This is a genomic window from uncultured Albimonas sp., from assembly GCF_963977235.1.
In the GTDB taxonomy this organism is placed as follows: Bacteria; Pseudomonadota; Alphaproteobacteria; order Rhodobacterales; family Rhodobacteraceae; genus Albimonas.
The window spans coordinates 1-57,277 of sequence record NZ_CAXBOD010000006.1 but is presented as its reverse complement, the minus strand read 5'-3'; the positions used below and the strand labels follow the sequence as shown (position 1 = coordinate 57,277).

The following is a 57,277-nucleotide window of genomic DNA, read 5'->3' as shown; positions in this document are numbered from 1 at the left end:
CCTCTCCCAGATCGAGACGGTGCTCGAGAAGGAGGACGGCCGCTATTTCACCATCGCCTTCCCGCTGAAGGTCGGAAACCCCGGCTGCCTGAACTGCCACTCGACCCCCGAGGCGGCGCCGCCGGCGATGGTCGACCTCTACGGCCCCGACAACGGCTTCGGCTGGCAGCTCGGCGAGACCATCGGCGCCCAGATCATCTCCGCCCCCATGTCCCTGGTCGAGACCCGCGCCCGCGAGACGGTGGGCATGGTCATCGCCGCGGTCTCGGCGGCGTTCCTGCTGGTGCTGATCGTGACCAACGTGCTGCTGACGCGCATCGTCGTGTTCCCGGTGCGACGGATGTCGGACGTGGCCGAGAAGGTCTCGATGGGCGACTTCGACACGCCCGAATACGCCAAGCCCGGCCGCGACGAGATCAGCTCGCTCTCGGCCTCGTTCAACCGCATGCGGCGCTCGCTCGAAAGCGCGATGAGGATGATCGATGACTGACGCCACGGTCATCGTTCCCGGCGGCCGGCGATTCATCGGCAAGTACCGGGTGGACGGCGTGCTGGGCGAGGGCGCGATGGGCGTGGTCTACGACGGCCACGACCCCGACATCGAGCGCCCGGTCGCGATCAAGACCGTCCACCCGCACCTGATCGAGGCCGCCGGCGGGCAGGAGTGGCTGACCCGCTTCGCCCGCGAGGCCCGCGCCGCCGGCCGCGCCCTGCACCCCAACCTGGTGACGGTGTTCGAGTTCCTGCAGGAGGGGCGGATCCCCTACCTGGTGATGGAGAAGGTCCGCTCGACCACGCTCGAGGACCGGATGGCGGCCCGCCCGCCGCTGGCCCTGGCCGAGATCCACGCGATCCTGCGCCAGGTGCTGGCCGGGCTAGACTGCATCCACCGGGCCGGGATCGTGCACCGCGACCTCAAGCCCGCCAACGTGATGCTGACCGAAGGCGGGGGCGTGAAGCTGACCGACTTCGGCATCGCCCGCCTGACCGCGATGGAGGCGACCGGGGCGGGGATGGTGGGCACCCCCTCCTACATGGCGCCCGAGCAGTTCGCGGGCGGCGAGGTCGACGCGCGCGCCGACATCTACGCCTGCGGGATCCTGGCCTACGAACTGGCCGCAGGCCGCAAGCCCTTCCAGGGCGGGGGCGTCGAGGCCCTGTTCGCCGCCGTCCGCCAGGGCGACGTGGCCCCCCCCTCCAGCTTCCTCGATCCCGCCCCCGCGGGCGCCGAGGCGCTGGACCGCGCCATCCTCAAGGCGATGAGCGTCGACCCCGACGACCGCTTTCCCGACGCCGGAGCGCTCGCCCGGGCGCTGGCCGAGGCGCTGCCCGCCGCCGACGGCGCGGGCCTTTCGGACAGCTTCGCCCCCCGCCGCGCGGCGCGCACGACCGAGGGCACGATGCTGGGCCGCCTTTCGTCCCACACCATGCTCGAGGTCGAGCGGCAGCTGGTGGCGCGGATGGGTCCGATGGGCCGCATCGTCGCCCGCCGCGCCGCCGCGGGCGCCGCAGACGCCGAGCAGATGATCGCCGCCGTCCTCTCCGAACTCTCCGCGGCGGGCGAGGCGCAGTCGATGCGCGACTCGATGCTGCGCCTGCTGGCCGACGCGGTCGCGCCCCCGCCGGGTCCCGCCGCCGCCGCGACCGCCCTGCCGCCGGCCGAGCTGGAGCGTCTGGCGACCCTCCTCAAACCCCATGTCGGCCCGATCGCGCTGGTGATGGTCAAGCGCAAGGCGGCCCGCGCCGCCTCGCGCGAGGCCCTCGTCGCGGCGCTCTCCGAGACCATCCCCGACCCCGCCGGCCGCGCCCGCTTCCTGCGCGACGCCGCCCCCTGACTTCGCCCGAGACGGAGCCCGCCATGTTCGACCTCGACCCCCTGCTGCAAAGCTTCGGCGACGACGCCCCCAGCGGCGAGAACCTGGAATACGACGCCGCCTGGACCGAGCTCGAGCTCGCCGCCCAGCCGGTGGCCGAGCGGGTGATCGGCGACTCGGTCCTTGCCGCAGAGGATCCCGACTACGAGGAGGTGGCGCGCCAGGCGCTGGACCTGCTGGGCCGCACCCGCGACCTGCGCGTGGCCGTGCGCCTCGCCGAGGCCGGCCTGCGCACCGAGGGCCTGCCGGCCTTCGCCCGAACGCTCGCCTATGTCGAGGGGGCGCTGGATCTCTACTGGGACAGCGTTCACCCCCAGCTCGACCCCGACGACGACGACGACCCCACCATGCGGGTCAACGCGGTGCTCGGCCTGACCGACCGGGACACGGTGCTGCGCGCCCTGCGCCAGGCGCCCCTGACCGACAGCCGCAGCTTCGGGCGGGTCTCGCTGCGCGACATCCTGCTCGCGGACGGCGAGATCCCCGCGGCCGACGACGAGCCGGTCCCCGATCCCCAGGCCATCGCCGCGGCCTTCCAGGACACCCCCGATCCGGCCCTGGCCGAGATCGCCAGGGCGGCCGACGCGATCCTCGTCCACGTCAGGCGCATCGCCGCGATCTTCGACGAGCGGCTGGGCGCGCTCGGCCCCGACCTCGCGCCCCTGCAGAAGCTCGCCCACGACATCGCCCGCCGGATCCCGCGGCGCTCGCCCGCGGGCGAGGCGTCCCAGGACGACGCGGCCCCCGCCGCCACACACGCCCCCGACCCGGCAGTGGCGCCCGCGTCGACCGCCCTCGCGCCCCCGCCCGCGCGCCCCGGCGCCGTCGAGACCCCCGGGGACGTGGTCGCCGCGCTCGACCGGATCCTCGACTACTACGCCCGCCAGGAACCCTCGAGCCCGCTGCCCCTGCTGCTCAACCGGGCCCGGCGGCTGGTCTCGGCCGACTTCCTCACCGTGATCCGCGACATCGCCCCGCTGGGGCTGGAGAACGTCTCCCTCGTCGGCGGCCTCTCGGAGGCGCAGCTCCACGGCGCCGACGACGCGGAGATGGAGATGGACTGAGCCCCCCGCGCCCGGTCCGCCGGGCGCGATCCTTTCAACCGGAAACGAAGTTGGCAGCTGTCAACTCGCCCCCATACCGCAAGGAGCCGCCCCATGGCCAGCAGTCAGAAGTTCATCGCCCGCAACCGCGTCCCCCGGGTGCAGATCGAATACGACGTCGAGCTCTACGGCGCCCAGAAGTCCGTGCAGCTGCCCTTCGTGATGGGGGTGATGGCGGACCTGGCGGGCAAGTCGGCCGAGCCTCAGCCCGCCGTCGCCGACCGCAAGTTCCTGGAAATCGACATCGACAACTTCGACGACCGCATGAAGTCGATGAAACCCCGCGCCGCCTTCAGCGTGCCCAACACCCTGACCGGCGAGGGCAACCTCTCGGTCGACCTGACCTTCCAGAGCATGGAGGCGTTCTCGCCCGCCGCCGTGGCGGGCCAGGTCGAGCCGCTGAAAAAACTGCTCGAGGCGCGAACCCAGCTCGCGAACCTGGCCACTTACATGGACGGAAAGGCAGGCGCCGAGGGCCTGGTGGCGAAGATCATCAACGATCCCTCGCTGCTGGACGCCCTGGCGGCCGCCCCTTCCCAGACCCCGACCGCGACCCAGACGCAGACCGAGGAATAGGCCATGACCGAGATGCAGAGCCAGGCCGCAGAGAAAGAGGCCGCCACGATCTTCGGCTCGTCCGAGTTCGCCTCCCTGCTCCGCAAGGAGTTCCGGCCCCAGTCCGAGCAGGCCCGCTCGGCCGTCGAGGAGGCGGTGCGCACGCTCGCCCAGCAGGCGCTGGCCAACCAGGCGCTGATCTCCGACGACGCGCTGCGCTCGATCGAGGGGATCATCGCCGAGATCGACCGCAAGATCACCGAGCAGGTGAACGTGGTCATCCACCACCCCGACTTCCAGACGCTGGAGAGCGCCTGGCGCGGCCTCCACTTCCTGGTGACCAACACCGAGACCGACGAGAAGCTCAAGATCCGCGTCCTGAACATGTCCAAGAAGGACCTCTCGAAGACGCTCAAGAAGTTCAAGGGGGCGGCCTGGGACCAGTCGCCGATCTTCAAGAAGCTCTATGAAGAGGAATACGGCCAGTTCGGCGGGGAGCCCTATGGCTGCCTGGTGGGCGACTACCACTTCGACCACAGCCCGCGCGACGTCGAAACCTTGGGCGAGATGTCCAAGATCGCCGCCGCCGCCCACGCGCCGTTCCTGACCGGGGCCGATCCCTCGCTGATGCAGATGGAGAGCTGGTCCGAGCTCGCCAATCCGCGCGACCTGACCAAGATCTTCCAGACCCCCGAATACGCCGCCTGGCGCTCGCTGCGCGAGAGCGAGGACGCGCGCTATCTTGGGCTCGCGATGCCCCGCTTCCTGGGTCGGCTGCCCTATGGCGAGAAGACCGAGCCGGTGGACGCCTTCGCCTTCGAGGAGGACGTGGCCGGCGCGGGATCGGAGAAATACTGCTGGATCAACGCCGCCTACGGCATGGCCCGCAACGTCACCCGCAGTTTCAAGGAATACGGCTGGTGCACGCGGATCCGGGGCGTGGAGTCGGGCGGCGCGGTCGACGGGCTGCCCACCCACACCTTCCCCACCGACGACGGCGGGGTGGACATGAAGTGCCCGACCGAGATCGCGATCTCGGACCGGCGCGAGGCGGAGCTGGCGCGCAACGGGCTGATGCCGCTGGTGCATCGCAAGAACTCGGACCTCGCGGCCTTCATCGGCGCGCAGTCGCTGCAGAAGCCGGCCGAGTATGACGACCCCGACGCGACGGCGAACGCTAATCTCGCCGCCCGTCTGCCGTACCTGTTCGCGACCTGCCGTTTCGCCCACTACCTCAAGTGCATCGTGCGCGACAAGGTTGGTTCGTTCAAGGAGCGCCAGGACATGCAGGACTGGCTGCAGGACTGGATCAACAACTACGTCGACTTCAACGCCGAGACCTCGCCCGAGGAGGTGAAGGCGGCCCAGCCGCTCGCCGCGGCCGAGGTCGTGGTCGAGGAGGTCGAGGGCAACCCCGGCTACTACGCCTCGAAGTTCTTCCTGCGCCCGCACTACCAGCTCGAGGGGCTCTCGGTGTCCCTGCGTCTGGTCTCCAAGCTGCCCTCGCAGCGCAGCGCGGGCTGAGGTCTGCGCGGGAGCGGCGACCTCGCCCTCGCGTCCCCCCCTGAAACGTCCCTCTTGAAAGGAGCCCTCCCATGGCGTTCGACGCATTCATGTATTTCCCGATGCAGGCCAGCATCGTGGGCGAAGTCCAGGACCAGGCGATGAAGGCCAAGAACGCCTTCGCCATCAAGTCCTTCGAGTTCGGGGCCGAGAACAAGATCGACATCGGCTCGGACACCGAGGGCGGCGCCGCGGGCAAGGCGACGTTCAAGGAATTCACCATCAAGAAGAAGACCGACACCGCGTCCTGCGGCCTGTTCCACGCGCTGTGCGAGGGCAAGCACCTGACCGAGGGCATCATCGAGCTGCGCCGCTCGGGCGGGGCCGCGGGCGCCTCGGGGGCCACCTTCATGAAGTTCCACTTCAAGCTGGTGATGGTCCAGGACATGGGCTGGTCGGGCGCCGACGGCGACGACGTCTGCGAGGAAGACCTGATCTTCCAGTACGGCGCGATGAAGATCGAATACTTCCGCCAGGGCGCCGACGGCAAGATGAAGAAGGCCCAGGGCGGCCAGGGCGAGGTGAAGTGGAGCCGGGTGAAGAACGCGGCCGTCTACGACATCTGAGCCCCCCGGCCGGGCGCGGCCGGTTCTGATTACCGGATCCCGCGCCCGGTCCCCCTTTCCCTCCCCGACAGGAGTGCGCTCCATGGCGACCCCGGCCGAAGACCGTCTGGCGGACGGCGATCTCGACGGCGCGCTGGCCGCGCTGAGCGAGGCCGTGCGCAAGGCGCCCCGCGACGCCCGTCTGCGCGTGTTCCTGTTCCAGCTTCTGTGCCTGCGCCGCGAGTGGCGGCGCGCGCTTGTCCAGCTCAAGACCTGCGCCACGCTGGATCCGCAGGCCGAGACCATGGCCCGCGCCTACCGCGAGGCCATCGCCTGCGAGCTGTGGCGCGAGGCGGTCTTCGCCGGCGCCAAAACCCCCGCGACCCGGGGCGAGCCGCCGCCCTGGCTCGAATGGCTGGTCGAGGCGCTGGCGCTCGAGGCCGCCGGCGACCCGGCCGCGGCCGACGCCCTGCGCGCCCGCGCCTTCGCCGCCGCCCCGGTCTCGCCCGGCCAGCTCGACGGCGCGCCGCTGGCCTGGATCGCCGACGCCGACCCGCGCCTCGGCCCGGTGCTGGAGGTCGTCGTGGACGGCCGTTACCTGTGGGCGCCCTTCGCCGCCATCGGCGCCCTGCGCATCGCGCCGCCCGCCGACCTGCGCGACCGGGTCTGGACGCCCGCGACCCTGACCTGGGCCGAGGGCGGCGAGAGCGTAGGCCTGATCCCCACCCGCTACGCCCCCGCCCCCGCCCTTGACCTTGGCGAGGCCGCGCCCGCGCCCGAACACCTGCTCGCCGCCGCCACCGGCTGGCGGATGCAGGGGGAGCGGGTGGTCGCGGGGCCCGGGCAGCGGATCCTGGTGACCGACGCGGCCGAGGTCGCGCTGATGGACCTGCGCGCGCTGTCGCTGGACGCGCGGGAGGCCCTCGCCCATGGCTGACCGGATGCTGATGGAGCGGCTGCAGCCCTCGCTGCTCGATCGCCTGACCGACGATGCGCCGGGCGAGCGCAAGGAGAGCGCCGGGCGCCGGGTCATCGATCTGACCCGCCTGCGCGAGATCATCCTGCGCGACCTCGAGTGGCTGCTCAACACCTCCAACGCCGAGGGCGAGCACGATTTCGAGGCCGCGCCCCACGCCGCCGCCTCGACCCTGAACTACGGCATCCGGGAGCTGTCGGGCGCCACCGCCACGGTGGGGCGGGCGCTGGAGATCCAGCGCTCGATCCGCCGGGCCATCGAGACGTTCGAGCCGCGGATCCTGCCCGAGACGCTGGACGTGATCCTGCGCCAGGAGAAGGTCGGCGCCGGCGCCGTGATCTCGTTCGACATCCGCGGCGAGCTCTGGGCCGAACCGGTGCCCATCGACCTCTACCTGCGCACCGCGCTCGACGTGACCACCGGGCATCTCAAGATCAGCCGGCAGGGGTAGGACGATGGATACGCGGCTGCTGAAACACTACGAGAGCGAGCTGGGCTTCATCCGCGAGATGGGGGCCGAGTTCGCCGAGGCCTATCCCAAGATCGCCTCGCGTCTGGGCATCCTGCCGATGGAGGTGCTCGACCCCTACGTGGAGCGCCTGCTCGAGGGGTTCGCCTTCCTCTCGGCCCGGGTGCAGCTGGAGCTGGACCTGCAGTTCCCCCAGTTCACCCAGAACCTGCTCGAGATCGTCTACCCGCATTTCCTGGCGCCGATCCCCTCGATGACCGTGGCGCGCTTCGTGCCCGATCCGGCGCAGGGGGGGCTCGAGGCCGGCTATCTCGTGCCTCGCGGCGCGACCCTGCGCGGGCATGTGCTGGAGGGGGAGCAGACGGCCTGCCGCTTCACCACCTCGCAGGACGTGACGCTGTGGCCGCTGGAGGTGGCGGAGGCGGAGTATGTCGAGGGCCGCGCGGAGCTGGCGGCGGCCGGGGTCGCCTGGCATGCGGACGCGCGGGCCGCGGTGCGCCTGCGCCTGCGCCGCACCGACGGGGCGCCGATCGCGGAGCTGCCGCTCGACACGCTGACGCTTTACCTCTCCGGCGCCGCGACCGAGGCCTGGCGGCTCTATGAAGCGCTGGCGGCCCGCGGCGTGGGGCTGGCGGGGCGGTCCACCGACCGGCGGGCGGACTGGGCCGAGCCGCTGGGCTGCGCGATCCGCCCGCGGGGCTTCGACCCGCAGGAGGCGCTGCTGCCCACCCCGGGGCAGAGCTTCGAGGGCTACCGTCTGCTGCAGGAATACTTCGCCATGCCGCAGCGGTTCTTCTTCGTGGAGCTGGGGGGCCTTGCGCCCGCGATCCGGCGGGCGGAGGGGGGGGAGGTCGACCTCTACATCCTGCTGGGGGAGGGCGCGCCGGCGCTGAAAAGCCTGAGCGCCGAGAGCTTCGAGCTGCACGCGGCCCCCGCGATCAACCTCTTCGAGAAGCGCTGCGACCGGGTCCACGTCGCCGCGACCGAGGTCGAGCATGCGCTCGTGGTCGACCGCACCGCGCCGCTCGACTACGAGATCTATCGTCTGCAGAGCGTCACCGGGATCGCCGGGGACGGCGACGACGACGTGACCTTCCGCCCGTTCTACAGCGCCGACGACTTCACCCCAGCGGGCGCCGCGCATCAGGCCTACTACGCGGTGCGCCGGCGGTTGCGGCAGCGCTCGGAGGCGCAGCGGCTGAAGGGGGTGCGGACCTCCTACCTCGGCTCGGACCTGTCGCTGAGCCTGTCGGATCGCGCGCAGGCGCCGTGGCGGGGGGACGTGAAGCAGCTCGCGGTGACCGCGCTGTGCACCAACCGCGACCTGCCGCTGCTGACCGCGACCGGGGCGGGGGAGACCGATTTCTTCCCCCCCGACGGCGGGCCGATCGCCGCGATCCGCGCCATCGTGCCGCCCACGCGCCCGCATCCCAGCCTCGCCCAGGGGCGGCAGGCCTGGCAGCTCGTCAGCCACCTGAGCCTCAACTACCTCTCGATCGCCGATGGCGACCGGGGGGAAGGGGCGGCGGCGCTGCGCGAGCTGCTGGGGCTTTACGGGTCCATCGGCGGGCAGGCGACGGCCAAGCAGCTCGAAGGGCTGCGCAGCGTCTCCTCGCGGCCCATCGTGCGGCGGATGGCCGAGGACGGGCTCTCGACCGCGGTGCGGGGCCTCGAGATCCGGGTCGGGTTCGACGAGAGCTTCTTCGAGGGCGCCGGGTGCTGCCTGCTGGGCGCGGTCCTCGAGGCGTTCTTCGCCAGGTACGTGACGCTGAACAGTTTCACCGAGACCGTCGTCCAGTCCCAGCAACGCGGGGAGATCGCCCGATGGAAGCCCAGAAGCGGCCGCCGGGTCCTGATCTGACGCGCCTGACCGCGCTGTCGGACGACCCCCAGGCCCATCACGTCTACCAGGCCCTGCGCCTGATCGAGGCGGCGCATCCCGAGCGGCCGCGGCTGGGGCGCTCGACCCGGCCCGCGCAGGATCCGGTGCGGCTGGGGCAGGAGGCGGAGCTGGCCTTCCCGCCCTCGACCGTCGCGGGGTTCGAGGCGGGGGAGGGCGAGGCGCCCGACCGGCTGACCCAGCGGTTCTTCGGCCTGTTCGGGCCCAACGGTCCGCTGCCCCTGCACCTGACCGAACATGCCCGCGACCGGCTGCGCAATCACCGCGATCCGACCTTCACGGCCTTTGCCGACGTGTTCCACCACCGGATGCTGTCGCTGCTCTACCGGGCCTGGGCCTCGGGGCAGCCCGCGCCCTCGTTCGACCGGGCCGACGACGATCCGTTCGGGGACAAGGTGGCGGCGCTGTCGGGGCATCTGGGCGAGGGCTTCGTGGATCGCGACGCGATGCCCGATCTCGCGCGGCGGCATTTGGCGGGGCTGCTGGCCGCGGCGCCGCGCTCGGAAAGCGGGCTGAGCGCGATCCTCTCGCGGTTCTTCGAGGCGCCCGTCGAGATCGAGAGTTTTGTCGGCGACTGGCTGCACCTCGAGCCCCACGACCGCGGCCGTCTGGGGAGCGCGGCGCTGGGGCGGGACGCGAACCTCGGGGCCAAGGTCTGGTCGCGCGAGGCCAGGTTCCGGATCCGCATCGGCCCCCTGTCGCTGCCCGACTACGAGCGGCTGCTGCCGGGGGGCGAGAGCCTTCGGCGCCTCGCCGCCCTCGTGCGCGCCTTCGCGGGCGAGGCGCTGGACTGGGACCTCAACCTGACGCTGCGGCGAGAGGCGGTCCCGCCCCCCGCGCTGGGCGGGGGCGTTCGCCTGGGCATGACCGCCTGGATCGGCCGCCGGCCTGCGCGCGACGCCGACGACCTGCACCTGGGCGCGCCGCGCCCCTCGGCCCGCTGCGGCGCGCCGCACCCTTCGACCCTCGCCTGAGAGAGGCCCCCGATGACCGCCATCAGCCGCGTCGCCCTGTTCGGCAAGCTCGACAAGCTCGCCTTCCAGACCATCGAAAGCGCCACCGTGTTCTGCAGGATGCGGGGCAATCCCTATGTCGAGCTGGCCCACTGGCTCCACCAGATCCTGCAGGCCCCCGACAGCGACCTGCACCGGATCGTGCGGGGGGCCGAGCTGGATGCGGGGAAGATCGCAACCGAGCTGGTGCGCGCGCTCGACGGGCTGCCGCGGGGGGCGAGCGCGATCTCCGACCTCTCGGCCCATGTCGAGGACGCGGTGGAGCGCGCCTGGGTCTACGCCTCGCTGGCGATGGACGCGCGGCGGATCCGCACCGGCCACCTGCTGCTGGGGATGCTGAAGACCCCGGGCCTGCGCAACGTGCTGGCAAGCCTCTCGCCCGAACTCGCGGGCCTGAGGGCCGACACGCTCGCCGAGCGCTTCGCCGAACTGACCGCCGGATCGCCCGAGGAGGGGCAGGGCCCCGTCGCGACCCGGGCCGAGCCGGGCGAGGCCTCGGGCGCGCTTGCTCCTCGGGGCCGCGGCGACGAGGCGCTGGCCCGCTTCTGCACCGACCTGACGGCCCGCGCGCGCGAGGGGGCCATCGATCCGATCATCGGGCGCGACGAGGAAATCCGCCAGGCCATCGATGTGCTGATGCGCCGGCGGCAGAACAACCCGATCCTCACCGGCGAGGCCGGCGTCGGCAAGACCGCGGTGGTCGAGGGCCTGGCCCTGCGCATCGCCCGCGGGGACGTGCCGCCGGCGCTGCGCGAGGCGCGGCTGCTGATGCTCGACGTCGGTCTGCTGCAGGCCGGCGCCTCGATGAAGGGCGAGTTCGAGGAGCGCCTGCGCGCCGTGATCGAGGAGGTTCAGGCAAGCCCCGCCCCGGTGATCCTGTTCGTCGACGAGACCCACACCCTGGTCGGCGCCGGCGGCGCGGCGGGGACCGGGGACGCGGCCAACCTGCTCAAACCCGCGCTCGCCCGCGGGACCCTGCGCACCATCGGCGCCACCACCTGGGCCGAGTACAAGAAGCATATCGAGAAGGACCCCGCCCTCACCCGCCGCTTCCAGGTGGTGCAGGTGGCCGAGCCCGACGAGGCGCGCGCCATCGCGATGGTGCGCGCCACCGCCGCGATGCTCGAGCGTCACCACGGGGTGCAGGCGCTCGACGAGGCGCTGGAGGCGGCGGTGAAGCTCTCGGCCCGCTACATCCCCGCGCGGCAGCTGCCCGACAAGGCGGTCAGCGTGCTCGACACCGCCTGCGCGCGGGTGGCGATCAGCCTGCACGCGGTCCCCGCCGAGGTCGACGACGCCCGCCGCCGGATCGAATTGCTGGAGACCGAGCTCGAGATCGTGGGCCGGGACGAGGCCGCGGGCCTCGACGTCGCCGCCCGGCGCGCGGACGCGCAGGCGCGCCTCGCCGAAGGGCGGGCGGCCCTCGCGGCGCTCGAGGCCCGATGGGGGGAGGAGAAGGCGGTGGTCGAGCGCGTCCTCGACCTGTGCGCCCGCCTGCGGCGCAGCGGCTGCGAGGTGGACGCCGCCGCCGCGGAAAACCCGCGCCCGCAGCTTGCCGGCGCCTCGCGCGACGTGGCGATGGCCGAGCTGCGCAAGACACAAGCCGAGCTGGCCGCCCTGCAGGGCGAGACGCCGCTGATGCTGCCCATCGTGGACGCGCATGCGGTGGGCGCGGTGGTCGCCGACTGGACCGGGATCCCGGTCGGCCGGATGATGAAGGACGAGATCGCCACCGTCCTGGAGCTGGAGCGTCATCTGTCGCGCCGGGTGATCGGGCAGGACCACGCCATGGCGATGATCGCGCGTCGGGTGCGCTCCTCGCGCGCGCGGCTCGACAATCCCTCCAAGCCGGTGGGGGTGTTCCTGCTGGCGGGCTCCTCGGGCGTGGGCAAGACCGAGACGGCGCTGGCGCTGGCCGAGACGCTGTATGGCGGCGAGCAGAACGTCATCACCATCAACATGAGCGAATACCAGGAGGCGCATACCGTCAGCTCCCTGAAGGGCTCGCCGCCGGGCTATGTCGGCTATGGCGAGGGGGGCGTGCTGACCGAGGCGGTGCGCCGGCGCCCCCACTCGGTGGTGCTGCTCGACGAGGTCGAGAAGGCCCATCCCGACGTGCACGAGATCTTCTTCCAGGTCTTCGACAAGGGCGTGATGGAGGATGGCGAGGGCCGGCGGATCGACTTCCGAAACACGCTGATCCTGCTGACCTCGAACGTGGGCTCGGAGCTGGTGATGGACCTCTGCGCCGACCCCGAGCTCCTGCCCGAGCCCGAGGCCATCGCCGCCGCCCTGCGCGAGCCGCTGCTGAAGGTGTTCCCCGCGGCCCTGCTGGGGCGGCTGGTCGCGATCCCCTATCACCCCCTGTCGCCCGCGATGATCGCGCAGATCGCGCGCCTGCAGCTCGACCGCGTTCGGGCCCGTGTGGCGCAGGCCTGGGGCGCGCCGCTGACCTGGAGCGACGCGGTGGTCGAGACCGTGGTCGACCGCTGCCGGGAGCTCGAGAGCGGCGGGCGGATGATCGACGCGATCGTCACCAACACCCTGCTGCCCGCGATCTCGACCGAGGTGCTCTCGCGCCTGATGGAGGGGCGGGCGATCGCGCGGGTCGGGGTCGACGTGGCGGGGGGGGAGTTCGTCTACGCCTTCGACTGACGCGGTTTCGACTGACGGGCCGGCGGGGGGGCGAGCCAAAAAATCCTCCGCGGGGCCGCGGGGGCGCGAACCTTCGGCGGATCTCCGCGCACAAACGGACATGTGCGACGCCTTCGGGCGCCCTTCAGCGGGCGGTCGAGGGCGGGATCGGAGGTTCGCCCATGTCCGCCAGCGGTCAGAAATTCGTCGCCCGCAACCGCGCTCCGCGGGTGCAGATCGAGTATGACGTCGAGCTTTACGGCGCGCAGAAGACGGTTCAGCTGCCCTTCGTGATGGGGGTGATAGCCGATCTTGCGGGCAAGAGCGCGGCGCCCCAGCCCTCGGTCGCCGACCGCAGGTTCCTCGAGGTCGACGTCGAGGGTTTCGACGACCGGATGCGGGCGATGCGGCCGCGCGTGGCGTTCGCCGCGCCCAATACGCTGACCGGGGAGGGGTCGCTCCCGGTCGATCTGACCTTCGAGCGGATGGAAGATTTCGCGCCCGCCGCGGTGGCGGGCAGGATCGCGCCGCTCGCCGCGATGCTGGAGGCCCGCACGCAGCTCGCGCATCTGCTGACCTACATGGACGGCAAGGCGGGCGCTGAGGACCTGATCGCCCGCCTGATCGCCGATCCCGCGGCGCTGGGCGCCCTGGTCGGCGCCGGGAGCGAGACCGCGGGCGGGGCTGCGGGCGGGGCTGCGGTCGGGGCCGACGAGGCGCTCGACGCCCTGCGCGCCGCCGCGCCGGTCGCGGCGCCGACGCAGACCCCTGACGACGACGCGGCCTTCGCCGCGCTTCGCAAGGCGCCCCGGGCCGCCCCGCAGGATCCCTCGGACGAGGCGAGCGCGGCTCTCTCGGACCTGCGCCGCGTTGGCGAGGCGACCCCGCCCGCCGACGCTTCGGATCCCCTGGGCGAGGCCTTCGCCGCCCTTCGCGACGTCGCCCCGCAGGCGCCGGCCGGCGCGGGGGAAGAGGCCGTCGCGCAGGCCGCGCTCGACGGGCTGCGCGCCACGGGCGCGGCGGCTGCGCCGGCCGCGGGCGAGCTCGAGACCGATCTGGAATCCCTGTTCGCCGACGTCGCGGACAGGGGCGGTGCGGGCGGCGCGGCGGAGCCGCCTGCACCGCACGTCCCGTCTCCGGCGCCTTCGGGCCAGCCGGCCCCCGGAGCGCCGCGCCCGGGACTGCGGAATGCGGGGGATGCGCCCGCCACGCCCGCCACACCCGCGCCGCTGCGGGACGACGCACCTGCGCCCCTGCGGGACGACGCACCTGCGCCCCTTGCACGCGACGCCGACAACGTCGACGCCTCCCCCGCGAGCGTGCGGGACGACGGCCCGCCGCAGGCGCCCTTCGGCCGGCTGTCCCTGCCGCGCCCGGAGGCGATCGAGCGCCCGGTCTTCCGCATCGCCGTACTGGGCGACTTCTCGGGCCGCGCCAACCGGGGCGAGCGCGAGACCGGCGCCGCGCTGGCCGCGCGCGCGCCGATCCGGCTGGACATCGACACGCTCGACAGCGTCATCGCCCGCTTCGCCACGACGCTGGTGCTGCCGCTGGGCGCGGACGGGGCGGGGATCGAGGCGCCGCTGGACGGCCTCGACGCCCTGCATCCCGACGACCTCTACGAGGCGGTCGAGATGTTCGAGGGCCTGGCCGGCCTGCGCGCCCGGGTGGCGCGCGGCGAGGCCGCGGCGCTGGCCGAGGCGCAGGGCCTGGCCGGCGATCCGCCCCCGCCCCCGCCGGTCGCGCGCCCCCGCGGCGGGGTCCTGCCCTCGGGCGGCGCGCTCAGCGATTTCCGCGCCCTGATCGGCGACCCTGCCGGCGCGCCGGCCTGCGCCAGCCCCGCGGACGCGCTGATCGCGCGCATCGTCGCCCCCTATGTCCAGGCCGCTCCGGATCCGCGGCAGGAGAGCCTGCAGGCCGCGCTCGACGCCGCCCTCTCGGGCGCCATGCGCGCGGTGCTCCATCACCCTGACTTCCAGGCGGTGGAATCGGCCTGGCGCTCGCTGGAGCTGCTGGCCCGGCGCGCCGGGGGCGGGGGGCGCGTCGAGATCGCGCTTCATGACCTCTCGGCCGAGGAATGGGCCGCGGATCTGGCCGCGCAGGAGGACCTCTCGCAGAGCGGCCTGTTCGGGATGCTGGCCGAGGCGCCGCGGCTCGACGAGGGGCGGGGGGCGCTGTCGGCGGTCATCGGCCTCTACACCCTCGACGAGACGCCGGCCCATGCGGCGCTGCTCGCGCGGATGGCCCGCATCGCGGCCTGGATCGACGCGCCCTTCGTGGCCGCCATCGCGCCCGAGGTGATCGACACCCCCCTGCGGGAGCGCGCGCCGGAGGCCGCCCGCGCCTGGGACGCGCTGCGCGCGCTGCCCGCGGCGGGCTACGTGGGCCTTGCGGTGTCGTCCTTCGTGCTGCGCCTGCCCTACGGGCGCAGGACCGAGCCGGTGGAGCCCTTCGACTTCGAGGAATTCGCCACGCGCGAGGGGATGCAGGGGATGCTGTGGGCCAATCCGGCCCTGCTGTCGGCGATCCTGATGGCCGAGACGGCCGCGCGGACAGGCCCGGCGAAGATGCGTCTGGGCGAGATCATGACGCTCGACGACATGCCCCTGCATCACGGGGTCGACGATCACGGCGACCCGGTGGCGCTGCCCTGCACCGAGCGGCTGCTCGACACCTCGGCCGCCGCGAAGGTGGTCGAGCGGGGGCTGATCCCGGTGCTTTCGCTCAAGGGGCGCAACGTGGTGCGCCAGGGGTCGTTCCAGTCGCTGATCGGCCGCGATCTCGCCGGCCCTTGGGCGAGCGCGCCGGGCGATGTTGTGGACGCCGAGCCGGGCGGCATGGCGCCGCCGGCCGCCAGGGCGCCCGAGGACGCCCCGCCCGCGGAAGCCGACCCCGAGACCGGGGCGGACGCGGCGATGTCCGAGCTCGACGACCTGCTGGCCGGGCTCGAGGAGGGCGCGGCGCTTGAGGCGGAGGCGTCCGGGGCGGAGGCGTCCGGGGCGGAGGACGACGGGCTCTCCGAGCTCGACGGGCTGCTGGCCTCGCTGTCGGTGGAGGAGGGCGCCCCCGAGGCGGCCTCCCCGGCGACCCCCGAAGCGACCGACCCGGATCCCGAGGACGACGGTCTCTCCGAGCTTGACGATCTGCTGGCCTCGCTCGGCGAGGACGACGCCGCGCCGGAGGGCGAGGCGGAGGACGACGACGAGATGGATCCCGACCTGGCCGCCCTGCTGAAGGACCTGTGATGCGCGATCTCGACCCCCACACCCCCGAGCCTCCCCGCGAGGACATCCTGCTGGCCGAGGTCAACGGCGGCTTCTGGCTGCTGGAGGGCGAGGCGCATCTCGACGCGATGCTGGCCAACGTCCCGGGCTACCCGACCCCGGTCGGCTGCCTGCGCTTCGAGAGCGACTTCGACCTGCGGCTGTTCCTGTCGGCCAGGGGGCTCGCGCCCGGGGCGCTGTGGGGCATCCACCCCGCCATCGTCGCGCGCCTCAGGCGCAAGGACGAGCTGGCGACGATCGACCCCGCCGCCCCCCTCGGGGAGGGCTGAGACCATGGCCAGCGCCCCGATGCCCGAGAACCGCGACGTCCGCCTGGTCCTGCCCGGCGCCCTGAAGGGCGTGCTGATGCGCGCCCAGATCGACGAACGCCTGGGCCGCCTGAGCGAGACCACGATCGAGTTCCGCTCGCCCGACCTCGATCTCGATCTCGGCCGCCTGGTGGGCGAGCGGCTGCGCCTCGAGATCGACGCGCCGAAGGACAAGACCCGGCATTTCCAGGGGCGCTGCGTGGCGGCCGAGTATCTGGGCGCGCACAACGGCGCGGGCTATTTCCGCGCCGAGGTCCGGCCCTGGCCATGGTTCCTGACCCGCAGCTCCGACTGCCGGATCTTCCAGGACAAGACGGCGCTCGAGGTGATCGCGGCGGTCTTCGCGCAGCACGCGTTCCCGGACTGGAAGGACCGGACCTCGCAGACCTACAAGCGCCGCGACTATTGCGTGCAGTATCGCGAGACGGACTTCGACTTCCTCTCCCGCCTGATGGAGGAGGAGGGGATCTACTATTACTTCGAACACGACAAGACGCGCGAGACGCTGGTCCTTGCCGACGACATGGGCGCGCACCGGCCGCTGGAAGATCACGCCGCGATCGACTTCCACTTCGAAGAGGCCCACTACCGCCGCGCCGACGACCACATCTTCGAATGGCGCGGGGTCGAGCGGGTGCAGACCGGCCGGGTGGCCCTGCACGCCTATGACCCTGCGCGGCCGCGCTCGGACCTCACGGCGCGCAAGTCGGCGCCCAGGGGCAAGCACCGCCACCGCAACTATGAGCTCTACGCCCCCGCCGGGCGTCATCGCGCGGCGCAGAAGGGCGAGCAGGAGGGCGAGCATCAGGCCCGCGTGCTGGCCGAGGGCTTCGCCGCGGGCGCCGCGCGCACCCAGGGCGCGTGCAACGTGCGCCAGATGGCGACGGGCGGCCGCTTCAGGCTGAAGGAGCATCCGCGCAAGGCGGAGAACGGCGAGTATCTGGTGATCGGCGCCCGCCACCGCATCCAGATCGAGGTCGAGGGGCCCGAGCGCGAGCTGATCCGCGCCATCCTGGGCCCCGCGCTCGACTTCGGCGACGTCCCCAACCGCGACCGCTACCGCTGCACGTTCGAGGCCCAGCCGGTGCGCGAGGTCTATCGCTCCCCGCGCGAGACCCCGCGCCCCGAGATCCCCGGCGTGCAGACCGCCGTGGTGGTCGGCAAGGCGGACGAGGACGTCTGGACCGACGAGCAGGGCCGCGTGAAGGTCCAGTTCCACTGGGACCGCGAGGGCGATGGCGACGAGCGGTCCTCGTGCTGGGTGCGCACCGCCTCGCCCTGGAGCGGCAAGGGCTGGGGCCTGGCCGCGGCGCCGCGCATCGGCCAGGAGGTCGTGGTCCAGTTCGAGGACGGCGACCCCGACCGCCCGCTGGTCACCGGCATGGTCTACAACGGCGAGACCCGCCACCCCTGGCCGCTGCCCGCCAGCCGCACGATGACCGGGATCAAGACCCGCAGCTCGAAGAAGGGGACCGGCTTCCACGAGCTGGTGTTCGAGGACCGCAAGGACGCCGAGTTCGTGCGCCTGCAGTCCGAGCGCGACTTCACCCAGATCGTGAAGAACAACGCCGAGATCACGGTGGGCGAGGGGCACAAGTCCCCCGGGACCTTCAAGCAGACCATCCACGGCGACAAGACCGAGCGGATCGTCGAGGGCGACCACAGCTTCACCCTCGCCAGGGGGGCCGAGCGGCTCTCGATCGCCAGGAGCCGCACCGCGGAGGTGGGCGCCGACGACGTGCTGAGGGTCGACGGCGACCGCAGGGCGACCGTGAAGGGAGCCGCGAGCGAGACGGTCGCCGGGGCGATGGAGATCGACGTGGGGACCGCGCTGACGGTCTCGGCGAAGAGCAGGATCGTGCTGACCTGCGGCGCCTCGAAGATCGAGATGACGCCCTCGAAGGTCAAGATCACGGCCCCCCAGGTCGAGGTGGCCGCGAGCGCCGCGGCGAAGGTGACCGCCGGCGGGGCGCTGACCCTCGAGGGCAAGGGCATGGCCGCGCTGAAGGGCGCGGGGATGCTGAAGCTCGAGGGGGGCGGGATGACCCAGCTGAAATCCTCGGGGCTGCTGATGGCCCGCGGCGCGCTGACCCTGATCAACTGAGGAGAGCGCCATGACCGCTTGCCAGCGTTTCGAGGGGCTCCGGAAGCTCTCGACCGATCCGGCCGCCAAGATCCTCGCGGCGGCGGGGGTGAAGCTGCAGACGCCGCTCGAGGCGCCGGCGAGCGCGGGCGTGCCCCGGGTGCTGGCCGAGCTTGCGGGCAAGGGCGCGCGGCTCGACATGCTGCAGCTGCTGGCCCATGCGCTGCCGGCGCGCGAGGCGACCTGGTGGGCCTGCCTGAGCGCGCGGGATCTGTGCGCGGGGGGGCGGCCCTCGGCGGCGGTGGCCGCGGCCGAGGCCTGGGTGATGCGCCCGGGGCCCGAGACCCGCGCCCGGGCCCGCGAGGCGCTGGATGCGGCCGGCGACGACGACGCGGGGCTGTGCGCGATGGCGGCCTGTTTCGCCGACGGCACGCTGGGGCCGGGGGAGCTCGACGACTACGCCGCCCCTGCGGGCGCGGTGGGCGGGGCGGTCTTCGGGATGGCGCTGCTTTCGCTGTTCGACGAGGCCGCCGACCCCGACCGGCGCGGCGCCTGGCTGCTGGACCGGGCGCTCGACCTCGCCCGCGGGGGCGCCGGCCAGGTTCCCGCGCCCGAGGGGGGCGACGCCCCCGCGGACGCCTCGCAGGCGGACGCCTCCCCCGCCGGCGCCTCGCGCAGGGAGGTCTTCCCGACGGACGCCTCGGGCGGCGAGGTCTCTGGCGTGGGCGCCTCGCAGGGGAAGGGTCCCCCCGCCGATGCCTCTGGCGGGGGCGTTCCGTGCGGGGTCGCCCCGGCGGAGGGGCGGTCATGACCCGGCCGGCCGCGCGCGTGGGCGACATGCATGTCTGTCCGATGGTGACGGGCGTGATCCCGCATGTGGGCGGCCCGGTGGTCGTGCCGGTCCCCACCGTGATGATCGGCAAGATGCCGGCCGCCACGGCGACCGCGTTGGCGGTCTGCGTGGGCCCGCCGCACCCGGTCGTCATGGGGTCGGCCAAGGTGCTGGTCGGCAAGAAGCCGCAGGCCCGGCTGGGGGACGCCTGCGCGTATGGCGGCGCCCTCGTGGCGGGGTGTTTCACGGTCATGGTGGGGGGCTGAGCGATGACCCTGCGGCTGCGGTTCCAGAACTCCGGCGCCCAACCCGGCGCGCGCGCGGCGGTCGAGATGACCGGCGGCGCGCTGACCGTGGGGCGCGGCGAGGAGAACGACCTGGCGCTGCCCGACCCCGAACGGACGCTCTCCAAGCGCCATTGCGTGATCGAGGCGCGGGGCGGGGACTATGTGGTGGTCGACCTCTCGACCAACGGCACCTACCTCAACTATGCGCCCGAGCGGCTGGGCGACGTGCCCACGCCCCTGAACGACGGCGACGTGATCGGCGTGGGCGGCTACGAGCTGGCCGTCGAGATCTCGGCGGCCCCCGTGGAGGCCGCGGGCGGCGGGACGCCCCCCCCGCCGCCCGCCGCGCCGCCGGGCGAAAGCGCGCTCGACGCCCTGGGCGAGGGGCTGGACGAGGGCGACGACGTCCTTGGCGAGATCCTCGGCGCGCGCTCCGCAGAGGCCGCCGGCGGGCCGGAGGGCTGGGCGCCCGCGCCCGCCTGGGACGACCCGTTCGCCGGCGGTTCCGCGCCGGACGCGGCGTGGCCCGCGCCGGGCTGGTCCACGCCCGACGGCGCCAGCGCGCCGGACCACGCGCCCGCCGCCCACGATCACTTCCAGGCGCCCCGCGCCGCGGGGGCGGTGATCCCCGAGGACTGGGACCAGCTGTTCGAGGCGCCCGCCGGCGCGCCGCCCCTGACCGGGCGGGCCGACCCCTTCGCCGCCCCGCCCGCGCCCGGCGCCGCCCCACCCGCGCCCGGCGCCGCCCCGGCCACGCCGCCCTTCGCCCCCCCTCCGGACGAGCCGCCGCTTGCGCGGCCCGTGCCGGGGCCGCCCGCCGCGCCCGCGCCCGCGCCCCCCGACGCCGCCCCCGACGCCGCCCCCGACGCCGCCCGGGACGCCGCCGCGCGGGCCTTCCTGGTCGCCGCCGGCATGGGGCGGGCCGAGATCCCCGAGGCCGAGCTGGCCGAGACCATGGCCCGCATGGGCCGCGTCTTCGCCGTCATGGTCGGCGGCCTGCGCGAGATCCTGATCACCCGCGCCTCGATCAAGGGCGAGATGCGCATGGACCGCACCATGATCTCGCGCGGGGCCAACAACCCGCTGAAATTCTCGATCAGCGCCGAGCAGGCGGTCGAGGCGATGATCCGCCCCGGCGTCCCCGGCTACCTCGAGGCCGAGGCCGCCGCGACCGAGGCGCTCGACGACATCAAGGCCCACGAGGTGGCGATGATGTCGGGGATGCAGGCGGCCCTGAAGGACCTGCTGGCCCGCCTCGGGCCCGAGGCGCTGGCCGCCCGGATCGAGACCGGGTCCTCGCTCGGCGGTCTGCTGGGGGGGAAGAAGGCAAGGTATTGGGAAGCCTACGAGAAGATGTACGCGCAGATCGCGCGAGAGACCGAGGACGACTTCCAGTCGACCTTCGGAAAGGAGTTCGCCCGCGCGTATGCGGCGCAGCTCGACGCCCTGGAGAGCAAGACATGACCCTGCCCGTCGCGACCGCGGCCGCCGCCGCGCTGACCCTGACGCTCGCCGCCTGCGGGGGCCCGCCCCCGCCGCCGCCGCCCACCACCGCGACGCTGAGCCTGACCGGCGCGCCGGGGATGAACGGGGGCCTTCCGGCGAAGGTGAAGGTCTACTGGCTGCGCGCGCCGGCCCGCTTCGAGGGGGCCGACTTCTTCGCCCTGTTCGGCGACGCGCAGGAGGCGCTGGGCCCCGACCTGATCGCGGTGGACGAGCATCTGCTGGCCCCCGGCGAGACCCTCGGCTCGGTCCGGACCTTCGACCGGCCCGCCGAGACCCCCGCCGTCGTCGGCGTCGTCGCGGGCTTTCGCGACGTGGGCCAGCCGGGCTGGAGCGCGACCGCTCCGCTGACGCCCAACGCCGCCAACCCGCTCGCCGTCACGGTCTCGGCCGCCGCGGTGTCCTTCGGGGACTGACGCGGAAGATCCGCAAGCAAGGAGACGCCGACTGTGTCCTGGGAAAGCAAGGTGCTGTGGTCGGAGGGGCTGTTCCTGCAGCCTCACCACTTCCAGCAGCATGACCGCTACGTCGAGTCGCTGGTGGCCGGCCTCGCCTCCGGCCTCGCCCCCTGCGCCTGGGGGATGCGGGAGCTGGCGCTGGACGAGGCGCTGCTCAAGCGCGGCAAGATCGCGCTGAAGACGGGCGCGGGCCTGACCCAGGACGGCGCGGTGTTCCGCATTCCCGCCGCCGACGACCATCCCCCCGCGCTGGACGTGCCCGAGCAGGCGCGCAACGTGGTCGTCTACCTCGCCGTGCCCAGCCGCCGCCACGGCGCGGCCGAGGTGGAGATGGGTGGCGAGGGCCGCTCGGCCGCGCGTTACGCCCCCGCCGAGATCGACGTGACCGACACCATGGGGCGCGAGCGTCGGCCCTTCCGCCTGGCGGTGGCGAAGCTGCGGATGCAGTTCGCGCTCGACCTCGACGACCTCGCCGACCAGCTGGTGATCCCGATCGCCCGGATCATCGAGGTGCGCCCGGACAAGGAGGTGGTGCTCGACCGCGCCTTCATCCCCGCCTGCACCGACGCCCGCGCCGCCCCCGCCCTGCACGCCTTCCTGCGCGAGCTGGAGGGGATGCTGAGCCACCGGGCCGAGGCCCTGGCCGGCCGTCTGACCCAGTCGGGGGCCGCCCGCGGCGCGGCCGAGATCGCGGACTACCTGCTGTTGATCTCGCTGAACCGGGCGCTGCCCCAGATCCGTCAGATGCTGGGGATCGAGAACCTCCACCCCCAGGAGGTCCACCGCTTTCTGGTCGGCCTCGCGGGGGAGCTGTCGAGCTTCATGGCGCCCGACAAGCTGCCCGACGAGTTTCCCGCCTATCGCCACCACGATCTGACCAACACCTTCCAGCCGCTGTTCCGCACGCTGCGCCAATTCCTGTCCTCGGTGCTCGAGCAGAGCGCGGTCGCGATCCCGATCGAACCGCGCAAGTACGGGGTCTCGGTCGCCCAGATCGCGGATCGGCGGCTGCTGACCTCCTCGACCTTCGTGCTGGCGGCGAAGGCCGACGTGCCGCCCGAGAGCGTGCGGCGGTATTTCCCCAGCCAGGCCAAGCTGGGGCCGGTGGAGGAGATCCGCCAGCTGGTGAACTCGGCCCTGCCGGGGATCGCGCTGCGGCCGCTGCCGGTCGCGCCCCGCCAGATCCCTTTCCACGCGGGCTGCGTCTACTTCGAGCTCGAGGCCGACAGTCCGTACTGGCGCCAGATGACCACCTCGGGGGGCATGGCCGTGCATGTCTCGGGCGAGTTCCCGGGGCTCTCGATGGAGCTTTGGGCCGTGCGCAACGCCGGCTGAGACCGGGAAGGAGGCGACGATGAACCGCGACGATCCCTTCGCCGAGCCGGCCGACACCGACCGCACGGTGATCCTGCCCAACCCCGGCGGCCGGCGGCCGGCCGCGCCCCCCGCGATGCCCGCGCCGGGGGCCGAGCCCGCGCCCGGGGCGATGCCCGCGCCGTCCGCCGCGCCGGGCGGGCCGGCCGCCGGGACCGCTCCGCCTCGCGTCGGGACAGACGAGACGATCGAAGCCGCGGCCACCGGGTTGAACCCGCTGAACGCCGCCGCCTCGAGCCTGTTCTCGCTGGTCGGGCGGCTGCGCAACCGCGCCCAGCACCCCGATCCCGCCGCCCTGCGCGAGAGCGTGATCGGCGAGATCCGCGCCTTCGAGACCCGCGCCCTGCGTGCGGGCTGCCCCGCCGAGACGGTGAAGCTGGCGCGCTACGCCCTGTGCGCGACGCTCGACGACGTGGTGCTCAACACCCCCTGGGGCGGGCGGAGCGTCTGGCCGCAACGGTCGCTGGTGGGGACCTTCCACAAGGAGACCCATGGCGGCGACCGGGTGTGGGACCTGCTCAAGCGGCTGCAGGCGGACCCCGCCCGCAACCGCGACCTGCTGGAGTTCCTCTATGTCTGCCTGAGTCTGGGCTTCGAGGGGCGCCTGCGCATCGAGCCGCAGGGGGCCGAGCGTCACCGCGAGATCCGCGCCGGCCTCGCCCGGCTGATCCGCGCCCAGCGCGGCGCGGCCGAGCCCGAGCTCGCCCCCCGCTGGAAGGGGCTGGAGCTGGCCCACCGCCCGTTGTCGGCCTGGACCCCGGTCTGGCTGATCGGGGGGCTGACGCTGGCGGGCGTGTGCGTGGCGTTCCTGGGGTTCTCCTGGGCGCTGAGCGGCGAGACCGAGCGCCTGCGCGGCCAGCTCGAGGCGCTGCGCCCCGAGGGGCCGGTGACGCTGGCCCGCGCCGCGCCCCCGCCGCCGCCGCCGCCCGCGCCGGCGCCGGAGACCCGCTCGATCGCCGCGTTCCTCGCGCCCGAGGTCGAGGCGGGGCTGGTCGAGGTCTTCTCGGCCGGCAACACCCTGACCGTGAGGCTCACGGGCGAGAGCATCTTCGCGCCGGCCTCCGACACGCTCGAGCCGCGCTTTGTCGCGGTGGTCGACCGGGTGGCCGAGGCGCTGGAGGCCGAACCCGGCCGGGTGATCGTCGCGGGCCATTCGGACAGCGTGCCGATCCGCACGGCGCGGTTCCCCTCGAACCTGCACCTGTCGCTGGCGCGCGCCCGCTCGGTGATGGCGCGGATCGGGGCGGCGCTGGCGGACCCCGGGCGGCTGACCGCCGAGGGCCGGGCCGACGCCGAGCCCATCGCCGACAACGCCACGCGCGAAGGCCGCGCCCGCAATCGTCGCATCGAAATCATCCTCGTGAAGGCAGGCTGAGCCATGTTCTTGTCCCGCATCCGCGCGATCTTCGACCCCGCCATCGTGGCGCTGATCCTGTTCGGCCTGATCCTCGCTGCCGCGATCTGGTGGATGGGCCCGCTGCTGGCCATCGGGCAGGCGCGGCCCTTCGACAGCGACTGGGGACGGGGGGTCGCCATCGGGGGCCTTGCGGCCTTCGTGGCGATCGTCTGCCTTGCCATCCTGCTGCGCCGGCGGGGGCGGGACCGGGCGATGACCCGGGCCATCGCGGCCGACGTCGCGGCCCCCGATCCCGAGGACGCCGCGGCGGCCGCCGAGCTCGATGAGCTGCGCGCCCGGATGGGCGAGGCGATGGGCGTGCTGCGCGGCCGCTCGCTGCGCGGTCGCTTCGGCTCGCGGCGGCTGTATCAGCTGCCGTGGTACGTGATCATCGGACCGCCGGGCGCCGGCAAGACCACGGCCATCGTCAACTCGGGCCTGCACTTCCCGCTGGCCGAGCGGATGGGCAAGACCGCGCTGGGCGGCGTCGGGGGCACCCGCAACTGCGACTGGTGGTTCACCGACGAGGCGGTGCTGCTCGACACCGCCGGGCGCTACACCACGCAGGAGAGCGGCGGCGAGGCCGACGCCCGCGCCTGGACCGGGTTCCTCGACCTGCTCAAGAAGCACCGCGGCCGCCAGCCGATCAACGGGGCGCTGGTGGCGATCAGCCTTTCCGACCTCGCCGTGCAGTCGGAGGCCGAGCGGCGCGACCACGCCGTCGCCGTGCGCGCCCGCCTGACCGAGCTGCGCGAGCGGCTGGGCGTGGCCTTCCCGGTCTACGTGATCTTTACCAAGGCCGACCGCATCGCCGGCTTTCAGGAGTTCTTCGAGGATCTCGGCGCCGCCGAGCGCGAGCAGGTCTGGGGGTTCACCTTGCCCCATGACCGGAGCGCCGCCCCGCTCGACGGCTTCGGGACCGAGTTCGAGGCGCTGCTGGAGCGGCTGGAGAACCGCTCGCTCGAGCGCATGCAGGCCGAGAGCGACCCCCAGCGGCGGGCGCTGGCGCAGGGCTTCCCCTCGCAGGTCGCCTCGCTGCGCGGCGCGGCCGAGGGGTTTCTGGCCGACGTGTTCCGCGCCAGCCGCTATGAGGCGCGCCAGCTGCTGCGCGGGGTCTACTTCACCTCGGGCACGCAGGAGGGGGCGCCGATCGATCGGCTGATGGCGGGCATGGCGCGGGCCTTCGGGATCTCTCGTCAGGCGGTGGGCAGCGGGTCGGGGCAGGGGCGCAGCTATTTCCTCACCCGGCTGCTGAGGGGCGTGGTGTTCCGCGAGGCGGGGCTGGTCTCGGCCGACGACCGGGTCGAGCGGCGCTATCGCTGGACCCGGCGCGGGACGGCGGCCGCAGGGCTGCTGGCGCTGGCCGGCGCCTGCGCCGCCTGGGGCGTCAGCTATCGCGCCAACGCCGCCCTGATCGCGGACGCGCAGGCGCAGGCGGCCGAGTTCCGCCGCCTGTCCGCGCAGATCCCCGGAAACCCGGTGGGGGACGACGACCTGGCCGCGGTCGCCCCCGCGCTCGACATCCTGCGCGACCTGCCGGGCAATCCCGCCGCCGGCGATCCCGCGCCGCCGTTCGAGGCGACGCTGGGCCTCTACCAGGGCGACGCCGTGGGCACCGAGAGCGCGCAGGCCTATCGCGAGGCGCTCAACGCCTTGCTGCTGCCGCGCCTGCTGTTCCGCCTGGAAACCCAGATGCAGGCCAGCCTCAACGACCCCGAGCTGCTGTTCGAGGCGCTGAAGGTCTACCTGATGCTGGGTCTGCAGGGCCCGATGGAGCAGGAGATCGTCAAGCGCTGGATGCGGATCGACTGGGCGGTCGCCTATCCCCGGGACCCGGTCCTGCAGGGGACGCTGAGCGGCCATCTCGACCGGCTGCTGAACCAGCCGATGCGCGAGATCGCCCTGAACGGCCCGCTGGTCGAGCAGATCCGGGCGCTGCTGTCCGAGACCCCGCTGGCCGAGCGCGTCTACCGCAGCATCGTCGCCAGCCCGCAGGCGCGCGACCTGCCCGATTTCCGGATCACCGAGGCCGGCGGCCCCGCCGCCGCGCGCGTGCTGCTGCGCCCCTCCGGCAAGCCGTTGTCCGAGGGGGTCGAGGGGATCTACACCCGCGCCGCCTTCCACCGCCAGTTCCTGCCCGAGGTGCTGTCGGTCGCCGCCCGCGTGCGCGACGAGGCCTGGGTGCTGGGCCCGCGCGGGACGGCCGAGACCTCGCCCGCCGGGCTGGCGCGGGTCGGGCGGGACGTGCTGAACCTCTATTACACCGACTATGTGGCGCGCTACGACGGCTTGCTGGCCGACCTCGACGTGGTCCCGATGGAGAGCCTGAGCCACGCGACCGAGGTGGCCAACGTCCTCTCGGGCCCGACCTCGCCGCTGGTGGCGATCCTCGAGGCGGTGGCGGCCGAGACGCGGCTGACCCGGCCGCCCGCAGGGGGGCTGATCGCGACGGGCGCCGGGGGGGCGGTGGCCGAGCTGGCCCGGACCGAGGCGGTCTCGGCCCTCGACAGCCGCGGGCAGGCGTTGTTCGAGGCGATCTCGGCGACCTCTCCGGCTGCGGGGGAGGCCGCGCGGCCCGAGCTTCCGGGCCAGTTCGTCGAGGACCGCTTCGCCGCCCTGCACGCGCTGGTGGATGCGCCCGAGGGCGCCCCCTCGCAGCTCGACGAGGTGGTGGGCGCGATGACCGAGGTCTATCGCGAGCTGAACCGCCTGTCGCTGGGCCAGGATTCGGGCGTGGCGCTGGCCGGGCAGGGCGGGGGGGCCGCGGCCCGGCTGCAGGAGCAGATCGGCCGGCTGCCCGCGCCGCTGGACCGCTGGACGAGCCAGGTGGCCTCGGCCTCCTCGGGGGTCGCGGTGGGCGGCGCGCGGGCCGAGCTGAACGCCCGCTGGCAGGCTCAGGTGCACCCGTTCTGCTCGCGCGCGCTCGAGGGGCGGTATCCGTTCGACCGCGCGGCGGCGGCGGACGTGGCGCTTCAGGATTTCGGGCGGCTGTTCGGCCCCTCGGGGCTGATCGACGGGTTCTTCTCCGAGCATCTGGCGCCCTTCGTGGACACCGCCTCGAACCCCTGGCGGTGGAAGCGGGTGAACGACGTGGACCTGGGGATCTCGGACGCGGTGCTGTCGCAGTTCCAGAAGGCGGCCGAGATCCGCGACAGCTTCTTCCTGGCGCCGGGCCTGCCTGCGATCACCTTCGACCTGACCCCGGTGGCGCTGGCGCCGGAGGTCGAGCAGGTGGTGGTCGAGATCGAGGGGCAGGCCGTCTCCTACGCCCATGGCCCGCCGCAGGTGACGCCGCTGAAATGGCCGGGCAGCCCGGGCGGGCGCACGCGGGTGGCGATGTCGCCAGCGCAGGCCGGCATCGAGAACACCATCTCGCGCGAGGGGCCCTGGGCCTGGTTCCGCCTGCTGGACGCGGCCGAGCTGCGGCGCACCAACGTCACCGACCGCAACCGGGTGATCTTCAACATCGGCGGTCGGATCGCGATCTTCCAGCTCCGCGCAGGCTCGGCGCTGAACCCGTTCGCGGGCTCGGCCGTCCGGGGGTTCCGATGCCCCAAGTCGCTGTGAGCGCGGCTGGGGGCCGGGCAGATCTCGGCGGCGAGGCCGGGGGCGAACATGCGGGCGAAGTGGGGGGAAGGGTGGGGGGCGCGCTTGGTCCCTGGGGCTGGTATGGCAAGGCGCCGGGCCGGGGCGACTTCTTCCGTCAAGGCCTGACGCCGGGGTTCGTCGCCGCCTGGGACGCCTGGCTGCAGGCGCTGATCGGCGCCGGGCGCGGCGCCCTGGGCGCGGGCTGGCGCGAGGCGTATTTCGCCGCCCCGATCCGCCGCTTCGCCCTCTCGCCCGGCCTGTGCGGGCCGCGCGGCGCGGTCGGCGTGATGATGCCCAGCGTCGACCGGGTGGGGCGCATGTTCCCGCTGTGCCTGGCGGCCGAGACCGACGCCCCGGCCGCCGAGGCCTGGCGCGCCGCCGAGCCGCGTTTCGAGGCGCTGGAGACGGCGGCGCTGTCGATGCTGAGCCTTGAGGCCACGCCCGACCTGCTGGCGCGGGCGCTGCCGCATCTCGCCCCCTCGGCTCCGCCGCGTTGGGCTGCGCTCGAGGACGCGCTGGCCGCACTGGATCGCGCGCCCGGCCGCTCGCTGTGGGCGACGGCGCCCGGCGACGGGGCCCGGGTGCTGCTGGCAGACGGAATGCCGCGGAGCGCGGCCGAGGCGGCGGCCCTGTTCGATCCCCACGCCGGGCGTCCGCCCCGGGCTCGACCGACCCCCGCCGACTGACTTCCCGCCGACCGACCCGACCGAGGACCGCTCACCATGTCAAACCGCTCCCTGGCGCCTGCGCGCCGCTGCAGCGCGCGCACCGACGTCGGTCGCGTCCGCGAGGTCAACGAGGACGCGATCCTCTCGATGCCCCGGCCCGGGGTCTGGGTCGTCTCGGACGGGATGGGGGGCCACGACGCGGGCGACTTCGCCAGCCGCGCGGTGGTCGAGGCGCTGGGCGCCCTGTCGCCCGAGCTCGCCCCGGCCGAGCTGATGCGCGCCGCCCGCGAGGCGGTGCAGGCCGCCCACCGCCGCATCGGGGCGGAAGCCGAGCGTCGCGGCGGCGCGGTCATCGGCGCGACGGTGGTGATCCTGGTGATCGCCGAGGCGCATTTCCTGTGCCTCTGGGCCGGGGACAGCCGCCTCTATCGCCTGCGCGAGGGGCGGCTCGAGATGCTGAGCCTCGACCACTCGGTGGTGGGCGAGCTGGTCGAGCGGGGCGAGCTGTCCTGGGCCGAGGCCGAGCGTCACCCCCAGTCCAACCAGATCACCCGCGCCGTGGGCGTGGGCGCGCGGCTCGAGATCGACAAGCGCCGGGGCGAGGCGCTGCCCGGCGACCGCTTCCTTCTGTGCTCGGACGGGCTGACCCGCCATGTCGACGAGGCGGCGCTGGCCGCCGCCCTGCGCGAGGCGCCGGTCGAGGCCGCCGCCGACCTGCTGGTCGAGCGGGCGCTGGAGGGCGGCGGGGCCGACAACGTCTCGGTCATCGTGGTCGAGGCCTGAGGCGCCGACCGCTCTCCCCCCGCCCGCGCGAGGCCCCGGGGCAAGCCCGGGGCGCGCGCGGATCGGACCTTCCTGCCCCAACCCGAGACGTCGCCATGCCCTGCTTCTGCCAGCACCCCGCCGCCGCCGCCCGGATGCGCCTGGCCGTCGGCCTGCCGTCGATCGCGCCGCCGCCGATGGCGCTGCAGCTCGCCGCCGCCCTGCCGGGGCTGACGGCCGAGCCGCGCGCCGACATCCGCCTGGCGGCCGGGCTGGGGGCGATGCGGCTGCCCGGTCTCAGCCTGGGCGGGCTCGGCGGGCTTGGCATGACGCTGTCGCTGATGATGGGGACCTTCGCGCTCGACGACCTGCCGAAGCTGGAGGTCCAGATGCAGCAGATGGCGGGCTCCTTCGCGGCCAACGTCTGGCCGCGGCTGGGCTGGCTGACCACGCTGCCGCTGGCGCCGCTGATGAACCTGGCGCTGGCCGCCCGGCTGACGATGTCGCTGCAGGGGGTCGGCCTCGACCCGTTCACGATGGGGCCGCCGGCGACGCCGGGGGGGCTGGGGAGCCTCGCGTTCGCGCTGACCCCGCCGCAGCTGGCGATGGCGCGGATGCTGGCGAGCCTGCCGTCGCTGGCCGCCCTGGCGCCGGCGCTGGGCCTGCCGCCGCTGGGGGAGGGCGGCATGGCGGGCCTCTCGGACCGGCTCGGCGCGATGGCGGCGCTGAGCCCGCCGGCGCTGGCGATCCCGATGCCCGCGCTGCTGCGGCTGGGTCTGGCGGTCGAGGCGCTGGGCACGATCCAGGCGGCGTTCGGGGACCTCTCGCCCGCCACCTTCGGACGGGTGAGCGCGATGCTGCGGATCTGGGGCGGGCTGCGGCTGCCGCTGCCGCTGGGGGCGCTGGCGCTGTCGGCGAAGCTGGACGCGCTGCCGGCCTTCGAGGACGTCCGCCTGGGCGGAGAGCTGGCCGCGGGCGCGGGCGCATCCCTGGTCGGGTTCGCGCCGCCGCGGCTGGCGATCCTGCCGTTTCTGACCGCGATGCTGGCGCTGCAGGGGGGGCTGGCGATGGCGCTCGACATGCCCGCCTTCGACCAGTGCGCGCTGTGCCCCTGCGTCTGATCGCGGGGCCCGATCGGGTCCCCGGCGCCCGGGCTGCGCGCGCCGGGCGGGACCGCGCGTCTCGCGCGGGCTGACGCGGCGCGGGTCGCCGCCTCCCGCTTCCGCCCCCCGCGCCGCCTTGACGGGCCGGCGGCGACCTGCAAGCCATGGCGGGGGAACGGACGCGAGGCGAGGAGGGTCGTGCGGTGAAGGGCGCTCCGCTGCTGAACCTCGTGCTGGCCGTTGTGCTCACGATGGCCGTGGGTCAGTTGCTGGTCATCGGCCGGCCGATCCTGGTTCCGATCATCACCGCGGTGATCTCGGTCTATCTGATGTCCTCGGCCACCGAGGCGCTGCGCCGCGCGCCGGTGCTGCGCCACCTGCCCAGCGCCGCGCTGAGGGCGCTGGTGTTGCTGATCTTCGCGCTGGGCCTCTATGCGTTCGCGGTGGTCGTCGCCTCGACCATCGGCGAGATCGCGGGCGTCGCGCCTGGCTACCAGCAGAATTTCGAGGCGCTGGCCGACCGGCTGGAGCAGCGCTTCGACGTGGACATGCAGAAGGTGCTGGACGACGCCTTCCGGGTCACTTTCGGCGGGATGGACCTGCGGGCGGTGATCCTGGGGGTGCTGGGGGGGTTCACCTCGGTCGGCTCGACCGCCTTCCTGGTGGTGATCTACGCGGCCTTCCTGATGGTCGAGCAACCGGGCTTTCCCGCCAAGCTCTCGGCCGCGCTGGGCGATCCGCAGGACGCGCGCGACGCGGCCGGGATCCTGTCCCAGATCAACGCGCGCATCGGCGAGTACCTGGCGGTCAAGACGCTGATCAACCTGATCCTGGGCGGGCTTTGCCTGGGGATCCTGCTGGCGATGGGCTCGGACTTCGCGCTGTTCTGGGCGATCGTGATCGCGCTCCTGAACTACATCCCTTACGTCGGCTCGTTGCTGGGGGTGGCGTTTCCGGTGCTGCTCTCGGTGGCGCAGGAGGGGTCGGTGGGCCATTCGCTGGCGCTGGCCGCGATGCTGATCGCGGCGCAGATCTCGGTGGGCAACGTGCTCGAGCCGCGGATGATCGGCCGGCAGCTCAACCTCAGCCCGTTCGCGGTGATGGCGGCGCTGTCGGTGTGGTCGGCGATCTGGGGGCTGGCGGGCGCGATCCTGGCGGTGCCGATGACCGCCATGCTGGTGATCGTGCTCGAGCATTTTCCCGCGACCCGCTTCCTCGCCGTGCTGATGTGGAACGAGGTGCCCCCGCAGGGCGCGGCGCCGCGTCCCGAGTCGCCGGACGAGGCGCGCGGCTGAGGCCCGATCAGCTTCGCATTCGCGCGCCCGAGGGGTCGTAGAGGGGTTTCAGGCTCGCCCGCGCGCCGACGCGCCGGCCGCCGATCTCGATCTCGAAGCGGCTGGCGAGGAGCTCGGCCGCGGCCTCGCCGGGCGCCTGCGCCACATAGCCCAGCGCCACCGCCGCGCCCAGCGCGTGCCCGTAGCTGGCCGAGGTGACGTGGCCGGCAAGCCTGCCGTCCCGCCAGATCGGTTCGCCGTGGTGGAGCAGGGGCTCGGGGTCCTCGAGCAGGAACTGGAGCATGCGGCGCGAGAGGCCCGCCTCGCGTCTGGCCAACACCGCGTCGCGGCCGATGAAATGGCCGAGAGGGCCGGGCGCGCGGTCGGTCTTCACCGCGAAGCCGAGGCCGGCCTCGAGCACGTGATCCTCGTCGCTGACGTCGTGGCCGAAGTCGCGGAAGCCTTTCTCCAGCCGGCAGGAGTCCATGGCGTGGATGCCGGCGGGGCGAGGGGCGAAGGGGGCGGCGGCCTCGAACAGGTGGTCGAAGAGATGCTGGGCGAAGTCCGCGGTGACGTGGATCTCGAAGCCCAGCTCGCCCATGAACGAGGTGCGGTGCACGCGGGCGGGGGCCATGCCGACCTCGATCGCGCGAACCTCGCCGAAGCGGAAGGCCCCGGGCGAGACGTCGTCGAGGGTGGCGGACTGTAAGGCTTCGCGCGCGCGCGGACCCATCAGGCCGAGCGCCGCCTCGGCGGGGGTGATGTCGAGCGCCACGCAGCGGGCCTCGCCGATGTGGCGGGTCAGCCAGGCGAGGTCCCGGCGCACCGTGTAGGCGGCCGTCAGCACCAGGAAGGCGGTCTCGGACAGGCGGGTGACGGTGACGTCGGCCTCCACCCCGCCGCGGTCGTTGAGCCATTGCGTGTAGACCGAGCGGCCGGGGGCCCCGTCCACGTTGTTGGCCGAGAGGCGCGAGAGCACGGCGGCCGCGTCCGGCCCCTCGACCCGGATCTTGCCGAAGGCGGAGAGGTCATAGACGGCGAGCCCCTCGCGCGTCGCCATGTGCTCGGCTCGCCAGCGGTCGAACCAGGCGGGGCGGGACCAGGAATAGTCGTAGGCCGGGGGCGTGGTCGCCTGCGGGTCGAACCAGCCGGGACGCTCCCAGCCGCAGGTTTCGGCCCAGGCGGCGCCGCGGGCGGCCCAGCGGTCGTGGAACGGGGTGCGGCGCACGCCGCGGGCGGTCTCGTACTGGCGGAAGGGCAGATGCTCGGCATAGAGCAGGCCGAGCGTCTCGGTGGTCCGCGCGCGCAGGTAGGCGCGGCCGGCCTGGAAGGGGGCCATGCGGCGGATGTCGACGTCCCAGAGGTCGAACGGCGGGGCGCCCTCGACGATCCAGTCGGCGAGCACCTTGCCCGCGCCCCCCGCGCTCTGGATCCCGATCGAGTTGAAGCCGGCGGCGACGAAGAAGCCGGGAAGCTCGGGCGCCTCGCCCAGCAGGTAGCGGTCGTCGGGGGTGAAGGACTCGGGCCCGTTGAAGAAGGTGCGGATGCCGGTGGTCTGCAGGGCGGGGATCCGCTCCATCGCCGTCTCGAGGATCGGGGCGAAGTGGTCGAGATCGGGGGGCAGCTCGTCGAAACAGAAATCCTCGGGGATGCCGTCCATGCCCCAGGGCTTGGCGCGCGGCTCGAAGGCGCCGAGCAGGAAGCGGCCGGCTTCCGGTTTCAGATAGGCGCATTCGTCGGGAATGCGCAGGGTGGGCAGGCCCTCGGGCATGTCGGGCACGAGGTCGGTGACGATGTAGAAGTGCTCGGCGGCATGAAGGGGGGCGACGACGCCGGCCTCGCGGGCGAAGTCGCGGGCCCACATGCCCGCGCAGTTGACCACGTATTCGGCCGCGACCTCGCCCTGGTCGGTGGTCACGCCGGTGACGCGGCCCCCCGCCCGGGTGACGCCGGTGACCTTCACGCCCTCCATGATGCGCGCGCCCTTCATCGTGGCGCCCCGGGCCAGCGCCTGGGTGATGTTGGAGGGGTCGCCCTGGCCGTCGAGGGGCATGTGCACGCCGCCCACCACGCCCTCGAGGCTGGCCATCGGGTGCAGGCGGGCGATCTCGGCGGGGTCGATGACGTTGGCCTCGACCCCGTGCACGCGGGCCATCGAGGCGTTGCGGCGCAGCTCCTCCATCCGGCGCCCGGTCAGGGCGAGGGAGATCGCGCCGTTGCGCCGGAAGCCGGTGGCGACTCCGGTCTCGGCTTCCAGCGCGCCGTAGAGCTCCTGCGAATAGCGCGCGAGGCGGGTCATGTTGATCGAGGCGCGGAGCTGGGCGATCAGGCCGGCGGCGTGCCAGGTGGTGCCGCAGGCGAGCTGGCGGCGCTCGAGCAGCAGCACGTCGGTCCAGCCGAGGCGGGCGAGGTGATAGGCGACCGAGCAGCCGATGACGCCGCCGCCCACGATGACGACGCGGGCCTGGGAGGGGAGGGGGACGGTCATCGGGCGGTCTCCGGGGGCAGGGCGTCGAGACGGGCGAGCGCCTCGGCGAGCGCGGGGCCGAGGGCTTCGGGCGCGCCGGCGGCGATCAGGACGAGGGCGTCGGTGGGCTCGGCCGGTGTGGGGGAGAGGGCCGCGCGGGCGCCGACCTTCTGCACCAGCAGGGCCGCGCCGTCGGGGGCGCGCAGCACCCCCTTGGCGCGGTGGATGGCGGGCGGCAGCGCCTCGAGCGCGGCGGTCAGATGCGCGGGATCCACCGGTCCCCGCGCCTGCCACAGCGCGGAGCGGACGGTCGCGAGGTCATGGGAGGGGAGCGGACTGCAGGCGCCCTGCGGGCGGGCTTGGCTGCGCGGCGCCGCGGGGGTGGCGCTGCGCGGCCCCAGCAGGAGGTCCGCCTCGATCTCGCCGTGGGGAGCGTCGAGCAGGCGGGTCTCGGGCGCGAGCGCGCGCAGGCTGGCGCGGGCGGCCCCGGCGGCCTCGGGCGAGAGCAGGTCGGTGCGGGTCAGGGCGACCAGGTCGGCGGCCTGGAGCTGCGCGCGCACCAGCTGGCCGACGTAGCGGTCGGCGGCGCGGGCGGGCAGGGTCTCGGCGTCCGCGAGCGTCACGATGGCGTCGAGCTCGAACCCCGGCCAGCCGCCGGCCATGCGGGCGATGCGCAGGGGATCGGCAACGCCGCTGGCCTCCAGCAGCACATGCTCGGGCGGCCGGGGCCGGGCGCGCAGGCGGTCGAGCGCCTGGCCCAGATCGTCGGAGATCGCGCAGCACACGCAGCCGTCGGCGAGCGAGAGGACCCCGTCCTCGGCCCCCTCGATCAGGGCCGCGTCCACGTTCACCGCGCCGAAGTCGTTGACCAGCACTCCCAGCCGCCGCCCCCCCGGCGCGGCCAGCAGGCGGTTGACCAGCGTGGTCTTGCCGGCGCCGAGATAGCCCGACAGCAGCGTGACCGGGATGCGAGGTCGCAAGGACTCGGGTCGCGAGGATTGGGGCCGAGAGGCCTGGGGGCGGGAGGAGGCGACGACGAAGGCGGGGGGCATCGCGCTCAGCCGGCGAGCGGGAAGGGGCGGCCCTCGAAGACCGTGCCCCAGATCGGGATGTCGCGCAGCGCCGTCGGATCGACCTCCCACGGGTCCTGCTCGAGCACCGTGAAATCGGCCTTCTTGCCGGCGCGGATCGAGCCGACCTCGTTTTCCATCCCCAGCACATAGGCCGCGTCAATGGTGATCGCGCGCATCGCGGCGTCGAGCGAGATCCGCTCGCCTTCGCCGATCACCGCCCCGCTCTCGCCGATGCGGTTGACCGCGACCCAGGCGCTGTTGAGGGGCAGGGCGGGGGCCATGGTGAAGTCCGAATGCAGCGCAAAGGGCACGCCCTCGCGCGCCAGCGAGCCGAGGCGCGCCATCTGGGAGGCGCGCTCATGCCCGATGGAGGCGCGCCAGTAGGCCTCGCCCAGCTCGTGCACGTAGTAGACGTTGGCCGAAACCAGCGCGCCCAGGGTCTTGATCCGGCGGGCCTGCTCGGGCGTCGAGACGCCGAAGTGCTCGATGGTGAAGCGGTGGTCGAAGCGGGGACGCTCCCACTGCAGTTTTTCGAGGATGTCGAGGGCGAGCTCGACGCCGAGATCGCCGGTGCAGTGGATGTGGATGCGCTTGCCGGCGTTCCAGAACACGCGGGCGAGGGCCTCGATGGACTCCGGCGCCATCATCCACTCGCCATGGTGGCCGTCGATGAAGCCGGGGTCCTGCATCTGCATCAGCTCGGCGAAGAAACCGCCGTCGGCGAACAGCTTCACGCCGTTCCCGAAGATCAGCTTGTCGGTGGAGCGGGCGGCAAAGGCGTTCACGCGCTCCAGCTCCTGCTCGGGGGCGGCCGAGGACCAGGTTCCGCGGCCGGCGCCGCGGGGGACGAACTGCATGCGGAAGGGGACGTCGGCCCCGCCGAACACCGCCTGCACCGCCCCCCACTCGGCCGCGTCGTCGGCGAGCGGGTAGGCAAGTTCGCCGATGGTGGTGTGGCCGCCGAGGTGGATGGCGCGCTTTACCTGCTCGAGCCCGCCGATGAAGCGCTGCGGGGCGTGCAGGAACGGTCCCATGCCCTTCATCGCCAGCGCGAGGCCGGTCTCGAAGAAGCGGCCGGCGGCGAGGTCGACCTGGGCGTACCGCGCGAGATCCGCGCGGTCGAGGCCCATCCAGTCGATGGCGGCGTCGTTGGCCACGACCTCGTGGAAGCTGCGCTGCCACAGGACGATGGGGCGGGTCCCGGAGATGGCGTTCAGCGCCTCGCGCCCGATCTCGCCGTGCCAGATGCGGTGGTAGCCCCAGGTGACCAGCGGTTCGGTCCCCTCCATCCCGGCGTCGATTTCGGCCAGCCGCGCGAGGTAGTCGTCGCGGCCGCGCACGGCGGCGCAGGTGCGGTCGGGCAGGCGCCACTCCATCGCGGTGATGAAGGGGCAGGGCAGCAGCAGGGCGCCGAGCGTGGGGTGCAGGTGGGGGTCGATGAAGCCCGGCGTCAGGACGTGGTCGCGGAAGCGGTCGTCGATGCGGTGGGGATGGGCGTCGAGCCAGGGGCGCAGCGTGTCGAGCGTGCCGGCCTCGAGGATGCGGCCGTCGCGGACCGCCACCGCGCTCGCCACGGGGGCCGAGGGGGTCATCGTGCGGATCCGGCGGGCGGTGAAGACGGTGATCTCGGAGCTGGGGATCTGGGACATGGGGCCCTCCGGGGGTCAGTAGTCGGCGGGGGCGATGATCCACATCACCACCGCGTCGCGCTCGCCGGGGTTGCGGCACCAGTGCTCTCCGGCGCCGGGAAGCTGGAAGCTGTCGCCCTCCTCCAGCAGATGGACGCGACCGTCGGCGTGGAGTTCCAGACGACCCGAAAGGACCATGCCGCCTTCCTCCCCCCGCCGGCGGCGAGGAGCGTCGCCGGTGTGGGCGCCGGGGGCGAAGGTGGTCAGGATCATCTCCAGCGTGCCGGCGAGATGGGGGGAGAGCAGCTCCTCCCGCGCGCCGGCCTGGGCGAGGTTCAGCTCGCGCCGCGCGCCGCGGCGGACCACCACGTCGCGCTCCTCGGGCGGGGCGACGGCCGTGCCGGTGAAGAACCAGTTCAACGAGACGTCCAGCGCCCGCGCGATGCCGTCCAGCGACTGGATGGTGATCGGGCTCTTGCCCCGCTCCATCTCCGAGAGATTGCCGATCGAGCGGCCGGTCGCCGCCGCCAGATCCGCCAGCTTCAGGCCGCGGGCGCGGCGAAGCTCGCGGATCTGCTGGCCGATGGGGGCGCGGGCGTCGGGGATCGGCTCGGCCGTGGCGGTGGCGGTGACGGCCGCGGCCTCCGGCTGGGCCGGGCGGCGACGTGAGGGGGCCTCCGGCTGAGCCGGACGGCTGGGAGAGGGGGCCTCGCTGGGTGGTCGGTCGCCGCGGTCTTTGGTCATTTTCGAAGCGCGTCCGGGTTCGTTTCGCTCATCTGAAAAAAGTCTTGCGCAATTTCAGATTCACCGCAACGCTTTTCAGCAGCCGCCCCCGCTTGCGTTCCGCAGGACCGGAGGGCTGGAGCCAACCGACAGGGAACCGTCACGATGACCCGACCGATCCGCCTGACCCGGCCGCCGATGCGCGGCGCCCGTCTCGTCCGCCCGTGGGCGGCCTCCTGCGCGGCGCTGGCGCTGCTCGCCGCGGCGCCCGCCGCCGCGCAGGAGCCGGTGCGCGGGGGGGAGCTGAACACCTTCACCTCCGGCTACCGCACCCTGAACCCGGGCGTGCAGTCGGGGGCGGCGACCGGGGTGCCCGGCAGCCAGATCTTCGCGGGGCTGGCGCTGGTGGGGGCGGACTACAGCGTCGCCCCCTATCTCGCGGAAAGCTGGGAGGTTTCCGACGATGCGCTGACCTACACCTTCCACCTGGTCCCCGGCGCCACCTTCCATGACGGAGAGCCGATCGAGGCCGAGGACGTGGCCTTCTCGCTCGAGACGGTGAAGGCGAACCACCCCTTCGGCGGCGCGATGTTCGGCCAGGTCGAGACGGTCGAGACGCCCGACCCGCAGACCGTGGTGATCCGCCTCGCGCAGCCGGTGCCGGGCCTGCTCCTGTCGTTGCAGCCGCTGCTGCTGCCGATCCTGCCCAAGCACGTCTACGGCGACGGGCAGGAGCTGCGCTCGCATCCGCGCAACATGGAGGACGTGGTCGGCTCGGGCCCCTTCAAGGTCGAATCGAACGACCTCGAGCGGGGGCTGGTGCTGGTGCGCAACGAGGACTTCTTCCTCGAGGGCAAACCGTATCTCGAGCGGATCGTGATGCCGCGGATCCCCGATCCGCTGGCCCGAAGCCTGATGCTCGAGAACGGGGAGATCGATCTGGCGGGCTTCGCAGGCCTCACCCCCCAGGCCGCCGACCGGCTGGAGGACGAGGATCACCTGACCGTCACGACCGAGGGCTACGGCGCCATCGGCTATGTGCACTATCTGGAGATGAACCTGCGGGAGAAGCCGTTCTCGGACCGCGCGGTCCGCGAGGCGCTGGCGCATGCCATCGACACCGAGTTCCTCTCGAAGGTGATCTTCCGCGGCCGGGCCACGCCCGGCGAGGGGCCGCTGCACACCGGCAACCCGTTCCATGCGGGCGACCTGCCGGGCTATGCGCCGGACCTGGAGCTGGCCGCCAGGATGCTCGACGCGGCCGGATACCCGGTGGGCGAGGACGGAACCCGCTTCGCCTTCGAGCTCGACGTGCCGACCTGGGCGCCGCAGGCGCACCGCCCGATGGCCGAGTACATCAAGAGCCAGATGGGCAAGCTGGACATCGCGGTGACGCTGCGGCCCTCGGCGGACTTCGCCTCCTGGGCGCAGAAGATCGGCTCGTTCGGGTATCAGGCGACGATGAACGGGTCCTTCAACTATCCCGACCCGGTGATCGGCATGCACCGCCACTTCGACTGCGACAACATCCGCAACGTGATCTGGGCGAACACGCAGGGATACTGCGATCCGAAGATGGACGAGATGCTGGACGCGGCCGCCATCGAGATGGACGAGGCGGCGCGCAAGGCGATCTACGCCGACATCCAGGCGAAGGCGATCGAGGACGTGGTCTTCATCTGGATGCCGCAGGACTACACGACCTCGGTCTGGAACGACCGCGTGCAGAACCCGCCCGAGGGCGCGTTCGGGCCGCTGGCGCCCTGGATGGACGTCTGGCTGAAGGACTGAGCGGGCCTCGCGCCCGAGGGGCTGAAAGCCTTCGCGCCCCGTCCGCCGCACAGCCCGTCCGCCGCTCAGGCGGGCGGGGCGTCTCTCATCCCGGCGGGCGGCCGGCGCGGCGCACCGCCGGCGCCAGGCGCGCGAGGCTGACGCAGCTTCCCAGCAGCGCCGCGGCGACGCCCAGCCACAGGGCGACATGCACCCCCCGCTCGGGCGAGACCGAGATGCACAGCGCCACACCCGCCGCGCCCACCGACTGGCCGAGCAGGCGCGAGGTGGCGAGGATGCCGCCTGCGCCCCCGCTGCGCTCGCGCGGGGCCGAGGACATGATCGCCAGCATGTTGGGCGACTGGAAGAAGCCGAAGCCCACGCCGCAGATCACCAGCCGCCAGCCGATCTCGACCGGGCCGGCCTCGGGCGGGATCGTGGCCAGCAGGGCGAGGCCCAGGGCCAGCACCACAAGGCCGAAGCCGCCCAGGATGCCGGGGGCGATCCGCTCGGACAGGCGCGGAGCCACGATCGACATCACCACCAGCGAGGCCGGCCAGGGAATGATCAGCAGACCGGTCTGCACCTGGCTGAAGCCCAGCTCGTAGTGCAGCAGGAACGGCATGGCCACGAACGACAGGCCCTGCACCGAGAAGGCGACGATGGCCGTCGCCGAGGACAAGGCGAAGAGGGGCGCGCGGAACAGGTCGGCGGCGAGCAGGGGCGTCGGCTCGTTCGCCTCGCGCCGGCGCAGGGCCACGGCCAGGACCGCGGCGGCCCCGAGCGCCGCCAGCGCCGGCCCCGCGCCCAGGTGCGCGGCGCCCGCGATGGCGAACAGCAGGCACGAGAACATCGCCGCGCACAGGCCCGCCGCGACGCCGTCGAAGGCGCGCGGACTGCGCTCGGTCTGGGGCAGGGTCCGCCAGCAGACCAGCGTCGCCACGCAGGCCGAGACCGCCGCCTGCAGGAACAGCCACGGCCAGTCCGCCACCGAGAGGATCGCCGAGGTCGCCGTCGGCCCCGCGGTGATCGAGACCCCCACGATCATCGCATAGAGCCCCAGGCCCCGGCCCATCTTGTCGGGCGGATACAGCGCCCGGATCAGCGCGGGCGTGGTGGCCGAGGTGGCGGCCGAGCCGATGCCCAGCACCGCGCGCCCCGCGATCAGCGTCTCGAGCGACTCGGCCAGCCCCGCGATCAGCGCGCCGGCGGCGAAGATCGCGAGGCCGATCGTGAACACCCGCTCGTGCCCGAAGATCTCGCCCATCGCCGCGGTCGGCAGCAGGGCCGCGACCACGGCGAGGTAGTAGATATTGACGATCCAGATCGTGGTGGCCGGCGCCACGCCCAGCCCCTGGGCGATGGCGGGCAGGGCGGTGGAGGTCATCGAGATGTCGATGGTCACCACCACCACCGAGGCCAGCAGCACCGGCAGGGTGATCCGGCTGACCGTGGGCGCGGCGCGGGCGCGGCGCTGCGTCCCGCTCATGTCGCGCAGGGCCGGCCGAGCATGGGGGCGCTGCCTGGTGTCGCATCCATAGGGGTCGAGGCTCCGTCTCCCGCGGGTCCCGGCCCGCCGCGTCGGCGCCGCGGTCGCGCGGCGTCGCCTGCACTCAACCGCCGGCCGGCCGGCAAGTCAAAGGGTTGACGCAAGTTTGGGGACGAGAGGTCCGCCGGGAGGGGCGGCGCGGCCGGGCGGGATCTGCGCCGCGAGCCGCGAGATCTGCGCCGCGGGACGCGAGGCGGCGCAGGGGCCGCCGCGTCCGCCTCGGGCGGCGGGTCAGTTCAGGCGGGCGACCACGAACTCCACCACCCCCTCGAGCGCGGCGCGCAGGTCGGAGTCGGGGAACACGGCCAGCGCCTCGCGGGCCTGGGCCGCATAGGCGCGGGCGCGGGTCTCGGCGCCGGTCAGGGCGTTCGCGGCGGTCATCAGCTCCATCGCGTGGGCGAGGTCGCCCTCGGTCTGGTCGCGCTTCTCGATCACCCGCTTCCAGAAGGCGCGGGCGGCCTCGTCCGGGGCGGCCTCGACCGCCAGCAGCACGGGCAGGGTGACCTTGCCCTCGCGGAAATCGTCGCCGGTGTTCTTGCCCAGACTCGCCGAGGCGCCGCCGTAGTCGAGCACGTCGTCGACGATCTGGAAGGCCATGCCGAGCGCCGTGCCGTAGGACTTGAGCGCCTGCACCTGCGCCTCGGGCGCGGCGGCGATCACCCCGCCGACCTCGGTCGCGGCGGCGAACAGCGCGGCGGTCTTGCCGTGGATCATCTGCAGGTAGGCGGCCTCGCCGGTGCCCAGATCGTTGGCGGTGGCGAGCTGCAGCACCTCGCCCTCGGCGATCACCGCCGAGGCGTTGGCCAGGATCGCGAGCACGCGCAGGTTCTCGGCCTCGGTCATCAGCTGGAAGCTGCGGGCGAACAGGTAGTCGCCCACCAGCACCGAGGACTTGTTGTCCCACAGAAGGTTGGCGGTGGGGCGGCCGCGGCGCTGGGCGCTTTCGTCGACCACGTCGTCATGCAGCAGGGTGGCGGTGTGGATGAACTCCACGGTCGCGGCCAGCTTCACGTGATCGTGTCCGTCATAGCCGGCCAGGCGGGCCGCGGCCAGCGTCAGGATCGGGCGCAGGCGCTTGCCGCCGGCCTCGACCAGATGGCGGGTGACCTCGGGGATGCGCGGCGCATGTTCGGAGGCCATGCGCTCGGCGATCAGACGGTTGACCGCCTCCAGATCGTCGGCAACGAGGCCCATCAGGCGCTGGAACGCGTCCTGCGAAGCGTCGCGGGCGGGCTGCGGGACGGCGGCGGAGGAGGCGGAGGGCGCGGTCACGGGCGGCATCGGGTCCGTTCGAGGCGCGCGTCACGCCGAAGCGGCCGCGCGGGGTGTCGGGTCGGCGCGCCCGCGTCTCGACGGGCGGGGCCGGTGCGGGTAACCCTGCGGACATGATCGAGCTGATGCGCACCACCAACCCCGCCACGATCGCCTTCGCCACGGCCCTGCTTCGCGGCGAGGATATAGACTGCTTCGTATTCGACGTCCACACGAGCGTCCTCGAGGGCAGTCTGGGCGTACTGCCGCAGCGCCTGATGGTGGCGCGCGACCAGGCCTTCCTGGCCCGCGCGGTGCTGCGCGACAACGACCTCGGCGCCGAGCTGACCCCGGAGCGTCGCGGGTGAGGCTCGGGGGCGGTCCGCAGGACGGCGCTCCGCTGCCCGCCGAGGCCTTCGCCGAGGCCGAGCTGACCCGCGACGCCCTGCTCGGCGGGCGGGTGATGCTGCGCCAGCCGCGCCGCGGCTATCGCGCCGCCACCGACCCGGTGCTGCTGGCCGCGGCCTGTCCCGCGCGCCCCGGCGAGCGGGCGCTGGATCTGGGCTGCGGCGCCGGGGCCGCCGCCCTTTGCCTCGCCGCCCGCATCCCGGGACTTGAGCTGCACGGGCTGGAGCTGCAGCCGCCCTATGCCGCGCTCGCCCGTCGCAACGCCGCCGAGGCCGGCGTCGCGCTGCGGGTGCATGAGGGGGACATGGCCCGGCCGCCGGTCTCGCTGAAGGCGCTCGACTTCGACCATGTGCTGACCAACCCGCCCTGGTATCCGCCCGGCGCGCCTGCGCCGGGGGACGCCGGCCGCTCCTGCGCGCGGGTCGAGGCGGCGCCGGTGACCGCGTGGATCGAGGCCGCCCTGCGTCGCCTGCGCCCCGGGGGGCGGCTGGCCGCGATCCATCGGGCCGAGGCGCTGGGGCGGATCCTGGTGGCGCTCGACGGGCGGGCGGGGGACGTGCGGATCCTGCCGCTGGCCGCGCGCGAGGGCCGCAGCGCCCGCCGGGTAATCGTGACCGCGCGCAAGGGGGCGAGGGGACCGCTGGCTCTGCTCGCGCCGCTCGTGCTGCACGCCGGCGCCCGGCACGAGGCGGACCGGGAGGATTTCTCGCAGGCCGCCCGCGCCGTGCTGCGCGACGCAGAGCCCCTGGCGCTGACCCCGCATATCTGAGGGCCGGAGCCGGTCCCGACGCGCGCCGGGCTTGACCCCGCCCGGCGGGCAGGGTGCAACCGGGACGAGCCCCGCGCCCTCGCGCCCCGGGCCGCAGACCGGACCCGTCGATGCCTCTTCCCGTTCCCAACGCCGTCGCCGCCATGCAGCCCGAGCTGACCGCGTGGCGGCGCGACCTGCACGCCCACCCCGAGGTCGGCTTCGACCTGCCCCGAACCGCCGCCCTGGTGGCGGCAAAGCTGCGGGCCTGGGGGCTCGACGAGGTCGTCGAGGGCCTCGGGCGGAGCGGCGTCGTCGGGGTGATCCATGGCGCCGACGGGCCGGCGAAGGGCGCGGGCGAGCGGATCCTGCTGCGCGCCGACATGGACGCCCTGCCGATGCAGGAGGCGACGGGCCTGCCCCACGCCTCGACCCGCGGGGGCGCCTTCCACGGCTGCGGCCACGACGGCCACACCGCCATGCTGCTGGGCGCGGCAAAGCGGCTGGCCGAGACGCGCGCCTTCTCCGGCACGGCCGTGCTGGTCTTCCAGCCGGCCGAGGAGGGCGACCGCGGCGCCAAGGCGATGATCGACGACGGGCTGCTGACGCGCTGGCCAGTGCGCGCGGCCTTCGGGCTGCACACCCTTCCGGGGATGCCTGTCGGGGCGATGGGCACCCGGCCGGGGCCGATGCTGGCCTATTCCGACCGCTTCCGCATCACCCTGCGCGGGCGCGGCGGCCATGCCGCGCGACCGCATCTGGCCGACGACCCGATCGTGGCCGCGGCCCAGCTGGTCGCCGGCCTGCAGGCGCTGGTCGCCCGCCGGCGGGACCCGATGAACCCCGCCCTGATCTCGGTCACCCGCCTCGAGGCCGGGACCACCGACAACGTCATCCCCCAGACCGCCGAGCTGTGGGGCACGCTGCGGGCCCTCGACCCCGCCCTCGTCGCGCCGATGATCGAGGGGATTCGCGCCATGGCCGAGGGCGTCGCCGCCGCCCATGGCCTTGGCCTCGAGGCGGAGCTGGGCCTCGACGCGGATCCTGCGCTCGTCAACGATCCCGAGGTCACCGCCTTCGCCGTCTCGGTGATGCGCGAGACGGCCGGGGCGGAGGCGGTCGACCCGCAGATGCCCGCCGAGATGGGGGGCGAGGACTTCGCCTGGTTCGCGCAGGCGGTCCCGTCGTGCTTCGCCTTCATCGGCAACGGCGGCTCGGCCCCCCTCCACCACCCCGCCTTCGACTTCGACGACGCCGCCGCCCCCCACGGCGTCGCCTGGTGGACCCGGCTGGTCGAGCGCGCGCTGCCGCCGCGGGGCTGAGCGGCGGGGGGCGCCCTCCCGTGACGCAACGTGACGCGCACGGAAGTCGGCTTGCGACCGCTGCGCGCTTCCGCGCCCGCGCGGCGCGTGCCAGTCTGCGACCCCGATGCGACCACACCGCGGCCCCGCCCGCGCTCGACCTTTCGGGGGATACCCATGACCAAGCCGATCCCGAACTCCATCGCCTCGATGCAGGCCGAGATGACGGAGTGGCGGCGCGACCTGCACGAACACCCCGAGCTGAACTACGAGGAAGTCCGCACCGCCGGCGTGGTCGCCGCCAAGCTGCGGTCCTGGAGCTTCGACGAGGTGGTCGAGGGTCTGGGCAGGACCGGCGTGGTGGGCATCCTGCACGGCGCCGACGGGCCGGCGAGCGGCAAGGACGACCGCGTCCTGCTGCGCGCCGACATGGACGCGCTGCCGATCCTCGAGCAGACCGGCGCGCCCCACGCCTCGAAGACGCCGGGCAAGATGCACGCCTGCGGGCATGACGGCCACACCACGATGCTGCTGGGCGCGGCGAAACATCTGGCCGAGACGCGCAACTTCTCGGGCACCCTGGTCTTCGTGTTCCAGCCCGCAGAGGAGGGCGGCGGCGGCGCCAAGGCGATGATCGAGGACGGGCTGCTCGAGCGGTGGCCGGTGCGCGCGGCCTTCGGGATGCACAACCACCCCGGCTCTCCGACCGGGACCATGGGCACCACGCCCGGCGCGGCGCTGGCCTATGCCGACCGCTTCAAGATCGCGATCAAGGGGCGGGGCGGGCACGCGGCGATGCCGCATCTGGCCGACGACGTGATCGTGGCGGGCGCGCAGCTGGTCACGGCGTTCCAGTCCATCGTCTCGCGCCGGCGCGATCCGATGAACCCCGCGGTGATCTCGATCACCAGGTTCTCGGCAGGTTCGGCCTACAACGTGCTGCCGCCCGAGGCGGAGCTGTGGGGCACGGTCCGCGTGCTCGACCAGGCGCTGGCCGGCCAGCTGATCGAGGAGATGCGCCGGCAGTGCGAGATGATCTCGGCCGCGATGGGCTGCACGGTCGAGGCGGAGCTGGGCCTCGACGCCTACCCGGTGACCTGGAACGACCCGGAGCTGACGAAGTTCTCGGTCGAGGTGATGCGCGAGGTCTGCGGCGAGGGCGCCGTCGACGCGCAGGCGACCGCGGTGCTGGGGGGCGAGGATTTCGCCTTCTTCGGGCAGGTGGTGCCGGCCTCGTTCATCTTCATCGGCAACGGCGACACCGCGCCCCTGCACCACCCGATGTACGACTTCAACGACGAGATCAGCCCGCTGGGCGTCCACTACTGGACGCGGATCGCGGAGCGTGCGCTGCCGAGGCGGTGATCCGCCTGCGGGCGAATTTTTGAAATAATATTGCCCTGATGCGCAACAAAATTGCGCATCAGGCGCCGTTAACATTCATGTGTTCTCAACCCTGGCGAATTTTCCGTCACAAGCCCGTGTATTTTTGATGACGACTCGGGCTGTCGGCGCCACTCTCATAGGCACCGCATGATCTGCTAGGAGGACGTCCATGAACCTCGCCGGCCACATCACCGAGCTGCGCAGGAAACACGAGAGTCTCGCCCGCACGATCGAAGAGGAGCAGCGCCGCCCGGCCATGAACGACCTGGAACTGTCCCGCTTGAAGCGCGAAAAGCTGAAGTTGAAAGAGGAGATCGTGCGGCTCAGTCCCGCGATCCACTGACCCCCTGAAGGGTCGGCGGAGCCAGCCCCCGGGAGGGGGCGAGAGCTCCGGGCAGGGGCGCGGCCGGGGGGCCTGCGCCCCGCCTTGTTGAGGGCGGCAGGGCTTGATGCGGACAGGGCGCGCGCGGATGGCGCTCAGCCCGCCGGATCGACCGGCCCGGGACGTCGGCTGCGGGCGGAGCCGAGCGCGGCGAGCCCCGCGCCGCCGGCGATGAGCGCAGCCGACAACGCCAGGCCGGGCGTCAGCGCCGCCTCGCCCGCCGCCGCCAGCGCCAGCGTCGAGAGTAGGGGGGCGCCATAGGCCGCCACCCCCAGCAGCTGGATGTCGCCGCGCTTCACCCCCACGTCCCAGACATAGAAGGCGAGCCCCAGCGGCCCCGCGCCCAGCGCCAGCACCGCCAGCCATTCGTCCGTCGTCGCAGGCCAGACCGTGGTCTCGAGGCCCAGGTGCGCCAGCGCCGAGAGGACGGCGCCCGCGGCGCAGAAGCCGGTGACCGCCTCGGTCGGGGCCTTGCCCGCCAGCCGCGACAGGACCGAGTAGCCCGACCACAGCAGCGAGCACAGCCCCGCCGCGGCGAAGCCCAGCGCATGTTCTCCCGCAAAGACCAGCCGCCCGCCGGGGGCGAGGATCAGCCCCGCCCCGACCAGCGCGGCCAGCGCGCCCAGCAGATGCAGCGCCCGCAGCCGCTCGCCCGGCAGCAGGCCCGAGAACAGCACGATCAGCAGCGGCCAGAGGTAGGCGATCAGCCCGGCCTCGGCCGCGGGCGCGTTGCGCAGGGCGGTGAAGTAGAAGAAGTGGTAGCCGAAGATCCCCCCGATCCCCAGCGCCGCCACCGGCCAGGGCTGGCGCAGCGCGGCCAGCGCCGGGCGACCGGCGGCCTTCGCCCAGACCACCCCCACCAGCGCTCCGACGCCGAGGCACATCGCCACCAGCTGGAACGGCGGAACCCGGCCCGAGCGCACGGTCAGCAGCGCCAGCAGCGCCCACAGCAGCACCGCCGCCGAGCCCACCGCCGTCGCCCGCAGGCGCGCGGCGCCCTCGCTCGGCGCGCTCACCCCGTCGCTCCGGCGCGGGGAGGGCGGACAGGACGCGAACGCGCGGGCTGGCGCGTGGGGCGGGGAGGGCTCATCTGGGGGGCTCCATCGCGGACGGGCGGACGACCCGGCCCGGTCTGCCGGGGGCGCCGGTCGGGGTCAAGCCCGCGAGGGAGAGGGGGGATGGATCCGGCGGTCGACGGTCAGAGGGGGGGCAATCGCGTCGACACGCCGGATCCGAGGGGCGTTTTCCCGGTCGCAGCTCTGGGAACCCGCGCCTTGATTCCCACCCTCGACCCCGAACGCGGCGGCGGTTCGACGCGATTGAGGCGATTGCGCCCCAATGCTGAGCCTGTGTTGGGGATTGCGGCGGCGACGGTTGGATCCTGAAACAATCGCCCCCGCGGGTCCCGGATCGACCCCGCCCATCCCCGCCCGCCCTAGCCCGCCCTCGCCCGCCCCGGGCGACCCGGCGCCCTCCCTCAGACCGTCGGCGCGAAACCCAGCGGCGCGAGCTGGGCGCGCGTCGCCTCGGCCTCGGCCTCGAGCCAGGCGAGCAGGGCGGCGATGCGCGGCGTGCGCTCGGCCCCCTTCGGACAGACGAAGCGATAGGCGCCGGGCAGCGGCAGCACCGGGCCGAAGGGGGCGACCAGCCGGCCCGCCGCCAGCTCTCGTGCGCACAGGAAGGTGCGCCCCAGCAGCACGCCCGCATTCTCGACCGCCGCGTCGACCGCGTGATCGAAGGTCGAGAAGCGCAGCCCCCGGTCGCCGGGCGCGTCCAGGCCCGCGGCGCGCAGCCACTCGGGCCAGCCGGGCCCGCCGGGGATGCGCGCGATGGAGTCGTCGTGCAGCAGCGTCTGCCCCGCGAGGTCGGCCGGGTTTCGCAGCCGCGCCGCGCGCTCGGGCGTGCACACGGGCAGCATCGTCTCGCGCCACAGCTCGCGCGAGAACAGCGCCGGGTCGGCCTGCGCCGAGAGGCGCAGGGCGCAGTCGATCTCGTCCCGCTCGAAGTCCAGCGTGCGCAGCGAGGCGACGAAGCGCAGCTCGATCTCGGGGTGCAGGTCGGCAAAGCGGAACAGCCGCGGGGCCAGCCACTTGGAGGTCAGCGCCGGGCCGGCCGTCAGGCTCAGCGGACGGCTTTCGGACAGGCGGGCGACGGCGCGGTGGGCCTCGCGGAACGCCTCGAAGCCGCGGGCGAGGCCGGGGACCAGGGCGCGGCCGGCCTCGGTCAGCTCCACCGCGCGGTTGAGGCGGCGGAACAGGGGGACGCCCAGCTCGGTCTCGAGCTGGCGAATGCGCCAGGAGAGGGCGGCGGGGGTCACGTGAAGCTCGTCCGCGGCGCGCGCAAAGCTCATGTGCCGGGCGGCGGCGTCGAAGGCGCGCAGCGCGTCGAGGGGCGGGAGGCGGCGGCTGTCAGGCAAGCTGGGTTTCACTGAAGGGGCCAGAGAACTCGTTTGTCCGCAGAGCATGCCCTCCCGATATTGGGGAAGGAAAGGGCGAAACCGCCCTGCCTCCCTGAAATGGAGTTGATCCGATGACCGAGCTCGATTTCGCCCGCGCCGGCGCCGCCGTCCATGTCGAGGCCGCCTTTCGCGCCCGCCGCGCCCGGGCGCGCGCCTTTCAGGAGGCCGCCCGGGCGCTGGGCCGCTGGATCGCGACGCGGAGCGCCGCGGTGGGCCGCCCGCGGGGCCGGGCGCTCGCCCCCCGGTGCTGCTGAGGGGCCGAGCGGGCCCGCCCGCCCCGCAATCGCCGCGCGCCCGCCCTTGCCTCGCCCGCCTGCCCATCGCAATTTGCCCTCCCGCCGCCCAAGCACGAGAGCGAAATGAGGCCGGACGACCTGCCGCGCTTCCGACAGTCCCCCACCGACCCGGTCTTCATGGCCGATCCCTACCCGGCCTATGAACGCCTGCGCGCGCTGGGCCCCGTGGCGTTCTGGGAGGAGCTGGGAAAGCCGGTGCTCTGCGGCCACGCGGAGGTCTCGGCCGTGCTGCGCGACCGCCGCTTCGGGCGCGAGGTCACCCACCTCGCCTCCCGCGAGGCGCTCGGCTGGGCGCCGATCCCCGAGCGTCTGGCCCCGTTCCACGCCTTCGAGGCGCACTCGCTGCTCGAGCGCGAGCCCCCCGTCCACACCCGCCTGCGCCGGCTGGTGAACCGGGCCTTCACCTCGCGCGCGCTGGCCGGTCTCGGGCCGCGGATCGAGGGGCTGGCCGAGGAGCTGATCGACGGTTTCTCCTCCGAGGCCGAGCTGATGGAGGGCTTCGCCACCCCGATCCCCCTGACCGTGATCGCCGAGCTGCTGGGCGCGCCGATCGAGGCCGGCCCGCAGATGCTGGCCTGGTCGCACGACATGGTGGGCATGTACCAGGCCGGCCGCGGCCGCGCCGAGGAGGACCGGGCGGTGGCGGCGACCGAGGCGTTCTCGTCCTTCATGCGCGCGCTGATCGCCCAGCGCCGCCGTCGCCCCGGCGAGGCGCTGATCGACGCGCTGATCGCCGCCGAGGACCCGGCCGCGGAGGGCGGCGGGCGCCTCAGCGAGCCCGAGCTGGTCGCAACCTGCATCCTGCTGCTGAACGCCGGCCACGAGGCCACGGTCCATGCCATCGGCAACGCCGTGCGGCTGGTGGTCGAGCGGGATCTCGACCGCGCCGCCTTCGGGGGCCGGGGCGGAGAGCGCGCGGCCGACGAGTGCCTGCGCGTGGACCCGCCGCTGCACCTGTTCTCCCGCTACGCGCTGGGCGAGGTCGAGGTCGCGGGCCTGCGCCTGCGGCTGGGCGAGGAGGTGGGCCTGCTGCTGGCCGCGGCCAACCGCGACCCGCTCGCCTTCCCCGATCCCGCCCGCGCCGATCTCTTGCGGCCGGGGGCCGAGCGGCATGTCTCGCTGGGCGCGGGGCTGCATTTCTGCGTCGGCGCGCCGCTGGCGCGGCTGGAGATCCGCTCGGCGCTGGCGGTGCTGTTCCGCCGCCTGCCGGACCTGCGCCTGGCGCAGGCGCCGCGACGCTCGAACCGCTGGCACTTCCATGGCCACGACACCCTTAGGATCGCGACGTGAGCCCTCGCGCCGCGGCCGGGGCGCCGGCCTCCCTGGCGCTGGCGCCGGCGCTCTGGCTGCTGGTCTGCGCGGCGAGCCCGGCCGCCGCGCAGACCTGCGGCGAGCATCTGGTCAGGGCCGGCGACAGCCTGAGCCGCATTGCCCGCGACGCCCCCGGCTCGCCGAGCCCGCAGGCGGTGTTCGAGGCGAACCGCGACCGGCTGTCGAGCCCCGACCATATCGAGATCGGCCAGACGCTGCGCCTGCCGTGCCCGCCCGGCGCCCCCGGGGAGCCCCCGTCCGAGGCCGGGACCGGGGCGTCGGAGGGGGGCTCCGCCGGGGCGCCGGAAGACGCGACGCCTCCGGGCGGCGAAGCGGACCCCGATCTGCCCTCCGAGAGGCCCGACGCCGCCACGGCGCTGCCCTCCCCGCCCCCCACGCCGCCCGATCCCGAGGCGGGGGCGATCCGGCTCGCCTGGGGGGGCGACGCCTCGGCGATGCCGGCCGGCGAGCGGGCGCGGACACGGCTGCAGGCGGCGCTGGCGCGCGGCGCTGCGGGACGCGAGACCGAGATTTCGGCGGCCCCGGGGGCGGCGCGCGCGCAGATCGCGCCGGGGGGCGAGGCGGATCTGGCCTTCGCCTGGATCGCGCCCGACTGCGCGGCGCTGGCGCGGCTGGACGCGGGCTCGGCCGAGCTCTGCGCGCGCTATGATTTTTCCGCGCCGCTCGCGGTCACGGAGGTCGCCTGGTTCGTGCCGGCCGGGGCGGAGACGAGCGGCGCCGCGGACCTGGCCGGCGAGCGGATCTGCCGGCCGGAGGGAGCCCCGGACGGCGATCTCGCGGCGTTGGGCCTTGCGCCGCCGCGGGCCCGGCGACTGGCGCCGGCCTCGGCCGCCGACTGCCTGCGCCTGCTGCGCGAGGGCGAGGCCGAGGCCGCCGCGCTGTTCGTCGAGGGCGCCCCCGCCGCCGGTCCCGGCCTGCGCCGGCTGGAGGCGCTGGGCGGCCCGCTGTCGCTGGTGGCGCTGGCCCATCCCGCCAACCCGCGCGGGCGCGCGGCGCTCGCCGCCCTGAACCGCGGGCTCGCGGCGCTGGATGAGGAGGAGGCTGGGGCGGAGGCTGGGGAGGCGGCGGGGCCGGACGCCGAGGCGCGGGAGTAGCGGCGGCGCCCCGCGCCGGGGTCCGCCGGCCGGGACAGGGCGCCCGGTTGGCCGCTCAGGTCCCCGCCCCTCGGTCCCCGCGCGTCCGCGGCCCCTCAGCCGCCAGCCGTCAGCCCTGGCGCTCGCCGGCCAGCGCCCGCACCTCGAGGTCCAGCGCTTCGAGCTCGGCGTCGGGCAGGCCCAGCTCGCGCAGGTGGGCGACGGTGTTGTGGAGATAGTCGCGGTTGGTTCCTGCCGGACCGCTCGCGGCGACGATGATCTCGGCCTGGGCGCGGGGGCTGAGGTCGGCGAACTGGGGATGGGTCTCGTCGATCACGTAGGCGAGCGCCCGGATCGGGCCAAGACCCTCGACCTCGAGCTCCTGCACCGTCTCGAGGTAACTGTCGGTGACCATCTCGCGCTCGCGCAGATAGGCGTGGGCGGCCTCGGCGTGGTCGGGCGCGACGCGGTAGGCGAGGCCGCGGCACTCGGCCCCCGCACGCTCGGCCAGCGCCAGCACCAGTCCGGGGGCCGCCGGGGTGCCCCGGTAGCGGATCGAGCGCAGGCAGAACGCCCGGCTGAAGCCCGCGAGCCGCGCCGCCCGCCGCTCGGCGAAGACGAACCCCGGGTTCCAGATCAGCGAGCCGTAACCGAAGACCCACAGCGCGCCCGTCTCGTCCCGTCCCAGCATCGTTCCTCCGGCTGATGTCGCGCGGCCTACGCGCGTCCTGTCCGCATCCTGTGTTCGGGCCCGGCGCCGCGGGCCCGCCGCCTGCGGGTCGCACTCCCGCCCCGGGGCCGCTATATGCCCCGCCATGGCCCGGCCGGAAAGGCGGGGCGCGAAAGAGGTGATCGAATGGGACGCTGGTTCGGCATCATCATGGGCGCGCTGCTTGTGGCCATCCTCGCCTGGAGCGGCTGGTGGCACGTCGGCTCCACCGCCCAGCAGGACGCGGTCGAGGGCTGGCTTGCCGAGCGCCGGGCCGAGGGCTGGCAAGCGGAGGCCGAGGTCTCGGTCGCGGGCTATCCCAACCGCTTCGACATGACCGCCGAGGGGCTGCGCCTGTCGGACCCCGAGGCCGGCTGGGCCTGGGCCGCGCCGACCTTCCGGACCTACATGCTCTCCTACCAGCCGCACCGGGTGATCGCCGAGTGGCCGGGCAAGCACCGGATCTCGGTCCCCGGCGAGACCGTCGAGATCGAGGCGCGGCAGCTGCGCGCCTCGGCCCGGTTCGTGCCCGGCACCCGGCTCGAGCTGACCCAGGGCATCCTCGAGATGCACGACCTGGAGATGGTCTCGGGTCTTGGCTGGAAGGCGGGGATCGCGAACGGCCAGCTCTCGCTCCGCGCTTCGGAGGAGGAGCGGGGGCGCGAGAACGCCTATGACGGGGTGCTCGACATCGAGGGGCTGCTGCCGCCCGACGCCTGGCGCGCGGCGCTGGGCGAACGGCTGGCGCGAGATCTGCCCGAGCGGGTGGAGGAGGCGAAGATCGTCGCCACCGCGGTGTTCCGCCGCCCGCTCGACCGGCTGGCGGTCGAGGCGGGCTCCCTGCGTCCGGAGACAGTGTGGCTGCGCCCCTCGGTGGTGACCTGGGGGCCGCTGTCGATTGCGGCCTCGGGCCGGCTGGAGGTGGACGAGGCGGGCGTGCCGGAGGGGACGATCGACCTGAAGGTCTCGAACTGGAAGCGGGTGCTGGAGGCGGCGGTGGCGGCCGGCGCGGTGCCGGGCGATCTCGCCGGCGCGCTGAAGGCGGGGCTGCAGCTGATGTCGAACCTGACCTCGGACGGCAAGGGGCTCGAGGCGCCGCTGCGCTTTGCCGGCGGCAACGTGTTCCTGGGCCCGATCCCGCTGGGCGAGGCGCCGCGGTTCTGATCGCCGGTCCCTGATCCCTGATCCCTGATCCCCTGCTTGCCGGGCGCCCTGCCGTCGCGCGAGGAAGCCGCGGCGCGTCGCGCGCGCCGGCTGCCGGCCGTGCGCTCGCCGCGGCGAGGCGGGCGGGGCGCGGCGGGGCTGAGGCCGCGGCGGCTGGCGTCGGGGCGGAGGACAGGGGCGCGGTTCGCGTGGGGAGCGGCGCAGGCGCGCGACGACGGGCGGGCCGCCCTTGAGCCTTGATCGCGGAGGGGCGCCCCCCCACCGGTCGGCGCCTCGCGTCAGCGGCAGTAGGCCTGGCTGCGCCGGGCCGAGTCGAAGTGCAGGTGATCCATGTGGTAGCCGTCGGAGCCGGGGCCGAGCACCGTGCCGAAGGGACCGCAGGCGCTGCTCCAGGCCGCTTTCAGGAACCGTCCGGCCTCGCCCTTGCCCCAGCTGCGCAGGGGCGAGATCTCGCGCCCGTCCGAGAGCTGGAAGGCGCGCACGTCCACGGCGTTGCCCAGCGCATGTTCCGACAGCCGCGCGCCCGGGCGCGAGTTGCGCGAGCGGCAGGCGTAGCTGGCCGCGACCCGGACCTTGGTGATCTTGGCGCCGAGCGTGCGGGGCGCCTCGCGCATCGGGCCCTTCTCGAGCCAGTTGGCGAAGATGCCGGCGGTGCGGCAGTTGATCACCGCGGCCGGGGTCAGGGCGATGCCGAGCACATGGGTCAGCTCGACCGGCGCATCGATGCCGCAGCGGCCGGGGCCGTCGATGGGCGCCTGCGCGCGGCCCGCCAGGCGCGGGTCGCCGCAGAGGCCGCCGGGGGCGGCGCCGGCCGTCTCCTCGCGGGCGCCGGGTCCGGGGGAGGGCGTGCCGCGTGGGGGGCGCACGCTCGACCGCGGGTCGGGCAGGGCGATGGCCACCGCGCGGCTCGGCTCCCGGCTCGCCTCCCGGGTCGGCGCGGCGGGGCGCCGCGGCGGGGCGGGCGAGGCGGCGGAGGCGAGCCCCGAGGCGGCGGCGGCCGCGAGACTGGGCGCGGGCAGGGGCTCGGCCGGTTTGCTGGAGGCGGGTTGGGATGGGGGGGCGTCGGGCAGGGTCGGGTCTGGGGCGACGGCGTCGAGCCCAGAGGCCTCGCCCGCGGCCTCGGGCCCGTTCACGGCGGCCTCCAGCCGGGACAGCATGGTCGCGGGGAACCCGCGCGCCGGCGGGGGGGCGAGGCCCGAGAGCGCGGGGTCGGAAGATGCGGGGCCAGAAGACGCGGGGCCGGAAGACGCGGGGCCGGAGGGCGCAAAGCTCGAGGCGGGCAGGTCCTCGGGCGCCAGCGCGTCGAAGGGCGAGGCCTGGGCCTGCGCGGCCGCTGCGACGCGCGCGTCGGGGCGCAGCGGCGGCGGGGCGGGCCAGGCGCCGCCGCGGTTCTCGCCCGAGTCGCGGGCCCGCGCGGTCTCGGGCGCCGAGTCGGCATAGGCGGTCGCGGGCGGGGGCGCGTCGCTCGGCGCCGCGGCCATCGGGCGGGCGGGAGGGGCGACCTGGGCCAGGCCCGGGGTCGACGCGCAGACCAGCGACAGGGCCGCCAGGGCGGCGCGGAGCGGCCCGGAAAGGGTGCTCCGGGCCGCCGCCCTCATCGCGTCTTCGTCCCGCCGGAGCGGCCGAAGTCTGGCGCGGCGGTGTCCTGCCCCGCCTCGACGATGCCGCGGCGCACCGCGCGGGTGCGTGTGAAGTAGTCGAACAGCTGCGGGCCGTCCTCGGTGCGGATGGCGCGCTGCAGGGCGAAGAGCTCCTCGGTGAAGCGGCCGAGAATCTCCAGCGTCGCCTGCTTGTTGTTGAGGAACACGTCGCGCCACATGGTCGGGTCGGAGGCCGCGATGCGGGTGAAATCGCGGAACCCGGCGGCGGAATACTTGATGACCTCGGACTGGGTCACCCGGCGCATGTCGTCGGCGACGCCCACCATCGTGTAGGCGATCAGGTGGGGCACGTGCGAGGTCACCGCCAGCACCAGGTCGTGGTGGGCGGGGTCCATGGTGTCGACATGGGCGCCGCAGCCGGTCCAGCACTCGGCCAGGCGCGCCACCGCCTCGGGGTCGCTGTCCTCGGCCGGGGTCAGGATCACCCAGCGATTCTCGAACAGCTCGGCAAAGCCGGCCTCGGGTCCCGAATGCTCGGTTCCCGCGAGCGGATGACCCGGGATCAGGTGGACGCCCTGCGGGATGAAGGGGGCCACGGCCTCGAGGATCGGGCCCTTGACCGAGCCGACGTCCGAGACGGTGGCGCCGGGCTTGAGGACGGCGGCGATCTCCTCGGCCACGGCCGCCATGGCGCCCATGGGCACGCACAGCAGCACCAGGTCGGCGTCGGCCGCGGCCTCGGCGGCGGTGGCGTGGACGCTGTCGCACAGGCCCAGATCGAGCGCGGTCTGGCGCGTCGCCTGCGTGCGGGCGTGGCCCGCGACATGGCCCACGAGGCCCGCGCGCTTCGCGGCCAGGCTGAACGAGCCGCCGATCAGGCCGAGGCCGATCAGCGCGACCCTGTCGTAGAGCACGCTCATGCCTCGCCCCGCCCGGAGGCCATGAACGCCTCCAGCGCCTCGGCGACGGCCCGGCAGCCGGTCTCGTCCCCGATGGTGATGCGCAGGCGGTCGGGCAGGCCGTAGGAGGCGGTGCGCCGCACGATCAGCCCGCGCGACTTGAGGAAGGCGTCGGCCGCCTCGGCCCGCGCGGTCGAACCGAAGCCCGCCAGCACGAAATTGGCGTGCGTGGGCGTGCAGGGGATGCCGGCCGCGGCCAGCCGCTTGACCAGCCAGTCGCGCCAGACCTCGTTGAGGACGGCGCAGCGCTCGACATGCTCGACGTCGCGCATCGCGGCCTCGCCGGCCAGCAGGGCGGCGGCGTTGAGGTTGAAGGGCGGGCGGAAGCGGTTGAGCGCGTCGATCACGTGGTCGGGGCCGTACATCCAGCCGATCCGCAGGGCCGCAAGCCCGTGGATCTTCGACCAGGTCCGCGTCATCACGACGTTGTCGCGCGCCTCGACCAGCTCGGCGCCGGCGTCGTAGTCGGCCTCGCGCACGTATTCGGCATAGGCGCCGTCGAGCACCAGCAGGGCGGCGGGCGGCAGCCCCGCGGCCAGGCGCGCGAGCGCCGCGCGCCCCAGCTTGGTGCCGGTGGGGTTGTTGGGATTGGCGATGCAGACCAGCCGCGTGCGTTCGGTGCAGGCGGCCAGGATCTTGTCCACGTCGGTGGTCAGGTCGGTCTCGCCGACCTCGATGGGCGTTGCGCCGACCATCTGGGCGTTGATCTTGTAGAGACCGAAGCCGTGTTCGGTGTGGATCACTTCGTCGCCCGGACCGGCATAGGCCTGGGCGAGCAGGGCCAGGCACTCGTCCGAGCCGTTGCCGCACAGGATCCGCGCGGGGTCGAGGCGGTGCGTCTCGGCGATGGTCCGGCGCAGCGAGGCGTGGCCGCCGTCGGGATAGGCGGCGAGCGCGGCGCCGGCGGCGGCGAAGGCCTCGCTCACCCGCGGCGAGGGGCCGTAGGGGTTCTCGTTCGAGCTCAGCTTGATCACCCGGTTGGCCCCGGGGATCTTCGACTCGCCGCCCACATAGGCGGCGATGTCCAGGATCCCGGGCTGGGGCCGGATCGTGGGGTGCGGCTGAACGGTCCGGGCGGGCGGGGAAGATGCCACGGCCTGTCTCCTCTCGGGGTCTTGAGGCTCCTTAACCGCTGCGCGGCCGGCGCGCCATACCCGGCGCGCGAAGGAGGGGGGGCGAAGAGGAGGCGCCCTGCGGGCGGGCTTGGCTGCCTCGCGCGTGGGGAGGGGGCGGTTCGCGGGGGAGAGCCTCCGGCGGGCTCCTGACTCACCCAAGAACATGCCCCGCGCCTGTTCTCCGGAGCCGTCTCTCGCGTCTGATGCCTGAGCGACTCGGCCGGAGGGGTCAAGGACAAGCCGGCTGCGCCGGTCGCTGCGCGATCCCTGACCCCTCCGACCGAGTCGCTCTGATCGGCATCCGCGAGAGACGGCTCCGGAGAACAGGCGCT

Annotated in this window: 47 protein-coding genes (1 of these 47 cut by a window edge); 35 read left to right on the top strand and 12 right to left on the bottom strand. The window is 74.0% G+C overall.

Going from position 1 to position 57,277, the window contains the following annotated elements; all coding sequences use genetic code 11:
* From AAC134_RS06085 to AAC134_RS05965, 25 genes are all read left to right on the top strand, one after another.
* Positions 1-490: the 3' portion of a DUF3365 domain-containing protein gene (locus tag AAC134_RS06085; protein ID WP_339948172.1), read on the top strand. The gene continues 383 nt to the left of window position 1, outside the view; 490 of the gene's 873 nt are visible here — the last part of the coding sequence; the start codon falls outside the window, past its left edge; the stop codon is at positions 488-490.
* Complete coding sequence (locus AAC134_RS06080) at positions 483-1,835, top strand: serine/threonine-protein kinase (protein WP_339948171.1); 1,353 nt, start codon at positions 483-485, stop codon at positions 1,833-1,835. Before AAC134_RS06085 ends, AAC134_RS06080 begins: the two co-directional genes overlap by 8 nt.
* 23 nt (positions 1,836-1,858) lie before the next feature.
* Positions 1,859-2,938, top strand: coding sequence for a type VI secretion system protein TssA (gene tssA, locus AAC134_RS06075; RefSeq protein WP_339948170.1), 1,080 nt, complete (start codon positions 1,859-1,861; stop codon positions 2,936-2,938).
* 93 nt (positions 2,939-3,031) lie between these two features.
* Complete coding sequence (gene tssB / locus AAC134_RS06070; protein ID WP_339948169.1) at positions 3,032-3,553, top strand: type VI secretion system contractile sheath small subunit; 522 nt, start codon at positions 3,032-3,034, stop codon at positions 3,551-3,553.
* Between the two features lie 3 nt (positions 3,554-3,556).
* Positions 3,557-5,056, top strand: coding sequence for a type VI secretion system contractile sheath large subunit (gene tssC / locus AAC134_RS06065; protein ID WP_339948168.1), 1,500 nt, complete (start codon positions 3,557-3,559; stop codon positions 5,054-5,056).
* Positions 5,057-5,127: 71 nt separating this feature from the next.
* Entirely contained in the window at positions 5,128-5,661 is a 534-nt protein-coding gene (locus AAC134_RS06060; RefSeq protein ID WP_339948167.1) for a type VI secretion system tube protein Hcp, read from the top strand.
* 82 nt (positions 5,662-5,743) lie between these two features.
* The gene (locus tag AAC134_RS06055; RefSeq protein ID WP_339948166.1) at positions 5,744-6,577 is read left to right on the top strand and encodes a type VI secretion system accessory protein TagJ; all 834 of its coding nucleotides are present in this window, start codon (positions 5,744-5,746) and stop codon (positions 6,575-6,577) included.
* Entirely contained in the window at positions 6,570-7,067 is a 498-nt protein-coding gene (gene tssE / locus AAC134_RS06050; protein ID WP_339948165.1) for a type VI secretion system baseplate subunit TssE, read from the top strand. The genes AAC134_RS06055 and tssE overlap by 8 nt, the downstream gene beginning before the upstream one ends.
* Before the next feature lie 4 nt (positions 7,068-7,071).
* Positions 7,072-8,946 carry a type VI secretion system baseplate subunit TssF gene (gene tssF, locus AAC134_RS06045; protein ID WP_339948164.1) on the top strand — a complete coding sequence of 625 codons (1,875 nt, stop codon included), beginning with the start codon at positions 7,072-7,074 and terminating at the stop codon, positions 8,944-8,946.
* A complete protein-coding gene (tssG, locus tag AAC134_RS06040; protein WP_339948163.1) occupies positions 8,910-9,959 on the top strand; it encodes a type VI secretion system baseplate subunit TssG in 1,050 nt (349 codons plus the stop codon). The genes tssF and tssG overlap by 37 nt, the downstream gene beginning before the upstream one ends.
* Before the next feature lie 12 nt (positions 9,960-9,971).
* Positions 9,972-12,653: a type VI secretion system ATPase TssH gene (gene tssH, locus AAC134_RS06035; protein WP_339948162.1), complete on the top strand. Its 2,682-nt coding sequence runs from the start codon at positions 9,972-9,974 to the stop codon at positions 12,651-12,653.
* Between the two features lie 161 nt (positions 12,654-12,814).
* Positions 12,815-15,877, top strand: a complete 3,063-nt coding sequence (tssB, locus tag AAC134_RS06030; protein WP_339948161.1) for a type VI secretion system contractile sheath small subunit — start codon at positions 12,815-12,817, stop codon at positions 15,875-15,877.
* Positions 15,877-16,185 (top strand): hypothetical protein, encoded by a 309-nt coding sequence (locus AAC134_RS06025; RefSeq protein WP_339948160.1) that lies wholly within the window; start codon positions 15,877-15,879, stop codon positions 16,183-16,185. The genes tssB (AAC134_RS06030) and AAC134_RS06025 overlap by 1 nt, the downstream gene beginning before the upstream one ends.
* A gap of 4 nt (positions 16,186-16,189) precedes the next feature.
* Entirely contained in the window at positions 16,190-18,328 is a 2,139-nt protein-coding gene (tssI, locus tag AAC134_RS06020; protein WP_339948159.1) for a type VI secretion system tip protein TssI/VgrG, read from the top strand.
* Positions 18,329-18,338: 10 nt separating this feature from the next.
* The gene (locus AAC134_RS06015; RefSeq protein WP_339948158.1) at positions 18,339-19,118 is read left to right on the top strand and encodes a hypothetical protein; all 780 of its coding nucleotides are present in this window, start codon (positions 18,339-18,341) and stop codon (positions 19,116-19,118) included.
* Positions 19,115-19,405, top strand: a complete 291-nt coding sequence (locus tag AAC134_RS06010; RefSeq protein WP_339948157.1) for a PAAR domain-containing protein — start codon at positions 19,115-19,117, stop codon at positions 19,403-19,405. The genes AAC134_RS06015 and AAC134_RS06010 overlap by 4 nt, the downstream gene beginning before the upstream one ends.
* A 3-nt stretch (positions 19,406-19,408) precedes the next feature.
* On the top strand, positions 19,409-20,890 hold the full coding sequence (tagH, locus tag AAC134_RS06005; RefSeq protein WP_339948156.1) for a type VI secretion system-associated FHA domain protein TagH: 1,482 nt from the start codon (positions 19,409-19,411) through the stop codon (positions 20,888-20,890).
* The gene (gene tssJ, locus AAC134_RS06000) at positions 20,887-21,345 is read left to right on the top strand and encodes a type VI secretion system lipoprotein TssJ (protein WP_339948155.1); all 459 of its coding nucleotides are present in this window, start codon (positions 20,887-20,889) and stop codon (positions 21,343-21,345) included. Before tagH ends, tssJ begins: the two co-directional genes overlap by 4 nt.
* A gap of 33 nt (positions 21,346-21,378) precedes the next feature.
* The gene (tssK, locus tag AAC134_RS05995; protein WP_339948154.1) at positions 21,379-22,722 is read left to right on the top strand and encodes a type VI secretion system baseplate subunit TssK; all 1,344 of its coding nucleotides are present in this window, start codon (positions 21,379-21,381) and stop codon (positions 22,720-22,722) included.
* Positions 22,723-22,741: 19 nt separating this feature from the next.
* On the top strand, positions 22,742-24,136 hold the full coding sequence (gene tssL / locus AAC134_RS05990) for a type VI secretion system protein TssL, long form (protein WP_339948153.1): 1,395 nt from the start codon (positions 22,742-22,744) through the stop codon (positions 24,134-24,136).
* A 3-nt stretch (positions 24,137-24,139) separates the two neighbouring features.
* Positions 24,140-27,724 carry a type VI secretion system membrane subunit TssM gene (gene tssM, locus AAC134_RS05985; protein WP_339948152.1) on the top strand — a complete coding sequence of 1,195 codons (3,585 nt, stop codon included), beginning with the start codon at positions 24,140-24,142 and terminating at the stop codon, positions 27,722-27,724.
* The gene (tagF, locus tag AAC134_RS05980) at positions 27,706-28,431 is read left to right on the top strand and encodes a type VI secretion system-associated protein TagF (protein ID WP_339948151.1); all 726 of its coding nucleotides are present in this window, start codon (positions 27,706-27,708) and stop codon (positions 28,429-28,431) included. The genes tssM and tagF overlap by 19 nt, the downstream gene beginning before the upstream one ends.
* Positions 28,432-28,467: 36 nt before the next feature.
* On the top strand, positions 28,468-29,196 hold the full coding sequence (locus tag AAC134_RS05975; RefSeq protein WP_339948150.1) for a protein phosphatase 2C domain-containing protein: 729 nt from the start codon (positions 28,468-28,470) through the stop codon (positions 29,194-29,196).
* Positions 29,197-29,291: 95 nt separating this feature from the next.
* Positions 29,292-30,296, top strand: coding sequence for a hypothetical protein (locus AAC134_RS05970; protein ID WP_339948149.1), 1,005 nt, complete (start codon positions 29,292-29,294; stop codon positions 30,294-30,296).
* Positions 30,297-30,481: 185 nt separating this feature from the next.
* The gene (locus AAC134_RS05965; RefSeq protein ID WP_339948148.1) at positions 30,482-31,573 is read left to right on the top strand and encodes an AI-2E family transporter; all 1,092 of its coding nucleotides are present in this window, start codon (positions 30,482-30,484) and stop codon (positions 31,571-31,573) included.
* Positions 31,574-31,580: 7 nt separating this feature from the next.
* On the opposite strand, the gene AAC134_RS05960 is transcribed toward AAC134_RS05965, so the two are convergent.
* From AAC134_RS05960 to AAC134_RS05945, 4 genes are all read right to left on the bottom strand, one after another.
* Positions 31,581-34,040, bottom strand: a complete 2,460-nt coding sequence (locus tag AAC134_RS05960) for an FAD-dependent oxidoreductase (protein WP_339948147.1) — start codon at positions 34,038-34,040, stop codon at positions 31,581-31,583.
* Positions 34,037-34,999, bottom strand: a complete 963-nt coding sequence (locus AAC134_RS05955) for a GTP-binding protein (RefSeq protein WP_339948146.1) — start codon at positions 34,997-34,999, stop codon at positions 34,037-34,039. The genes AAC134_RS05960 and AAC134_RS05955 overlap by 4 nt, the downstream gene beginning before the upstream one ends.
* 77 nt (positions 35,000-35,076) lie before the next feature.
* Positions 35,077-36,741 (bottom strand): amidohydrolase, encoded by a 1,665-nt coding sequence (locus AAC134_RS05950; protein ID WP_339948145.1) that lies wholly within the window; start codon positions 36,739-36,741, stop codon positions 35,077-35,079.
* A 15-nt stretch (positions 36,742-36,756) separates the two neighbouring features.
* The gene (locus AAC134_RS05945) at positions 36,757-37,464 is read right to left on the bottom strand and encodes a cupin domain-containing protein (RefSeq protein ID WP_339948144.1); all 708 of its coding nucleotides are present in this window, start codon (positions 37,462-37,464) and stop codon (positions 36,757-36,759) included.
* A gap of 144 nt (positions 37,465-37,608) precedes the next feature.
* On the opposite strand from AAC134_RS05945, the gene AAC134_RS05940 reads away from it, so the two are divergent.
* Positions 37,609-39,234 carry an ABC transporter substrate-binding protein gene (locus AAC134_RS05940; RefSeq protein ID WP_339948143.1) on the top strand — a complete coding sequence of 542 codons (1,626 nt, stop codon included), beginning with the start codon at positions 37,609-37,611 and terminating at the stop codon, positions 39,232-39,234.
* Between the two features lie 85 nt (positions 39,235-39,319).
* Here AAC134_RS05940 and AAC134_RS05935 read toward each other — a convergent pair whose 3' ends face one another.
* Positions 39,320-40,702, bottom strand: coding sequence for an MFS transporter (locus AAC134_RS05935; RefSeq protein ID WP_339948142.1), 1,383 nt, complete (start codon positions 40,700-40,702; stop codon positions 39,320-39,322).
* A gap of 291 nt (positions 40,703-40,993) precedes the next feature.
* Positions 40,994-41,956, bottom strand: coding sequence for a polyprenyl synthetase family protein (locus AAC134_RS05930; RefSeq protein ID WP_339948220.1), 963 nt, complete (start codon positions 41,954-41,956; stop codon positions 40,994-40,996).
* Between the two features lie 191 nt (positions 41,957-42,147).
* Between AAC134_RS05930 and AAC134_RS05925 the strand changes: the two genes are divergently transcribed.
* The 5 genes from AAC134_RS05925 (at position 42,148) to AAC134_RS05905 (ending at position 46,199) form a co-directional block, all read left to right on the top strand.
* Entirely contained in the window at positions 42,148-42,381 is a 234-nt protein-coding gene (locus tag AAC134_RS05925) for a DUF2007 domain-containing protein (RefSeq protein ID WP_339948141.1), read from the top strand.
* A 95-nt stretch (positions 42,382-42,476) separates the two neighbouring features.
* Positions 42,477-43,190, top strand: a complete 714-nt coding sequence (locus tag AAC134_RS05920) for a methyltransferase (RefSeq protein WP_339948219.1) — start codon at positions 42,477-42,479, stop codon at positions 43,188-43,190.
* Between the two features lie 110 nt (positions 43,191-43,300).
* Positions 43,301-44,491: a M20 aminoacylase family protein gene (locus AAC134_RS05915; RefSeq protein WP_339948140.1), complete on the top strand. Its 1,191-nt coding sequence runs from the start codon at positions 43,301-43,303 to the stop codon at positions 44,489-44,491.
* A gap of 156 nt (positions 44,492-44,647) precedes the next feature.
* Positions 44,648-45,835: a M20 aminoacylase family protein gene (locus AAC134_RS05910; RefSeq protein WP_339948139.1), complete on the top strand. Its 1,188-nt coding sequence runs from the start codon at positions 44,648-44,650 to the stop codon at positions 45,833-45,835.
* A gap of 190 nt (positions 45,836-46,025) precedes the next feature.
* Positions 46,026-46,199: a DUF465 domain-containing protein gene (locus AAC134_RS05905; protein ID WP_339948138.1), complete on the top strand. Its 174-nt coding sequence runs from the start codon at positions 46,026-46,028 to the stop codon at positions 46,197-46,199.
* Positions 46,200-46,333: 134 nt separating this feature from the next.
* Here the strand turns inward: AAC134_RS05905 and AAC134_RS05900 are convergent, their stop codons facing one another.
* Positions 46,334-47,254 (bottom strand): DMT family transporter, encoded by a 921-nt coding sequence (locus AAC134_RS05900; RefSeq protein WP_339948137.1) that lies wholly within the window; start codon positions 47,252-47,254, stop codon positions 46,334-46,336.
* 461 nt (positions 47,255-47,715) lie between these two features.
* Positions 47,716-48,654 (bottom strand): transcriptional regulator GcvA, encoded by a 939-nt coding sequence (gene gcvA, locus AAC134_RS05895; protein WP_339948136.1) that lies wholly within the window; start codon positions 48,652-48,654, stop codon positions 47,716-47,718.
* Positions 48,655-48,767: 113 nt separating this feature from the next.
* On the opposite strand from gcvA, the gene AAC134_RS05890 reads away from it, so the two are divergent.
* From AAC134_RS05890 to AAC134_RS05880, 3 genes are all read left to right on the top strand, one after another.
* Complete coding sequence (locus tag AAC134_RS05890) at positions 48,768-48,950, top strand: hypothetical protein (RefSeq protein ID WP_339948135.1); 183 nt, start codon at positions 48,768-48,770, stop codon at positions 48,948-48,950.
* 105 nt (positions 48,951-49,055) lie between these two features.
* Complete coding sequence (locus AAC134_RS05885; RefSeq protein WP_339948134.1) at positions 49,056-50,282, top strand: cytochrome P450; 1,227 nt, start codon at positions 49,056-49,058, stop codon at positions 50,280-50,282.
* The gene (locus AAC134_RS05880) at positions 50,279-51,418 is read left to right on the top strand and encodes a LysM peptidoglycan-binding domain-containing protein (RefSeq protein WP_339948133.1); all 1,140 of its coding nucleotides are present in this window, start codon (positions 50,279-50,281) and stop codon (positions 51,416-51,418) included. Before AAC134_RS05885 ends, AAC134_RS05880 begins: the two co-directional genes overlap by 4 nt.
* 109 nt (positions 51,419-51,527) lie before the next feature.
* Here the strand turns inward: AAC134_RS05880 and AAC134_RS05875 are convergent, their stop codons facing one another.
* Positions 51,528-52,088: a gamma-glutamylcyclotransferase gene (locus AAC134_RS05875; protein WP_339948132.1), complete on the bottom strand. Its 561-nt coding sequence runs from the start codon at positions 52,086-52,088 to the stop codon at positions 51,528-51,530.
* Between the two features lie 165 nt (positions 52,089-52,253).
* Between AAC134_RS05875 and AAC134_RS05870 the strand changes: the two genes are divergently transcribed.
* Entirely contained in the window at positions 52,254-53,270 is a 1,017-nt protein-coding gene (locus AAC134_RS05870) for a DUF2125 domain-containing protein (RefSeq protein WP_339948131.1), read from the top strand.
* A 278-nt stretch (positions 53,271-53,548) separates the two neighbouring features.
* Here AAC134_RS05870 and AAC134_RS05865 read toward each other — a convergent pair whose 3' ends face one another.
* From AAC134_RS05865 to AAC134_RS05855, 3 genes are read right to left on the bottom strand one after another with little or no spacing between them, the layout of a single operon-like run.
* Positions 53,549-54,868, bottom strand: a complete 1,320-nt coding sequence (locus AAC134_RS05865) for an extensin family protein (protein WP_339948130.1) — start codon at positions 54,866-54,868, stop codon at positions 53,549-53,551.
* Positions 54,865-55,791, bottom strand: coding sequence for a prephenate/arogenate dehydrogenase family protein (locus AAC134_RS05860; protein WP_339948129.1), 927 nt, complete (start codon positions 55,789-55,791; stop codon positions 54,865-54,867). The genes AAC134_RS05865 and AAC134_RS05860 overlap by 4 nt, the downstream gene beginning before the upstream one ends.
* Positions 55,788-56,924, bottom strand: a complete 1,137-nt coding sequence (locus AAC134_RS05855; RefSeq protein WP_339948128.1) for a histidinol-phosphate transaminase — start codon at positions 56,922-56,924, stop codon at positions 55,788-55,790. The genes AAC134_RS05860 and AAC134_RS05855 overlap by 4 nt, the downstream gene beginning before the upstream one ends.
* Positions 56,925-57,277: the final 353 nt, after the last annotated feature.

Coding starts and splice junctions, on each gene's coding strand:
- tssB (WP_339948161.1), top strand. CDS start 12,815: ATGTCCGCCAGCGGTCAGAAATTCGTCGCCCGCAACCGCGCTCCGCGG.
- AAC134_RS05975 (WP_339948150.1), top strand. CDS start 28,468: ATGTCAAACCGCTCCCTGGCGCCTGCGCGCCGCTGCAGCGCGCGCACC.
- AAC134_RS05870 (WP_339948131.1), top strand. CDS start 52,254: ATGGGACGCTGGTTCGGCATCATCATGGGCGCGCTGCTTGTGGCCATC.
- AAC134_RS06025 (WP_339948160.1), top strand. CDS start 15,877: ATGCGCGATCTCGACCCCCACACCCCCGAGCCTCCCCGCGAGGACATC.
- AAC134_RS05970 (WP_339948149.1), top strand. CDS start 29,292: ATGCCCTGCTTCTGCCAGCACCCCGCCGCCGCCGCCCGGATGCGCCTG.
- AAC134_RS05945 (WP_339948144.1), bottom strand. CDS start 37,464: ATGACCAAAGACCGCGGCGACCGACCACCCAGCGAGGCCCCCTCTCCC.
- tssH (WP_339948162.1), top strand. CDS start 9,972: ATGACCGCCATCAGCCGCGTCGCCCTGTTCGGCAAGCTCGACAAGCTC.
- AAC134_RS05885 (WP_339948134.1), top strand. CDS start 49,056: ATGAGGCCGGACGACCTGCCGCGCTTCCGACAGTCCCCCACCGACCCG.
- AAC134_RS05860 (WP_339948129.1), bottom strand. CDS start 55,791: ATGAGCGTGCTCTACGACAGGGTCGCGCTGATCGGCCTCGGCCTGATC.
- AAC134_RS05920 (WP_339948219.1), top strand. CDS start 42,477: ATGCTGCGCCAGCCGCGCCGCGGCTATCGCGCCGCCACCGACCCGGTG.
- tssI (WP_339948159.1), top strand. CDS start 16,190: ATGGCCAGCGCCCCGATGCCCGAGAACCGCGACGTCCGCCTGGTCCTG.
- AAC134_RS05930 (WP_339948220.1), bottom strand. CDS start 41,956: ATGGGCCTCGTTGCCGACGATCTGGAGGCGGTCAACCGTCTGATCGCC.
- AAC134_RS05940 (WP_339948143.1), top strand. CDS start 37,609: ATGACCCGACCGATCCGCCTGACCCGGCCGCCGATGCGCGGCGCCCGT.
- AAC134_RS05875 (WP_339948132.1), bottom strand. CDS start 52,088: ATGCTGGGACGGGACGAGACGGGCGCGCTGTGGGTCTTCGGTTACGGC.
- AAC134_RS05925 (WP_339948141.1), top strand. CDS start 42,148: ATGATCGAGCTGATGCGCACCACCAACCCCGCCACGATCGCCTTCGCC.
- AAC134_RS05935 (WP_339948142.1), bottom strand. CDS start 40,702: ATGAGCGGGACGCAGCGCCGCGCCCGCGCCGCGCCCACGGTCAGCCGG.
- tssC (WP_339948168.1), top strand. CDS start 3,557: ATGACCGAGATGCAGAGCCAGGCCGCAGAGAAAGAGGCCGCCACGATC.
- tssL (WP_339948153.1), top strand. CDS start 22,742: ATGAACCGCGACGATCCCTTCGCCGAGCCGGCCGACACCGACCGCACG.
- tssE (WP_339948165.1), top strand. CDS start 6,570: ATGGCTGACCGGATGCTGATGGAGCGGCTGCAGCCCTCGCTGCTCGAT.
- AAC134_RS05950 (WP_339948145.1), bottom strand. CDS start 36,741: ATGTCCCAGATCCCCAGCTCCGAGATCACCGTCTTCACCGCCCGCCGG.
- AAC134_RS05910 (WP_339948139.1), top strand. CDS start 44,648: ATGACCAAGCCGATCCCGAACTCCATCGCCTCGATGCAGGCCGAGATG.
- AAC134_RS05865 (WP_339948130.1), bottom strand. CDS start 54,868: ATGAGGGCGGCGGCCCGGAGCACCCTTTCCGGGCCGCTCCGCGCCGCC.
- AAC134_RS06055 (WP_339948166.1), top strand. CDS start 5,744: ATGGCGACCCCGGCCGAAGACCGTCTGGCGGACGGCGATCTCGACGGC.
- tssJ (WP_339948155.1), top strand. CDS start 20,887: ATGACCCTGCCCGTCGCGACCGCGGCCGCCGCCGCGCTGACCCTGACG.
- AAC134_RS06010 (WP_339948157.1), top strand. CDS start 19,115: ATGACCCGGCCGGCCGCGCGCGTGGGCGACATGCATGTCTGTCCGATG.
- AAC134_RS05960 (WP_339948147.1), bottom strand. CDS start 34,040: ATGACCGTCCCCCTCCCCTCCCAGGCCCGCGTCGTCATCGTGGGCGGC.
- AAC134_RS06080 (WP_339948171.1), top strand. CDS start 483: ATGACTGACGCCACGGTCATCGTTCCCGGCGGCCGGCGATTCATCGGC.
- tagF (WP_339948151.1), top strand. CDS start 27,706: ATGCCCCAAGTCGCTGTGAGCGCGGCTGGGGGCCGGGCAGATCTCGGC.
- tssG (WP_339948163.1), top strand. CDS start 8,910: ATGGAAGCCCAGAAGCGGCCGCCGGGTCCTGATCTGACGCGCCTGACC.
- AAC134_RS06060 (WP_339948167.1), top strand. CDS start 5,128: ATGGCGTTCGACGCATTCATGTATTTCCCGATGCAGGCCAGCATCGTG.
- tagH (WP_339948156.1), top strand. CDS start 19,409: ATGACCCTGCGGCTGCGGTTCCAGAACTCCGGCGCCCAACCCGGCGCG.
- tssM (WP_339948152.1), top strand. CDS start 24,140: ATGTTCTTGTCCCGCATCCGCGCGATCTTCGACCCCGCCATCGTGGCG.
- tssF (WP_339948164.1), top strand. CDS start 7,072: ATGGATACGCGGCTGCTGAAACACTACGAGAGCGAGCTGGGCTTCATC.
- AAC134_RS05915 (WP_339948140.1), top strand. CDS start 43,301: ATGCCTCTTCCCGTTCCCAACGCCGTCGCCGCCATGCAGCCCGAGCTG.
- AAC134_RS05890 (WP_339948135.1), top strand. CDS start 48,768: ATGACCGAGCTCGATTTCGCCCGCGCCGGCGCCGCCGTCCATGTCGAG.
- tssA (WP_339948170.1), top strand. CDS start 1,859: ATGTTCGACCTCGACCCCCTGCTGCAAAGCTTCGGCGACGACGCCCCC.
- tssB (WP_339948169.1), top strand. CDS start 3,032: ATGGCCAGCAGTCAGAAGTTCATCGCCCGCAACCGCGTCCCCCGGGTG.
- AAC134_RS05905 (WP_339948138.1), top strand. CDS start 46,026: ATGAACCTCGCCGGCCACATCACCGAGCTGCGCAGGAAACACGAGAGT.
- AAC134_RS06015 (WP_339948158.1), top strand. CDS start 18,339: ATGACCGCTTGCCAGCGTTTCGAGGGGCTCCGGAAGCTCTCGACCGAT.